The 57,671-nt window shown below is 39.4% G+C and carries 58 protein-coding genes, 2 tRNA genes and 2 rRNA genes; 3 read left to right on the plus strand and 59 right to left on the minus strand.

What is annotated here, in order from left to right; genetic code table 11:
- From AC1DUW_RS03940 to spoIIE, 17 genes are all read right to left on the minus strand, one after another.
- Positions 1–146, minus strand: a 16S ribosomal RNA gene (locus tag AC1DUW_RS03940); the annotation flags it as partial.
- A gap of 424 nt (positions 147–570) precedes the next feature.
- Positions 571–2,070, minus strand: coding sequence for a lysine--tRNA ligase (lysS, locus tag AC1DUW_RS03945; RefSeq protein WP_289710036.1), 1,500 nt, complete (start codon positions 2,068–2,070; stop codon positions 571–573).
- Between the two features lie 188 nt (positions 2,071–2,258).
- Positions 2,259–3,257 carry a tRNA dihydrouridine synthase DusB gene (gene dusB, locus AC1DUW_RS03950; RefSeq protein ID WP_053348971.1) on the minus strand — a complete coding sequence of 333 codons (999 nt, stop codon included), beginning with the start codon at positions 3,255–3,257 and terminating at the stop codon, positions 2,259–2,261.
- Between the two features lie 24 nt (positions 3,258–3,281).
- Complete coding sequence (locus tag AC1DUW_RS03955) at positions 3,282–3,494, minus strand: helix-turn-helix domain-containing protein (protein ID WP_098177753.1); 213 nt, start codon at positions 3,492–3,494, stop codon at positions 3,282–3,284.
- Positions 3,446–3,973, minus strand: coding sequence for a 2-amino-4-hydroxy-6-hydroxymethyldihydropteridine diphosphokinase (gene folK, locus AC1DUW_RS03960; RefSeq protein WP_053348973.1), 528 nt, complete (start codon positions 3,971–3,973; stop codon positions 3,446–3,448). Before folK ends, AC1DUW_RS03955 begins: the two co-directional genes overlap by 49 nt.
- Before the next feature lie 2 nt (positions 3,974–3,975).
- Positions 3,976–4,335, minus strand: a complete 360-nt coding sequence (gene folB / locus AC1DUW_RS03965; RefSeq protein ID WP_053348974.1) for a dihydroneopterin aldolase — start codon at positions 4,333–4,335, stop codon at positions 3,976–3,978.
- Positions 4,328–5,173: a dihydropteroate synthase gene (folP, locus tag AC1DUW_RS03970; RefSeq protein WP_477642029.1), complete on the minus strand. Its 846-nt coding sequence runs from the start codon at positions 5,171–5,173 to the stop codon at positions 4,328–4,330. The genes folB and folP overlap by 8 nt, the downstream gene beginning before the upstream one ends.
- A gap of 161 nt (positions 5,174–5,334) precedes the next feature.
- Positions 5,335–6,261: a cysteine synthase A gene (cysK, locus tag AC1DUW_RS03975; RefSeq protein WP_053348976.1), complete on the minus strand. Its 927-nt coding sequence runs from the start codon at positions 6,259–6,261 to the stop codon at positions 5,335–5,337.
- A gap of 129 nt (positions 6,262–6,390) precedes the next feature.
- Positions 6,391–7,287 carry a peptidyl-prolyl cis-trans isomerase gene (locus AC1DUW_RS03980; RefSeq protein WP_053348977.1) on the minus strand — a complete coding sequence of 299 codons (897 nt, stop codon included), beginning with the start codon at positions 7,285–7,287 and terminating at the stop codon, positions 6,391–6,393.
- 19 nt (positions 7,288–7,306) lie between these two features.
- Entirely contained in the window at positions 7,307–8,188 is an 882-nt protein-coding gene (gene hslO, locus AC1DUW_RS03985) for an Hsp33 family molecular chaperone HslO (protein ID WP_056525525.1), read from the minus strand.
- A 33-nt stretch (positions 8,189–8,221) separates the two neighbouring features.
- Positions 8,222–9,001: a type III pantothenate kinase gene (locus tag AC1DUW_RS03990; RefSeq protein WP_053348978.1), complete on the minus strand. Its 780-nt coding sequence runs from the start codon at positions 8,999–9,001 to the stop codon at positions 8,222–8,224.
- A 181-nt stretch (positions 9,002–9,182) separates the two neighbouring features.
- The gene (gene ftsH / locus AC1DUW_RS03995; protein ID WP_083450978.1) at positions 9,183–11,243 is read right to left on the minus strand and encodes an ATP-dependent zinc metalloprotease FtsH; all 2,061 of its coding nucleotides are present in this window, start codon (positions 11,241–11,243) and stop codon (positions 9,183–9,185) included.
- A gap of 117 nt (positions 11,244–11,360) precedes the next feature.
- A complete protein-coding gene (gene hpt, locus AC1DUW_RS04000; protein ID WP_053349019.1) occupies positions 11,361–11,900 on the minus strand; it encodes a hypoxanthine phosphoribosyltransferase in 540 nt (179 codons plus the stop codon).
- Between the two features lie 32 nt (positions 11,901–11,932).
- Positions 11,933–13,327: a tRNA lysidine(34) synthetase TilS gene (tilS, locus tag AC1DUW_RS04005; protein WP_477642030.1), complete on the minus strand. Its 1,395-nt coding sequence runs from the start codon at positions 13,325–13,327 to the stop codon at positions 11,933–11,935.
- 93 nt (positions 13,328–13,420) lie between these two features.
- Positions 13,421–14,404: a protein kinase domain-containing protein gene (locus AC1DUW_RS04010; protein ID WP_477642031.1), complete on the minus strand. Its 984-nt coding sequence runs from the start codon at positions 14,402–14,404 to the stop codon at positions 13,421–13,423.
- The gene (locus tag AC1DUW_RS04015) at positions 14,370–15,107 is read right to left on the minus strand and encodes a VWA domain-containing protein (RefSeq protein WP_053348980.1); all 738 of its coding nucleotides are present in this window, start codon (positions 15,105–15,107) and stop codon (positions 14,370–14,372) included. The genes AC1DUW_RS04010 and AC1DUW_RS04015 overlap by 35 nt, the downstream gene beginning before the upstream one ends.
- A 208-nt stretch (positions 15,108–15,315) precedes the next feature.
- Entirely contained in the window at positions 15,316–17,790 is a 2,475-nt protein-coding gene (gene spoIIE, locus AC1DUW_RS04020; RefSeq protein WP_053348981.1) for a stage II sporulation protein E, read from the minus strand.
- 327 nt (positions 17,791–18,117) lie between these two features.
- Here spoIIE and AC1DUW_RS04025 point away from each other — a divergent pair.
- Together AC1DUW_RS04025 and AC1DUW_RS04030 are read left to right on the plus strand one after the other, a co-directional pair.
- Positions 18,118–18,191, plus strand: a tRNA-Met gene (locus tag AC1DUW_RS04025).
- 18 nt (positions 18,192–18,209) lie between these two features.
- Positions 18,210–18,281: transfer RNA gene (locus tag AC1DUW_RS04030), tRNA-Glu, on the plus strand.
- A gap of 201 nt (positions 18,282–18,482) precedes the next feature.
- Here the strand turns inward: AC1DUW_RS04030 and AC1DUW_RS04035 are convergent.
- From AC1DUW_RS04035 to metG, 30 genes are all read right to left on the minus strand, one after another.
- Entirely contained in the window at positions 18,483–18,941 is a 459-nt protein-coding gene (locus tag AC1DUW_RS04035; protein ID WP_053348982.1) for a S1 domain-containing RNA-binding protein, read from the minus strand.
- A 79-nt stretch (positions 18,942–19,020) separates the two neighbouring features.
- A complete protein-coding gene (locus AC1DUW_RS04040; protein WP_477642032.1) occupies positions 19,021–19,383 on the minus strand; it encodes an FtsB family cell division protein in 363 nt (120 codons plus the stop codon).
- A gap of 37 nt (positions 19,384–19,420) precedes the next feature.
- The gene (yabQ, locus tag AC1DUW_RS04045) at positions 19,421–20,053 is read right to left on the minus strand and encodes a spore cortex biosynthesis protein YabQ (protein WP_477642033.1); all 633 of its coding nucleotides are present in this window, start codon (positions 20,051–20,053) and stop codon (positions 19,421–19,423) included.
- The gene (yabP, locus tag AC1DUW_RS04050) at positions 20,050–20,358 is read right to left on the minus strand and encodes a sporulation protein YabP (RefSeq protein ID WP_053348985.1); all 309 of its coding nucleotides are present in this window, start codon (positions 20,356–20,358) and stop codon (positions 20,050–20,052) included. The genes yabQ and yabP overlap by 4 nt, the downstream gene beginning before the upstream one ends.
- Before the next feature lie 76 nt (positions 20,359–20,434).
- The gene (locus tag AC1DUW_RS04055) at positions 20,435–20,698 is read right to left on the minus strand and encodes an RNA-binding S4 domain-containing protein (RefSeq protein ID WP_034316386.1); all 264 of its coding nucleotides are present in this window, start codon (positions 20,696–20,698) and stop codon (positions 20,435–20,437) included.
- A gap of 23 nt (positions 20,699–20,721) precedes the next feature.
- Complete coding sequence (gene yabN, locus AC1DUW_RS04060) at positions 20,722–22,194, minus strand: bifunctional methyltransferase/pyrophosphohydrolase YabN (protein WP_053348986.1); 1,473 nt, start codon at positions 22,192–22,194, stop codon at positions 20,722–20,724.
- A gap of 4 nt (positions 22,195–22,198) precedes the next feature.
- Positions 22,199–23,809, minus strand: a complete 1,611-nt coding sequence (locus tag AC1DUW_RS04065; protein WP_477642034.1) for a putative polysaccharide biosynthesis protein — start codon at positions 23,807–23,809, stop codon at positions 22,199–22,201.
- Positions 23,810–24,030: 221 nt separating this feature from the next.
- Positions 24,031–24,567: a stage V sporulation protein T gene (gene spoVT / locus AC1DUW_RS04070; RefSeq protein ID WP_053348988.1), complete on the minus strand. Its 537-nt coding sequence runs from the start codon at positions 24,565–24,567 to the stop codon at positions 24,031–24,033.
- Between the two features lie 190 nt (positions 24,568–24,757).
- The gene (gene mfd, locus AC1DUW_RS04075) at positions 24,758–28,294 is read right to left on the minus strand and encodes a transcription-repair coupling factor (protein ID WP_477642035.1); all 3,537 of its coding nucleotides are present in this window, start codon (positions 28,292–28,294) and stop codon (positions 24,758–24,760) included.
- Between the two features lie 170 nt (positions 28,295–28,464).
- Positions 28,465–28,695 (minus strand): anti-sigma-F factor Fin family protein, encoded by a 231-nt coding sequence (locus tag AC1DUW_RS04080; protein ID WP_053348990.1) that lies wholly within the window; start codon positions 28,693–28,695, stop codon positions 28,465–28,467.
- A gap of 98 nt (positions 28,696–28,793) precedes the next feature.
- Complete coding sequence (pth, locus tag AC1DUW_RS04085) at positions 28,794–29,354, minus strand: aminoacyl-tRNA hydrolase (protein WP_053348991.1); 561 nt, start codon at positions 29,352–29,354, stop codon at positions 28,794–28,796.
- A gap of 260 nt (positions 29,355–29,614) precedes the next feature.
- Positions 29,615–30,253: a 50S ribosomal protein L25/general stress protein Ctc gene (locus AC1DUW_RS04090; RefSeq protein WP_053348992.1), complete on the minus strand. Its 639-nt coding sequence runs from the start codon at positions 30,251–30,253 to the stop codon at positions 29,615–29,617.
- 201 nt (positions 30,254–30,454) lie between these two features.
- Positions 30,455–31,207: an ATP-binding cassette domain-containing protein gene (locus tag AC1DUW_RS04095; RefSeq protein WP_477642036.1), complete on the minus strand. Its 753-nt coding sequence runs from the start codon at positions 31,205–31,207 to the stop codon at positions 30,455–30,457.
- Between the two features lie 13 nt (positions 31,208–31,220).
- Complete coding sequence (ssuC, locus tag AC1DUW_RS04100; protein WP_477642037.1) at positions 31,221–31,997, minus strand: aliphatic sulfonate ABC transporter permease SsuC; 777 nt, start codon at positions 31,995–31,997, stop codon at positions 31,221–31,223.
- Entirely contained in the window at positions 31,969–33,138 is a 1,170-nt protein-coding gene (gene ssuD / locus AC1DUW_RS04105; RefSeq protein ID WP_477642038.1) for an FMNH2-dependent alkanesulfonate monooxygenase, read from the minus strand. The genes ssuC and ssuD overlap by 29 nt, the downstream gene beginning before the upstream one ends.
- Positions 33,139–33,151: 13 nt before the next feature.
- Positions 33,152–34,132: a sulfonate ABC transporter substrate-binding protein gene (locus tag AC1DUW_RS04110; protein ID WP_477642039.1), complete on the minus strand. Its 981-nt coding sequence runs from the start codon at positions 34,130–34,132 to the stop codon at positions 33,152–33,154.
- 338 nt (positions 34,133–34,470) lie between these two features.
- Positions 34,471–35,424, minus strand: a complete 954-nt coding sequence (locus tag AC1DUW_RS04115; RefSeq protein ID WP_053348997.1) for a ribose-phosphate diphosphokinase — start codon at positions 35,422–35,424, stop codon at positions 34,471–34,473.
- A 15-nt stretch (positions 35,425–35,439) separates the two neighbouring features.
- A complete protein-coding gene (gene glmU, locus AC1DUW_RS04120; protein ID WP_053348998.1) occupies positions 35,440–36,813 on the minus strand; it encodes a bifunctional UDP-N-acetylglucosamine diphosphorylase/glucosamine-1-phosphate N-acetyltransferase GlmU in 1,374 nt (457 codons plus the stop codon).
- Positions 36,814–37,499: 686 nt separating this feature from the next.
- Positions 37,500–37,796 carry a septation regulator SpoVG gene (spoVG, locus tag AC1DUW_RS04125; protein ID WP_034316332.1) on the minus strand — a complete coding sequence of 99 codons (297 nt, stop codon included), beginning with the start codon at positions 37,794–37,796 and terminating at the stop codon, positions 37,500–37,502.
- 198 nt (positions 37,797–37,994) lie between these two features.
- Positions 37,995–38,369 carry a RidA family protein gene (locus tag AC1DUW_RS04130; protein ID WP_053348999.1) on the minus strand — a complete coding sequence of 125 codons (375 nt, stop codon included), beginning with the start codon at positions 38,367–38,369 and terminating at the stop codon, positions 37,995–37,997.
- Positions 38,370–38,381: 12 nt separating this feature from the next.
- Positions 38,382–39,206: a pur operon repressor gene (gene purR / locus AC1DUW_RS04135; RefSeq protein ID WP_053349000.1), complete on the minus strand. Its 825-nt coding sequence runs from the start codon at positions 39,204–39,206 to the stop codon at positions 38,382–38,384.
- A gap of 61 nt (positions 39,207–39,267) precedes the next feature.
- Complete coding sequence (gene ispE, locus AC1DUW_RS04140) at positions 39,268–40,137, minus strand: 4-(cytidine 5'-diphospho)-2-C-methyl-D-erythritol kinase (RefSeq protein WP_053349001.1); 870 nt, start codon at positions 40,135–40,137, stop codon at positions 39,268–39,270.
- A 324-nt stretch (positions 40,138–40,461) separates the two neighbouring features.
- Entirely contained in the window at positions 40,462–40,638 is a 177-nt protein-coding gene (locus AC1DUW_RS04145) for a small, acid-soluble spore protein, alpha/beta type (RefSeq protein WP_053349002.1), read from the minus strand.
- A 151-nt stretch (positions 40,639–40,789) separates the two neighbouring features.
- Positions 40,790–41,041 carry a biofilm formation stimulator Veg gene (veg, locus tag AC1DUW_RS04150; protein ID WP_034316343.1) on the minus strand — a complete coding sequence of 84 codons (252 nt, stop codon included), beginning with the start codon at positions 41,039–41,041 and terminating at the stop codon, positions 40,790–40,792.
- Between the two features lie 312 nt (positions 41,042–41,353).
- Positions 41,354–42,232 carry a sporulation peptidase YabG gene (gene yabG, locus AC1DUW_RS04155; RefSeq protein ID WP_053349003.1) on the minus strand — a complete coding sequence of 293 codons (879 nt, stop codon included), beginning with the start codon at positions 42,230–42,232 and terminating at the stop codon, positions 41,354–41,356.
- Positions 42,233–42,442: 210 nt separating this feature from the next.
- On the minus strand, positions 42,443–43,321 hold the full coding sequence (gene rsmA / locus AC1DUW_RS04160; protein ID WP_053349004.1) for a 16S rRNA (adenine(1518)-N(6)/adenine(1519)-N(6))-dimethyltransferase RsmA: 879 nt from the start codon (positions 43,319–43,321) through the stop codon (positions 42,443–42,445).
- Positions 43,314–43,877 (minus strand): ribonuclease M5, encoded by a 564-nt coding sequence (gene rnmV / locus AC1DUW_RS04165; RefSeq protein WP_053349021.1) that lies wholly within the window; start codon positions 43,875–43,877, stop codon positions 43,314–43,316. Before rnmV ends, rsmA begins: the two co-directional genes overlap by 8 nt.
- 282 nt (positions 43,878–44,159) lie before the next feature.
- Positions 44,160–45,350 carry a G5 and 3D domain-containing protein gene (locus tag AC1DUW_RS04170; protein WP_053349005.1) on the minus strand — a complete coding sequence of 397 codons (1,191 nt, stop codon included), beginning with the start codon at positions 45,348–45,350 and terminating at the stop codon, positions 44,160–44,162.
- Positions 45,351–45,589: 239 nt separating this feature from the next.
- Positions 45,590–46,357, minus strand: a complete 768-nt coding sequence (locus AC1DUW_RS04175; protein WP_477642040.1) for a TatD family hydrolase — start codon at positions 46,355–46,357, stop codon at positions 45,590–45,592.
- A 207-nt stretch (positions 46,358–46,564) separates the two neighbouring features.
- The gene (gene metG / locus AC1DUW_RS04180; RefSeq protein WP_053349007.1) at positions 46,565–48,526 is read right to left on the minus strand and encodes a methionine--tRNA ligase; all 1,962 of its coding nucleotides are present in this window, start codon (positions 48,524–48,526) and stop codon (positions 46,565–46,567) included.
- A gap of 644 nt (positions 48,527–49,170) precedes the next feature.
- Here metG and AC1DUW_RS04185 point away from each other — a divergent pair.
- Positions 49,171–49,455, plus strand: coding sequence for an AbrB/MazE/SpoVT family DNA-binding domain-containing protein (locus AC1DUW_RS04185; protein WP_056525508.1), 285 nt, complete (start codon positions 49,171–49,173; stop codon positions 49,453–49,455).
- Between the two features lie 61 nt (positions 49,456–49,516).
- Here the strand turns inward: AC1DUW_RS04185 and rsmI are convergent, their stop codons facing one another.
- From rsmI to rrf, 12 genes are all read right to left on the minus strand, one after another.
- Positions 49,517–50,398, minus strand: a complete 882-nt coding sequence (gene rsmI / locus AC1DUW_RS04190; RefSeq protein ID WP_053349009.1) for a 16S rRNA (cytidine(1402)-2'-O)-methyltransferase — start codon at positions 50,396–50,398, stop codon at positions 49,517–49,519.
- Positions 50,399–50,401: 3 nt separating this feature from the next.
- Entirely contained in the window at positions 50,402–50,662 is a 261-nt protein-coding gene (locus AC1DUW_RS04195) for a GIY-YIG nuclease family protein (protein ID WP_053349010.1), read from the minus strand.
- Positions 50,649–51,392 (minus strand): tRNA1(Val) (adenine(37)-N6)-methyltransferase, encoded by a 744-nt coding sequence (locus AC1DUW_RS04200; protein ID WP_053349011.1) that lies wholly within the window; start codon positions 51,390–51,392, stop codon positions 50,649–50,651. The genes AC1DUW_RS04195 and AC1DUW_RS04200 overlap by 14 nt, the downstream gene beginning before the upstream one ends.
- 178 nt (positions 51,393–51,570) lie before the next feature.
- Positions 51,571–51,909 (minus strand): DNA replication initiation control protein YabA, encoded by a 339-nt coding sequence (gene yabA / locus AC1DUW_RS04205; RefSeq protein WP_207196469.1) that lies wholly within the window; start codon positions 51,907–51,909, stop codon positions 51,571–51,573.
- A gap of 50 nt (positions 51,910–51,959) precedes the next feature.
- The gene (locus AC1DUW_RS04210; protein WP_053349013.1) at positions 51,960–52,790 is read right to left on the minus strand and encodes a PSP1 domain-containing protein; all 831 of its coding nucleotides are present in this window, start codon (positions 52,788–52,790) and stop codon (positions 51,960–51,962) included.
- A 1-nt stretch (position 52,791) separates the two neighbouring features.
- A complete protein-coding gene (holB, locus tag AC1DUW_RS04215) occupies positions 52,792–53,790 on the minus strand; it encodes a DNA polymerase III subunit delta' (protein WP_053349022.1) in 999 nt (332 codons plus the stop codon).
- 14 nt (positions 53,791–53,804) lie between these two features.
- The gene (locus AC1DUW_RS04220) at positions 53,805–54,245 is read right to left on the minus strand and encodes a YaaR family protein (RefSeq protein ID WP_053349014.1); all 441 of its coding nucleotides are present in this window, start codon (positions 54,243–54,245) and stop codon (positions 53,805–53,807) included.
- 24 nt (positions 54,246–54,269) lie between these two features.
- Complete coding sequence (locus AC1DUW_RS04225) at positions 54,270–54,599, minus strand: cyclic-di-AMP receptor (protein WP_053349015.1); 330 nt, start codon at positions 54,597–54,599, stop codon at positions 54,270–54,272.
- 119 nt (positions 54,600–54,718) lie between these two features.
- Positions 54,719–55,360 (minus strand): dTMP kinase, encoded by a 642-nt coding sequence (gene tmk, locus AC1DUW_RS04230; protein ID WP_098177770.1) that lies wholly within the window; start codon positions 55,358–55,360, stop codon positions 54,719–54,721.
- A 39-nt stretch (positions 55,361–55,399) separates the two neighbouring features.
- Positions 55,400–56,854 carry an aminotransferase class I/II-fold pyridoxal phosphate-dependent enzyme gene (locus AC1DUW_RS04235; protein WP_053349017.1) on the minus strand — a complete coding sequence of 485 codons (1,455 nt, stop codon included), beginning with the start codon at positions 56,852–56,854 and terminating at the stop codon, positions 55,400–55,402.
- Between the two features lie 236 nt (positions 56,855–57,090).
- A complete protein-coding gene (locus AC1DUW_RS04240) occupies positions 57,091–57,333 on the minus strand; it encodes a sigma factor G inhibitor Gin (protein ID WP_376182452.1) in 243 nt (80 codons plus the stop codon).
- Positions 57,334–57,522: 189 nt separating this feature from the next.
- Positions 57,523–57,638: ribosomal RNA gene (rrf, locus tag AC1DUW_RS04245) — 5S ribosomal RNA — on the minus strand.
- Positions 57,639–57,671 lie beyond the last annotated feature (33 nt).

The raw sequence follows: 57,671 nt of genomic DNA on the forward strand, positions 1-57,671 counted from the left end.
TCCCAGTCTTATAGGCAGGTTGCCCACGTGTTACTCACCCGTCCGCCGCTAATCTCAGGGAGCAAGCTCCCATCGATTCGCTCGACTTGCATGTATTAGGCACGCCGCCAGCGTTCGTCCTGAGCCAGGATCAAACTCTCCGAAGAAATGTTTGACTTGCTCATTTTGCTTTTTTAATAGTGTGTGCTCACTTAAAATTTAACGTTGGCGCTTTGTTTTGTTCAGTTTTCAAAGAGCAATGTCTTTCGGAACAGCTTATTTATAATAACACATTTCATTACTTGGAGTCAACAACTTTTTAAAACTTTTTTTAAAAGTTTGTAATCCGTTTGAAACTCGTTCGTAACAACAGATATAAATATAACATCATTACGTTAACTGCGCAATACCTTTTATAAAGTTTTTTTGAGATAATATTGTTTTTCTTTCATGCCTTAGAATTCAATCAATAAATAGCTGTTAAATTATTATTAAAAAACAAAAACCGAACTGGACTGCCCGAGGACCAAGAGCTATGCTCTATGGATCCTCAGGCCCAACTCGGTTTCCTTTTTTACTCTTCATATATTATTAGCGATGTCTCATTAACGGGAATAACAGGACGTCACGGATTGAAGGTGAATTGGTTAACAGCATAACTAGTCGGTCAACACCAATTCCCAATCCACCAGTTGGTGGCATGCCGTATTCTAAGGCTTCCAAGAAATCCTCATCCATTTCATGAGCTTCATCATTACCTTGCTCACGCTCTTTTAATTGAGCTTCAAAGCGTTGACGTTGATCAATAGGATCATTAAGTTCCGTGAAAGCATTTGCATGCTCTCTACCCACAATGAATAGTTCAAAACGATCAGTAAAACGGGAATCTTCCGGATTTTTCTTAGCTAATGGAGAAATTTCTACCGGATGTCCATAAATGAACGTAGGTTGAATTAATTTGTCTTCTACCCTCTGTTCAAAGAATTCATTTACAATATGTCCAAACTCCATGGATTCCTTCACTTCAATGCCATTGTCTTTAGCAAGCTGTTGTGCCTCTTCCTTACTCATGTGAGTCCAGAAGTCTACACCTGTGTATTCTTTTACAGCGTCAACCATGTGAAGTCGTTTCCATTCTGGTTTTAATTCTATCTCATATTCCCCATATTGAATGGTTGTTGTACCCAGAACCTCTTGAGCAATATGAGCAACCAGGTTTTCTGTCAGACTCATAATATCCTTATAATCCGCATAGGCCTCATATAATTCAATTAGAGTGAATTCTGGATTATGTCTTGTAGATACACCTTCATTTCTGAATACACGGCCGATTTCATAAACTTTCTCTAACCCACCGACAATCAGGCGTTTTAGATGAAGTTCAATAGCAATCCTCAAGTTCAATGGCATATCAAGCGCATTATGATGAGTAAGGAAAGGGCGCGCAGCAGCTCCACCTGCAACAGAGTGTAATAGCGGCGTTTCCACTTCCAGATATCCATGATCGTCTAAATAACGTCTCATAGCCTGAACAATTCGACTGCGCATGATTAAGGTGTTTTTGCTTTCCTCATTTGTAATTAAATCCACATAACGTTTCCGATAACGTTCTTCGACATCCTTTAGACCATGAAATTTATCAGGTAGCGGGCGAAGCGCTTTGGCAAGGAACACAAAGTCATTAGCTTTAATAGAAAGTTCTCCAACTTTTGTTTTAAAGATAACACCAGTGATCCCTACGATATCACCAAGATCTGTTTGGTTGAATAACTTGTATGAATCTTCACCAATTTTATCTAAACGAACGTAGATTTGGATTTGACCGCTGATATCCTGAATATGAGCAAATCCTGCTTTCCCTTTCCCACGTTTAGTCATTACACGACCTGCAATCGTAACCTCGATCTCTTTTTCCTCTAGTTCTTCTTTCTCTAGTTCACCATATGCACTCACAATCTCTTGAGCGTTATGGGTACGTTCGAACCTGCTCCCAAAAGGGTCTTGTCCATTATCAATCATGGCCTGCATTTTATCGCGTCTTACCTGCAGTTGGTCATTTAATTCTTCATGACTCACGAAAATCATCTCCATCTCTATTAATAAAAAACTTATATAATTATTGAGGATTTCTTTTGCATACGTATTTATTCTTACATAAAGTAAAGGAATTCAACAGCTTTTTATCTTAAAATCTTGTTTATGTACATATAAAAACTGCCAGGATTACTGGCAGTTTTAGATAAGCGTATTATAGGAAAACAGGAAGGTAATGTCAAACATCAGACCATTTGTATATTCTGTTGCTTCGCTTCAATATCATCAACAAGTCCATAAAGAAGGCTTACAACATCTTCTCTTGTCTCACAATCATTAATGCCTTTACGAGCATTAGCATTCCCTTTAACACCCTTTAGGTACCAAGAAGCATGCTTGCGCATTTCACGGACAGCAACATTTTCATTTTTCAATGCAATTAGTCGATCCATGTGAAGAACGCAAACATCCATTTTTTCACGAACTGTAGGCTCATCCATCAGTTGTCCTGTTTCTAAATATTTAACAGTACGGTAAATCATCCAAGGATTACCTAGAGCTGCACGGCCAATCATGACTCCATCGACACCAGTCTCTTTTAACATTCTCTCCGCTTCCTGAGGTGTTTCCACATCACCGTTCCCGATAAGGGGAATATTAATGGATTTTTTCACTTCACGAATGATATCCCAGTTAGCTTTTCCTTCATACATTTGAACTCGAGTTCTACCATGGAGAGAAACTGCTTTACCACCTGCACGTTCCACAGCTTGAGCATTTTGAATAGCAAAGATATGTTCCTCGTCCCAGCCCATACGCATTTTAACAGTAACTGGCTTTTCAACAGCATCAACAACCGCTGAAACCATCTCATAAATTTTATTCGGGTCTAGTAACCATTTTGCACCAGCATCACATTTGGTGATCTTCGGAACAGGGCAACCCATATTTATATCAATGATGTCGGCATTTGTATTTTTATCTACAAACTGTGCAGCTTCTACCAATGATTTCTTTTCACCACCAAAGATTTGCAAGCTTAGCGGCTTCTCTCTTTCATCTATATAAAGCATATTCATCGTTCTTGCATTTTGAAGAACGATTCCCTTATCACTGACCATCTCCGCGCAGACTAATCCAGCACCAAATTCTTTGACCGTCAAACGGAATGCTGAGTTACATACTCCAGCCATCGGCGCAAGCACTACTGGATTCTTCATTTCAATATCGCCTATTTTTAACACGGTGTGGCCTCCTATAACATTCTTTCATTTATCCTCAGGCGGTCTAAGCTCCTCAATGGAAACACGGAGCACATCCGCCACTTCTATTAAAAACGACTCTGAAGGATTGCGGTTCCCTCTTTCGACTTCTCCTAGTAAGGAAACAGAAACGCCAATTTCTTTCGCAAACCCTTCTTGGGTAAATCCCTTTAATTTTCGAAAAGCGCGAATACGCCTTCCCCATTTTTCGCCTTCCATAATCGAACTCCTTCTTTATCCGGAATCTGTTCAAGCAGGCCGCTCAAAGGTATATACATTTGCGGAAGTTTAATATCAGGGTCCACTTCCATTAAAGGCACGAGCACAAATGCTCTTTCTTGCATCCGAGGATGTGGGACTGAAAGAATCTCTGTCTCAATATTTTCATGATTATATAACAAAATGTCAAGGTCTAAAGTACGGGGTCCCCACCTAACTTCCCTTTTTCTTCCTAATTCTTGTTCAATCTGCATACAAGTTCGCAGTAACTCCTCTGGTTTTAAATCCGTTTTCACTTTAAAAACAGCGTTTAAAAAACAATCCTGATCAGCGTATCCGACTGGGTCTGTTTCGTATAAAGACGAGCAGGCAACCAACTCGATGCGTGAGTTTTCAGCTAATAATTGGAAAGCGCTTTGGATGGTGACTAGGCGATCTCCTAGATTCGATCCAATTGAAAGGTACGAAATATTTACCACCGTCAGCGCCCTCTTACAATTTCTACAGCAACCGATTCATAGTGCCCTGCTATAGGTGGATCTGGTTTATAGACTTTCACGGTGCACTTCTCAATTGAAGAAAACTTATTAAGTAATTCTGAGGCAATCTCTTCGGCAACGGCTTCCACTAACTTAAACGGCTTCCCTTCAACAACTCCTTTACAAACTTCATATAACTCTCCATAATTTATTGAGTCCTCTAGTTCATCACTCTTCCCCGCCTTGGCTAAATCGGCCTCTACAGTCAAATCCACTTTAAACCGCTGCCCAAGCTTCGTTTCTTCCGGAAACACACCGTGATAACCATAAAACTCCATTTTATTCACAAAAATTTTATCCATTGAAATCACCTTTTCCTAAAAGAGCATCCATCATCTTAGCAGTGCGTGCCATTTCCTTAACGTCATGAACACGTACCATTTGACAGCCTTGTTGAATTCCATTACAGATTGTGGCAGCCGTACCTTCCACTCGCTCACTAGGCGGCAAATCGAGAACATGTCCAATCATGGACTTTCTTGATGTCGCAAGAAGCACAGGATAACCTAATGATACCAGCTTATCAAGATTCCTCATCATTTCCAAATTTAACTTTAAGTCTTTCGCAAACCCTATGCCGGGGTCAAGAATGATGTTTTCATCCTGAACTCCCACTTTCTTTACAATCGTGATGCTTTCAAACAAATCTTGAAGGACATCCCGGACAAAATGACGATAATCCATTTTTTCCCGGTTATGCATTAAAATAATCGGCACCTGATACTTTGCTGCAACACTTGCCATCATGGTATCGGCCTTTGCCCCCCAGATATCATTTAATATATGCGCTCCTGCTTTTACTGCTTCCTCTGCAACCCGAGACTTATATGTATCGATTGAGATTGGAACTTGAATATTACGGGAGATAGCCTCAATAATAGGGGCTACTCTCTCTATCTCTTCCTCATCCGAAATCCGCTCATAATTAGGACGGGTGGACTCTCCGCCAATGTCCAAAACATCAGCTCCGTCCTTAACCATCTGTTCAGCATGCTTCAAAGCAGCATCTACCCGATTATATTTCCCGCCATCCGAAAAGGAATCTGGCGTAACATTTAAAATCCCCATAATTAAGGTCTTCTTGCTGTAATCCAATTCAAATGAACCACATGTAATCTTTAAAGTATCAGATAATGACATCCAGCGTTCTCCTTCATCAAAAAAATCTATATATACGAGTTTACCTATTTACATAGGTAAAGTGCAAGCACCTTAGAAAATAGAAAAAATCTGTTGGTCTTTACTACAAAAAAGAAAGCAAAGCCCCTATAGGAACTTTGCTTCTCGTTTAATGGTTAATCTTACTCAAAGTTATATAACGGTGTACTTAAGTAACGTTCACCATTACTTGGTATGATAGCAAGGACCTTTTTGCCTTTTCCAAGTTTATCAGCTACTTTAATAGCCGCAGCGATGGCACCACCAGAAGAAATTCCACCAAGGATCCCTTCCTCTTTGGCTGCACGACGTGCGTAATCAAACGATTCCTCTGTATCGACTTGTATGATTTCATCGTAAAGATCAGTATTTAAAATACTTGGGATGAAGCCTGCGCCGATTCCTTGAATTTTATGTGGCCCCGGTTTCCCGCCAGATAATACAGGAGAATCTGCAGGCTCAACAGCGTAGATTTTAATGTCAGGGTATTTTTCACGCAGCACTTCTCCCGCACCTGTAATTGTTCCGCCAGTACCGATTCCTGCAATAAATGCATCCAGACCATCGTCACCAAAAGCTTCTACAATTTCAGGACCAGTAGTGTTACGGTGCACTTCAGGATTTGCTTTGTTTTCGAATTGCTGTGGAATAAAGTATCCTTTTTCTTTAGATAGCTCCGTTGCCTTAGCAATTGCGCCTTTCATTCCTTCTGGTCCAGGTGTAAGAACTAACTCTGCTCCATAAGCACGAAGCAGGTTACGACGTTCCAAGCTCATTGTTTCTGGCATAACAAGGATAGATTTATATCCTTTTGCTGCAGCTACCATTGCAAGCCCTATTCCAGTGTTTCCGCTTGTAGGTTCAATGATCGTATCACCTTGTTTAAGGTCTCCGCTTTTTTCTGCCGCTTCAATCATCGCAAGAGCGATTCGGTCTTTTACACTACTGCCCGGGTTAAAATACTCAAGTTTCAAATAAATATCTGCACTGTTTTCATTTTGAAGCTTGTTTAATTTTACAATAGGTGTTTGTCCAATTAAATCTATTACAGAATTAGCTATACGTGCCATGTTCTCCACTCCTTATCACCCAAATACCGAGTATGTTTATTGGTTTTATTAATTTAAAGTTACCAGTTTTAATAGTTCATTGTCAATGATTATCTACTATATTCTAAATTTTCTTTCGCAACTATTGACCTATTTCTGTTCTTTCAATCCATAAAACCATTCTACATCTAATTCGTCCCAAAAAATCTTTCCGGAAACCGGTGACTGAATCTGTTCAAGAGCTATTTGGCGGTGAATTTGGTCTTTAACTTCATCATACGTATATTGATTGCCCTCTATTTTTTCATGCAAATAGAGAACAGCCCACCCTTCATCTGTTTCTACAGGACCACTCCACTTATTTACCTTTAATTTCTCTGCAGCTGTAATATATTCCTTAGAAACTTGCTCGTTATCTTGCGATATATATCCCAAGTCGCCCCCTTGATTGGCGGTAAATTCATCAAGGGACTTTTCCATTGCTAAAACAGCAAACGAAACGCCTTTCTCCAACTCATTAATGATTTGATCTGCTTGCTTTTTTGTAGACGAGGTAATATGAGAAATATGATACGTAGTAGGGATTCGGTATATATCCTTATTGTTATCATAATATTTCTGCATCGCCGTTTCGGAAACCGAAACGTCCTTGGTAAGCAGCTTCTCAAGCAGGAGGCTCGATTGAATCTCCTGCCTCAATTGATCTGTACTTTTATTAAGAGTCTGACCGGCGGTTCCATACATCGTTTTCATCATTTTAAGTTCCCGATCAACCTCTTCATCCGAAGTTTTCACTTTGTATTTTTCTGCAGCTTGTTTCACTACCTCTTTATCAACCATTTCCTCAAGAACATCTTCCCCGTATCTCTTTTCGAGTTCATTAATCCATGCTTCCCGGGAAATATCTGTAGATCCAATCTTTGCAACCGTTTCTTCTCCAATAACGGATTTTGAGATGATTAATGGTTTTATGACAAAGATAACGATAGTCAATAGGTTCAACAAGGCAAGGCCGGCAATAATTGCCCGAAGCTTTTGTTTAGGCAAAACCCTTTTCCCCCGTCAATTATTTTTTGGTTTCTGCTTCTAATTCCTCAAGGTCTTCTTTCGAGAACTGGTAGGTCTCATTACAAAAATGGCATTGTGCCTCTGCATGTCCCTCTGTCTCAATAATATCCCGAATCTCATTTTGTCCAAGACTAATCAATGCATTGGCAATTCTCTCCCTTGAACATTGACAGGAGAACTCGACATCCATTTTTTCTAAGATTTTCACATTACCCTCACCTAAAATCTCCGTTAGGATTTCCTCTGGAGTCAGGCCATTTTGAATCATTTTAGAGACAGGGGTTATCGTGCTTAGTCGACTCTCGATTTTAGAAATCGTATCATCGGATGTACCAGGCATTAGTTGAATGATAAATCCACCTGCTGCAAGTATCGAATTATCCGGATTCACCAGAACCCCAACCCCCACTGAAGAAGGCACCTGTTCGGAAGTTACAAAATAATAAGTGAAGTCTTCTCCTAATTCTCCCGATACAAGCGGTACTTGTCCTGAAAAGTGATCACGTAGACCAATATCTTTCACAACGGTCAACAATCCATCAGTACCAACCGCTCTACTGACATCTAACTTTCCTTGTTTATTCAGGTCAAAGTGGGTTTGAGGATGTGTCACATATCCCCGAACTTCGCCCTTTGCGTTACTGTCGACAAGAATTGATCCAATTGGACCTCCGCCTTCGATTTTAATCGTCAGCTTTTCTTCACCTTTTAACATGCCGCCCATCATCACTCCTGCCGTCATTGCACGCCCAAGGGCTGCGGAAGCAGTAGGCCATGTATAATGGCGTCGCTGAGCTTCTCCTACGGTATCCGTTGTTGAAACAGCATATGCCCGAACCTGTCCTTCATAGCCTAACGCCTTTATTAGATAATCCTTCATTTGTTGTGCTCCTTCCATGCTGTGATTCCTTCTTTATTTCTTCACTTGCTCACGATTACGTTTATAAATCAGCTGCAATCCTTTTAAGGTCAAAAAGGGTTCAACAACGTCAATCACAGTAGACTCATTAGCAATTAAGGTCGCTAGTCCGCCAGTAGCTATTACCGTTGGCTCTAGATTACTTTGTGCTTTAATTCGATTTACGATTCCTTCTACCTGCCCGACATACCCATACAAAATGCCTGCCTGCATAGCGGATACTGTATTTTTCCCAATAATCCCATCAGGACGATTAATTTCTATTCTTGGAAGCTTGGCTGCTTTTGAATAAAGTGCTTCTGTAGAAATGTTAATACCCGGGGCAATGGCTCCACCCATGTATTGTTTATCCTCATTTATATAGCAATATGTCGTTGCCGTGCCAAAATCCACGATAATGAGAGGGCTTCCATATTCCTGAATGCCTGCAACAGCATTAACAATTCGGTCCGCTCCCACCTCACGGGGATTTTCGTATTTAATATTCAATCCAGTTTTTATTCCAGGTCCCACTATAAGCGGTTTTATACCAAAGTATTTTTTACACATGCGTTCAAGCGCAAACATAATTGGTGGTACAACTGAAGAAATGATGATGCCATCGAATTGATCAAACGAAAGACCTTCATGTTGTAGCAAAGACTTTATGACCATTCCATACTCATCTTCTGTCTTATTACGGCTCGTCTCAATTCGCCAATGATATTTTAAAATATCTTCATCGTATACGCCCAATACAGTATTCGTATTCCCAACATCCAATACAAAAATCATCGTAATCATCACTCCGGTAAATTATTCTCCCACATCATACCACACTGTTATTTCCCACGCTATTAGTCAAACTTTTCATAGGTAAAAAAATCCAACCCCATTTTTCTTATCCCCACATATTTATTTAAGGGTTAAGAAAAGGGTATTTCCGAGGCGGAAATACCCTTTTGAATTAGTCAACTTAAGACTTTTTATTGTCATCTTCGTTCGGGAAGGAAAGCGGCTGATCTTGAGGTGTTCCTTCTTTGATTGGAGGAGTATTCAATCCTTCCTCCGTTACTTCAAGGTCCTCAGGTCCTCTCTTATCCAATGGATCTAAAAGAGCTTCTTTTTCTTCCTTCTTCGTATTGATGTTCACCTTGACATTCTCATCAGTAGTTAAATTCCCATTCAGAGCGGTATAATCCCGTTCTGGCAATTTACCGTTATGGAACAAACCTTTGATTTGTTCAGCATCAAGTGTTTCTACTTCAAGCAAGGTTTTGGCAACCAAATCAAGTTTTTCACGATTTTCAGTAAGAATTTTCTTACATCTTTCGTACGCTTCTCTAATGATACGTTGAATTTCAAGATCAATTTCATATGCTATTGCATCTGAATAATTTTGATCATTATTGAAATCGCGGCCTAAGAAGACCTGACCTTGTGAATTACCGAATTGAAGAGGTCCAAGCTTACTCATACCATATTCCATAACCATGCTACGAGCTATGCCTGTTGCACGTTGGAAGTCATTATGAGCTCCGGTACTCACTTCACCGAATGTAACTTCTTCGGAAACCCGGCCACCTAAAAGACCAACAATCTTATCTTTTAGTTCAGGCTCCGTCATGAAGAAACGATCTTCTTTCGGAAGCATTACTGCATATCCACCAGCTTGACCACGAGGGACAATCGTAACTTTATGAACCACTTCGGCATCATCAAGAACCAATCCAATAATAGTATGGCCTGCTTCATGCCATGCTACAATATTCCGTTCTTTCTTAGAAATAACACGGTTTTTCTTAGCAGGTCCGGCAATAACGCGATCCGAGGCTTCATCCAAATCGGACATGTCGATCTTCTTCTTATCTTGACGGGCTGCTACAAGAGCTGCTTCATTTAGTAAGTTTTCAAGATCGGCACCAGAAAATCCTGGTGTACGCTGAGCTATTGCTTTTAAATCAACAGTCTCTGCTAAAGGCTTGTTACGTGCATGGACCTTCAGTACTTCTTCACGGCCTTTAACATCCGGGCGGCCAACCGTAATTTGACGGTCAAAACGTCCAGGGCGCAATAGTGCCGGATCTAATACATCAGCTCGGTTTGTCGCGGCGATAATAATGATACCTTCATTTCCACCGAAACCGTCCATTTCTACAAGTAATTGGTTTAGTGTTTGTTCACGTTCATCGTGTCCGCCACCAAGACCAGCGCCACGTTGACGTCCTACTGCATCAATTTCATCAATAAAGATGATACATGGTGCATTTTTCTTAGCATTTTCAAACAAATCACGAACACGTGATGCACCGACCCCTACAAACATTTCAACGAAATCAGAACCACTGATTGAGAAGAAAGGAGTACCGGCTTCACCAGCTACTGCCCGGGCAAGTAAAGTTTTACCTGTACCAGGAGGTCCCACTAAAAGTACTCCTTTTGGAATACGGGCACCGAGCTCGGCATATTTGCGAGGATCTTTTAAAAATTCAACGACCTCTACAAGTTCCTGCTTTTCTTCGTCCGCTCCAGCAACATCATTGAAGCGTACTTTTTTCTTATCATCATTATACAATTTCGCCTTACTTTTCCCGAAGTTCATGACGCGACCACCGCCGCCACCTTGAGCTTGGTTAAGTAAAAAGAAGAAGAGGATAAAAATGATTACAAATGGAATAATGGAAGTGAAAAATGTCACCCAGCCACTTGTCTTTTCTGGAGGTACAACAGTGATGATGTCTTTACCTAACTTAGTTACGGCATCATTAATTCGACTCTGCGAATATTCACTGAATGGCACGTACGTCACAAAGTATTTGTTTTCCTCATAACCTTTGAGCTTCCCTGTGATTTCAAACACACTGCTTTCGGGCTGCATCGTTAGTGATGTAACGTCCCCACTCTCCAAATGCTTATAGAATTCATCTTGGGTCATTTTCTGTGTTGGTTCATTGTTATTATTAAAGATGCTTACAATCCCAATGATGACCAAAAAGATCAGTAAATAAAATATGGTATTACGGAAGATCCGATTCATCCCTTACCTCCTCCCACGGGTAAACAAACTATAGTAAATACTATCATAAAAAATTAATGAATTACAATAATTTAACACCGCTGTTTTTATCTGGTCTTCTCTTACAAACAGGTACTATTAATTCGAGTAAATTTCAGGCTTTAATATGCCAATATACGGGAGATTACGATATTTTTCTGCAAAATCAAGACCGTATCCGACAACAAATGCGTCTGGTACGATAAATCCAAAATAGTCCGGAGTAATATCTGCTTTCCTGCCTGTTGGCTTATCTAATAAGGTAACAATTTTAATTGATTTTGCTTTTCTATAACGGAAAAGTTCAGCAAGGTAGCTCAGGGTCAAACCGCTGTCGATAATGTCTTCAATAATTAAAATATCACGGCCTTCTACTGATGTATCAAGATCTTTAATGATTTTCACTTCACCAGAAGATACAGTGGAGTTGCCGTAGCTTGAAACATCCATGAAGTCCATTTCAAGGTGTGTATCCACACGTTTTAGTAAATCTGACATAAATGGCATGGCGCCTTTTAGCACACCGATAGCCAACGGAAACTTACCTTGGTAATCAGCTTCAAGCTGTGCTCCAAGTTCCCTGATTTTTTTTTGAAGTTCTTCCTCAGTTATTAAAACTTTTTCAATGTCATTTTGCATGGTCATTGTAATTAATTGCCCCCTATGAAGAATTAAACTTTTTTATATTCTAAGTAGATTAAAGATGTTTCATCAGAAATTATATCCCGTTCAACATTCGATTTTTTCAAGCCAGGAAGCCAAATAACTGTTCCTACCTGATCGATGATAACCGGCCATACATTTCTTTCTAGCAACGGGATTTTTTCATTAATAAAAATCTCCTTCAACTTTTTACTTCCACCCAATCCCTTAACTGCCATCCGTTCGCCTTCATTCCTAGTTCGGACTGTAAGCGGAAACTGAACCGCAGATTCGGGAAGAATAAAAGAATAGTTTCCTCTAAGAACGGGAATTTCTTCTTTTATATAGTGCGCTTTAATCTTATATCCATTCGGAAGAATAGTCTCACCGGGAATTTGTAATTTAAGGGAATATTTTAGGCTTTCTTGCCGAAAAAATCTAAAGGTACAAGTTTTATATGATTTTTCCGCAATAAGGCCCTCCGGAAGATGCAATTCTGCAGATGGTTGAGGATTTAAAAACAAAGCTAAAAGTTGGTCAATATGTAATGCTGAAAGCGATGAAGGTCTCTCCAAATAAAGATAGTTTAATATTAGTTGAATCGCTCTTCTTTGTAAAGGTTTAGGCATCGCCAGAACCCTATCAATCTGAATTACTGCATAATCTTTTTCCTGTTGAGCCCAAACCTCAGGCATTTTGCTTGAGACAAGGTTCAGAAAAAACTCTTCATCTTCATAAAGTTCTTCACTAAAGCGTTGAAAATGTTCGTGAACCTTTCTATTTTCTTTCTTTAAAAACGGAAGAACTTCATGTCTAAAACGGTTTCTTACATAGTCATCTTTTTCGTTGCTCGGGTCATACCTTGGCTCAAGTTTATGAATACCCGCATATTCAATTATTTCGTCTTTGGTAAGTTCAAGAAAGGGCCTTATAAGATAACCGGTATGAAAAGGTCTCTTTAGAGGAATACCCGCTCTGGCCTTACCTGTCGCCCCTCTTGTTAAACGCATGAGCACCGTTTCAATTTGATCATCTCCATGATGCCCTAAAACAAGAGTGGAGGTTTGGTGTTTAGCCATCATTTCTTCATAGAAAGCAAAACGTAACTTTCTTGAAGTTAATTGGGAGCTTTCTCCTGTCTGTTCTATATAGGCTGGTACGTCGATCCTTCTACCTTCAAAAACGATGCCCCACTGTTCACATATTTGTTCGACATACTTATAATCTTCGTAGGATTCCTCGCCACGGAACATATGGTCAACACTCGCTACAGTTAACTCGTAATGAAAAAGAGGTTGAACTTGCTTTAGAAAATGGAGAAGAACCAATGAGTCAGGACCCCCAGAAACACCTACGAGCAACTTCGACTTTTCCTCAATTAATTCGTTTCTATAAATAGTCTTAAGAACTTTTTCCTTTAACATACAATCTTCCTTCTTTATGGACAGGTATTATTTTATACGATTCAAACATGAAATGGTTTCAAATATTCCATGTTGGTAACGTATTTAACTATATCATAACAACTGTTCATATATGTAAAGAACATAGAGTATCGATATTATGGCAACCAGCAAAAAAGTTTCAAAAAAACCTCCCCTCATTTTTTTAGAATGATTCTGAGACCTTCTTGCTTGTCTCGTTGTAGCTTGCCTTGTCGCAGCTTGACTCGAGGGCTTTTTCTTTAAATGATTTTGATTACTTAGCATAGTAACTAGGTCCTCCCGCATTTGTAATGCTGAATCATACTTCCCGAGTAGTGCTTTATCTAGCATCTTTCTATATGGGTGTAATTCCTTTTTCTGCTTAATCAAGTCGATAAGCTGCCTATACCCCTCCCCTTTCTTGTGAAAACGTGCAGGATAGGCAGAATTGATGATTATCATCGCTACCGCGAACAAATCATATTGTGGATCAGCCTTTCTTGACCCAAGTCCCCAATAACCTCTGTCGAAGAACTCGGTGAACTCTTTAACAGATCTACCAATCAAGGTTGTCCCACCTACATCTACACATCGGACTTTGTAGGCTGGAGAGGTCACTATTAAATTCTCAGGTTTTAAATCACCGAATACCCAGCCATTTGTATGCAAAGCTGACAAACTAGTTAATAACTGAAGCATTAAGACACCAATCCACGATGATCCTTTTTTTTCAATAAAACGCAAAAAATCGTGTCCATGGATATATTCCATAACATAAAAAGGTAGCTGCTTTCCTGTTTCCATAAAGTCGTCCGCTTCCAAAAAGGAAGGCCCAAGGGTAGACCCCTGGACCTTGGAAAAGGATTTTAGGATATTCATCTCTGAAATAATAGACGTCCCATTATCACTGAGCTTAAGCGCATAATGACGATTTTCACTTTCCACCAAATAGACAATCCCGTTAGCGCCACACCCCAATTCCTTGATAATTTTGTACCGGTTTTTATTCCACTTTCCAGTGATTAAGCTGCCAGGCAGGAGTTTACATTGATTCCTCAAAGTATTGTTCATCATCATGTGATAACAATCCCCTCAATGAACGTTTTTTATTAAAATAAGATAGAGCTTCACGAATTGCTGGCCCTGTTGGAGTGAGCCCACCTGTACTAAGCTTAGGGAAAGTTGCCGTCAAAGCTTCAAGGTTCGGGGTCCAATCAAGCAACTTTTCCACATCATTTCTTTTCCCAGGAAATACGAATACGGAAAATCGGCTGTCACCCATTCTTGCATTCATACTTAGGGAAAGATCTAATAAGGATTCTTTTACAGTTGGCAGCTTATGTTTCATACTCGCACTTGTATCGACAAGAATTAACACTTCAAGCTTGCTAGTTTCTCCAAGCTCATCAACCACCTCCATCACTTCTCCCCGTTTATCCGGAGGGAGATCTTCCATTGTTCTTGAATCACCTAATATTTGTTGAAGTTCACGATTAATAACTCCCTGTATGGTTTGAGTCATTGCCTTTTGGGTAACCATTTGGACGGTTTGTGACAACTGCTGTGCATAAACAATTTGGCTTACACCACCCCCGGAACCAGCAATCTTCTCAATTTCTTTAAGTCCCTTTTCATCTATCACATCATTTTCCATGACACCTATGACATTGATGGTTATGCCTTGCTCCCGTGCTAAAGCAGCCATAGCAGCCGGCTCCTCACCATGATTTGAACAGCCGTCGGTAATAAGCAAAACCTGTCTTAATGTTCCTGCTTTCATGTTTGGCTCTCCCTTCCATTCAATCTATTACCATAATTGACTAAAAGGGGATAATTTATACACCAAAAACACGCACTACCAAGTCACATTTCTTATACACTTTTGCAGGGGATCCATAGAGTTATCCAACTATTTCTTTACATAGCTGCCAACATAACACCTCGTTTGTAGAAGACCTCCTTATCTTAATTTATGGAAAGATTTCTCGTTACTGAGCCTTTTTCCGTTTTGGTGAAACAGGGATGGATGCCCATTTCGGTGTATTATGTTTAATTTTTGAGGTTACCACTGTCATATCATCATCTATGATCCCTTTTGTTCGAATGACCTCTTCTAATATTAAATCAGATATTTCCTGTGGGTCGTCTGTCTCCATTTCCTTGATTTTTCGTTTAAGCCAGAACTCGATATTTTCCACATGTGAGGGACCATCGAATACCCCATCACTCATCATTATTAAAATATCCCCTGCCTTTAGCTCCTCGGATACGACATCAACATCGAAATCCTGGATGATACCCATCGGCAGGTTACTTGATTCAATTTTAATGATTTTATCCCCCCTTTTAATGAAACTTGGTATCGAACATATTTTTAAAAACTTAGCCTTTGCATCCTGAAGATCAATCATTGCCAGATCAAGAGTTGAAAATATTTCATCGGTCGTGCGAAGGGATAATACGGAGTTTACGGATTTAATGGCTATTTTTTCTTCTATTCCCGATTGTAAAAATTTTTGTAGCAGCTTCAAAGTCTCGGTGCTTTCAAAATGGGCCCTTTCCCCATTACCCATCCCATCACTAATGGCTATTGCAAATTTGCCGCAACCAATTTCCATGGTCGTATAACTATCTCCTGAAACAAGCCCTCCCCCCTTGGCAGCATGAGCCACACCCGTTTCGACCGTGAATTTTTTTGCTGACCTAAATATCACCTCACATTGCCCGTTTGGATAAGTTGCACACTCTTCGGAATGGACAACAATCGTTTCTCCTAAAATGTCGGAAAGCATAGGTGCAATCAACTTCTCACATTCCCCTCTGCCTTGGCAGTATGGGACACTCATCTCTATATCAACACTTCCCTGTTCAAGGCTGTATATTTCCACATAACCGATATGCAGGCCAAAATCCTGAATGGCCTCCATAATGGATTCCTCGTGTAAATGATGATTCTTCCTTTCCCTTTGAATTTCTTTCGCGAAATCATCCATCACTGCAGAAACTCCACGCAGTTGGTCCGCCACTAGCTTCCTGCTTTCTTTCACCTGCCTTTTTAACTTTTGGTTTGCTTCAAAGTAAGTAAGTTCCTGAGAAATTGCCCCAATGACCTGCGGCCCACGACTACAGTATTTCCCCCATTCTTTTGAAGTTTTTTGGGGGAGCTGTCCATTATTTTCACTTAATTGAAGCATAATCTCCTGCATACCGTCATAGGTTGTATTAAAGTTTTTAGCCCAGCATTGTTCCTTTTTAAAGCAGATTTGGCACGTTTTTTCAGTTACATTACTTAAAAAATAATCGAACTCTTTCTCATCTTCCTCCAATCTTCCTCGTTCATCTATTTGGGAAAAGCTATTTGAGAGCGCCTCAAATACATGAGAGAATTGTTCCACTCTTTGGGCGGTAACGTCCCTCACTTTCCGGGCATACTGTTGCTGTTCATCCGAGTTCTCTACGGTCCCGGGTATATGCTTTGCTATTTTATTGATTATTGAAGATGGTGTTAAAATAAATAACACCACAGCTATAAGTGATTCATAGAGGGTAACCATAATATTATTAGTTCCCTCTCCGTATAGCCCTATTAGTAACGTAGCAATTAACAGGCCTGCCGCAACCCCTATCTTCCTACCCTCCTTCAACAAACCACCGAGCAGGCCTGAAAAAGCGAGAAGGCTCATTTGATAAAGGCTGGCTATACTCGCTAAGCTGAATATTAATCCGGTAACGACACCTACAGTGGAGCCTATGGCGGCCCCTCCCGCCAGCCCGAATAGGAGGACAAGGTATCGTGAAAATATATGATCGAGTGACAGGTCATATATCATCCACCCAATTGTTCCGGTCATCACCGACGCGAGTAGAATGATAATGCTGACGATCTCTTCTGTCTTTAATGATTGTGACTTTGTCCGTATTGATAGCAGCGGGATGGACTGTATGAAAATTAAGGTTAAAATCATGGCGAGCCCCGCCTCTACTCCTATCATCATCAGGTCGTACAGCTGAATCGTTCGAAACACAAGATATTGCTCGGCCAGGTTTACCAGGAAGAGTGAAGCAAAGACGTACATCGACATCGTCTTAAATTGCCCTTCTACGGCCGGCTTCTTGATTTTATGAAATAAGAGAAGCAGGAACGCCGATGTAAAGATGACTAAACTATTAGAATAGTGAACGGTGAGCCCCCCAGCGATTAAGCCAAACAGTGCGAGTGGAGCTCGGTCACGTCTCATGAGAAAAACGGCTGCGAAAAACGGAAGCCCAAATGGTGCTAACTGTGAAAGAATTAATGCTCGTCCTAATAAAAAACCGATAATGGCTAAAGAGATACCTTTCTTTATAAAGATATCATCTGTTTTCGTTTGCAGCTGTTGGATCCAATTGATGGCTCCCTCCTTTGCTTCTTTTAACTGAACATCCCCAAGAGGTTCCATCATAGGTCTTTCTACTTTTTCCATTTCAACACCCCATTCATATTAGTGATTTTTATTATATAGAGGGCTTAACCATTTTTTTGTCAGAATTTTAAAAGCGCAAATGAAAAACGTTCGACGTAATTCTCCTTGAACAATCATTTGTATACAGGTTTTTATACCTTTTTTTAAAATACAGAAACAGGCGTTCTTTTTTTTTTAAGGAAAAGCAAAGTTTTTAGGTTATTTTTGTGGAAAATAACACGAATATATCTTTAAAAAATGGAAACCGACAATCTTTCTTTTTTTTGTTGACAATCTTCCCTCACGAATGTAAGATATAACTTGTGCTTCAGTAGCACTTACCATTATGGCGGCGTAGCTCAGCTGGCTAGAGCGTACGGTTCATACCCGTGAGGTCGGGGGTTCGATCCCCTCTGCCGCTATCTTTTAATATTAATTTTGGCCCKTTGGTCAAGCGGTTAAGACACCGCCCTTTCACGGCGGTAACACGGGTTCGAATCCCGTACGGGTCATCTCATATAAAAAAAGCGCCTCAGTACACTCAATCGAGAAAGTGTACATGAGGCGCTTTTTTTTATTGGTATTGAAGGCGAATCTAATAAGAGAAACACCTTTATATATATAAAAGAAGACAAGCCAGCAAGCTTGCCTTTATCTACACTATGAATAATTTCACAGGAAAAGTTGCTAATCTATTATTTTCAGCAGCAGTTTTATCCGCGTCTTCCTCCTCGACCTCCCCGTTTTGTTTCGGTGCTACGTTTAAGGGTTGTTAAGCGGTCTTCGCTATCTTTTAAGAATTTAGCCATTTTTTGCTCAAAGTTTTCCTTGGGTTGGAAACTACTACCTTTTGAGCGGAAGTCTTTGGAACGGTTGTCATTCCCTCTTCCTTGGCGCGGACGTGGTGTGTATGCAGGTTTTTGCTCGCCTTCAGGACGGTCTATTGCTTTTTTAATGGACAAGCCAATTTTGCCATCTTTCTCTACATTGATGACTTTCACTTCAACTGTATCGCCCACTTTTAAGTGATCATTAATATCTTTAACATAGTTATCTGCTACTTCACTGATATGGACAAGACCTGTTGAACCTTGAGGGAGCTCTACAAATGCACCAAAATTAGTTATGCCTGTTACTTTACCTTGTAACTTGCTGCCTACTTCGATTGACATAAAAAAAATGTTCCTCCTTAGAAATGTTAAAAATCTCTTCACACTATATTATAACGAAAGTAAAAAAACAGTGTCAATATTAGTCACTATCTTCCTTTGTTTTTGGAAGATTAAAAATGATTTCACCATTGTCCGATAAGAAATAATCTCGTCTTGCGATTTTAGCAATATAGTCATCATCATTGAGTTTTACAATTTCTTCTTTAAGAAGGGTTTCACCTTTTTCCAATTTAGCTAACTTTACTTCTAATTTTTCTTTCTGCTGTACTTTTTCATCTAGTGCAACATTTTGCGTAATGAGGGTGGAAACAGCCAAAATCAAAAAGATAGCGGCGAAAACTGAATACAGTGTTAATCTACGCATAAGACCACGCTTCTTTTTTTCAACAGTTTGTACTTTTTTCTCTTGTAGAGCGACGTAGGGATTTTCTATTTTTGCCACTTTCCTCTTCCGAAGGCTACTCATGTTTTATCACTCCTCATTTCTTTTTAGTTCTCAATCTAATTACCATGCTAACTATAGAATTCTTTATTTTCAATAAAATCCCTTTTCCTTTATTATAAAACTTCCCGACGTTTTTTGTAACAAAAACCGGCAATAAATTCCATATCCTTGTCAGTATCCATTTTAAAGGTTTCCAGAAAACATTTAAAATAAAGAGAATTATTTTCCCTATCCATTTTAAAAGGACTAAAACAAATCTGCCCATACCTATGATGATGGAAATTGCAGTAACTATTACCCATTTTATCGGAAGAAATATCAGCATTTGAACCGATTTAGTTAAAAATCTGACCACCTTTATTACCAGTAAAATCAAAAACTCTAAAAAACGTTGATAGACTCCTTTAAAAAGTGCTTGATATGCTGAAAAACCGCATAATAAGGCCAAAAACAAATATAGGCGAAACTCTCCTTCATTCACTAAAAACAAAACATAAAAAATAAGGAGACCCTGAATAATCCAGAAAAGAAAATCATGGAGGAAGACAATCCACCTCTTCCTTACTGAACGCTTCAGAAACCGGTTATACGTATCGAGGGCAGCTCCAAAACAACTGCCCATGCCTATCATCGCAAGCAACGTATAAAATTGGATCGTTAAGGTCATTTGAACAGCTTGCCAAAGAAGCCTTTAGCTTTCTCCCCGGATTGCTCATCTAAATATACAAGGTCAAAAATCTTCCCCTTGATTGAAACAATCCCTTTATCGACGTCTAAATTCTTCATTTGCAAGTTCTGACCACGTATAGATAAGAAGCCCATTGACGTTTCAAGCAAAAATTCTTCATTATCAAAGCTTTCCACTTGTTTTACTCCGGTAATATCCAATAAACGGCGGCCTTTCATCGTTACATCATGCTCTTGGATTGTTCCCTTTGTGTAACCAGCATTCGGATCAATATATTGGCTCATTTTTTCATCCCTCACAGTACCACTGATTTTGTACAAGTGTATGTCCGTAAGAGGGAAATTAGAACAAAGCCTGTCCTTACTCCTCTGCTAGCTTTTCTTCTTTTACGATTGTATACATATCGGCAGCAGCTTCTTTTTTCGTTGTTTCTTGAATTTTGTCAACGCGTACCGTGACTAGCTTTTGACCAAAACGTACGGTTAATTCATCACCATCTTTTACATTCGAGCTTGCTTTAGCCTGTTGGCCGTTAATTGTAATTCTCCCTTTATCCGCTACTTCTTTAGCAAGAGTGCGGCGCTTAATCAACCTTGATACTTTTAAGAATTTATCTAATCTCATCGACATACAATTCTCTCCTTTAATTAAAGTCCTTTAGCTTTTGCCTCATCCCAATATGAATCCAGTTCTTCTAATGTATAATCAGAAAACTTCTTGTCTTCCCTTTGAATACGCTCTTCGATATATGTAAAACGCTGGTGAAACTTCTGGTTTGCTTTATAGACAGCTTCTTCTGCTTGTATGTCATAATAGCGCGAAATGTTGACAATCGCAAAAAAGAGGTCTCCCAATTCGGATTTGATCCGGTTGATATCCGGATTCGGATTCAGTATCTCATCTTCAAGTTCCTGCACTTCTTCTTTAACCTTTTTCCACGCTTCGGAAACCTCATCCCAGTCAAATCCGACCTTCGCAGCCCTTTTTTGATACTCCTCAGCACGAAGTAAGTTTGGCAGCGATTTTTCTATACCATCTAGAATGGATTGTGGAACACTTTTCTCGCTTCCTTTTTCTTCTTCCTTGATTTTCTGCCAGTTCACTAAAACATCTTCTTCACCGGTCACTTCTATATCTCCGAACACATGAGGGTGGCGTCGAACCATTTTTGCTGTAATTCCTTCGATCACATCATCTATTGTGAACATGCCCTCATCCTCTCCGATTTGCGCATGAAGCATCACTTGAAGGAGTACGTCCCCTAGTTCACCAATCATGCCCTCATCGTCCTCGGCATCAATGGAATCAATAAGTTCGTATGCCTCTTCTATTAGATATTTCTTCAAGCTTTGATGAGTTTGTTTCTTATCCCAAGGACATCCGTCAGGTCCCCTCAGTTCCGCGATAATCTGTCGCAACTTAGAAAATTCACGATACTGTAATGCATCTTCTTTAACGGGTGGCACATAGACACTCGTTAAGTTACTTAACTCCATTTGGCGGTCCAGTTCATAAAGTGCACATTTTGTTACTTTTTCCTGGCTACTGCCTGCCGCTGTAACGATATATACCTCGTAGTCATCTGGAAGCTTTTCCATCAAAGTCAACTTCACATTGGACGCACTGAACGCGTCATACACCTGCCCGATTATCATATGCTGTCTAATATGCAGGTCATCTGGTGAAAGAGCAGTTCCATCTAGAAGCTGAAATCCTTCAATTGGGTCAATTTGAACGGCCTGAAATAACGGGTCAAGAAAACTTTGTCCTCCCTCTAGCTTAATAGCAATGCCTCTAGCTGGACCTTTCTCTAGCAAGAGTTGGACTGTTTTTTCTGCAACCATTGGATGCCCTGGAACCGCGTACAGAACAGAACGATTTACAGCTTCTTGTAATAATGCTTCTGAAATTTCTTCGTATACCTCTTCAAATTGATCGTGTTTTTCATATACCTTGTCAAAAGCAGTGAACTTAATTCCTTCAATTGTTAAATCTCGGATCACCGGATGATCTATCGTCCGGACGAAGCATTCTTTTGTCTTTGTTAATTTTTTATAAATCCCAAATGGAAGCTGGTCTAAATCGCCTGCCCCGAGTCCTATTATAGTAATCTCATTCATGATTTCATTTACTCCTATTCGTTATGATAAATCGTTTAAACTTTGACCCTACAGGTATAAAGGAAAGTTCTTCCTGACTAAATAAACCTGCCCGAATGACTGCCATAACAAAAACAACTGCACCAATTCCCACACCAATCAATGCCTGAATTGTAGCTAACAGTCGGCTTTCATCTGGCAACACCACTTGAAATACGGTGTTGAATAGCAGAACTGATGTGCCCATGTAGACCGTACTCTTTAAAATTATATACAGCTGCTTCTTTTCAATTAAAGGTTTTTTTATATGTACTTTCAATACTATATAAAACAATACAGTCATGATTATAAAGGCAAGTACTGTTGCTGAGGCTGCCCCTGCAATTTTATAACGGGGCACAAGAACAAGGTTCAACGCCCATTTGCTGCATACCCCTACAATCGTAATGATCACCGGGGCAATCGAATACCCTAAACTTTGAATAACTGCCGCTTTCGCCATAATGAGCGATGTAAATAATATCGATAAGGAGAAAATTGCTAAAGTAATTGTCCCCTTATCGTCAGTAAACAGCATATAATTGACCGGTTTCATTGTTACTACCAACCCGATAGCTGCCGCCATTCCGATAGTCGCACTTACACGCAGTGCTAATTTTATCTTATTAAGTAATTCCTGTTTATTTCTCCTCTGAACGAATCCAGCAATAACTGGTACAAGTGCCAAAGCAAAAGAGTTCGCCACGACTGTCCCTAGCTGAAGTAAGGGCTGTCCACGGTCATAAACCCCTTTCCATTCTTTTGCTTCTATTTCTCCCATCCCCGTTTCCCTTAAAAGAGAATACAGGTGCAGTGAATCAACGAACTGAAACAAGATTAGAATAAGGCCCGTGATGCAAAAAGCCAAACCTTGAAAGATCAAAGCTTTGGAAATCCTGATGAAAATTGCCGGTTTGATTTTCATTTGGGAAAAAAGCTTCCGTTCTTCTCTTAAGAAAACGAAAACAAAAAGCAGTACCAGTCCTGTTATGCCACCCGTAATCGAACCAAAGACTGCTCCCTTACCGACATCATAATCAGAGTAATCCCAATACACCAATAGAGTAGACAACACCAGTATTGTTAAAACCCGGATACATTGTTCAGCGACCTGCGAACTTGCTGTAGGGATCATGTCGTTTATTCCTTGGAAGTAGCCCCTTAAAACAGAAGAAAACGGCATTAATAAATAGGAAAAAGCAATGATTTTCAGCAGACCTGATAGTTGAGGATCTTTCATCATCCCGGCAATCCATTCTGCCCCTAGGAACAGTGCAATAAACATCATAATCCCTATCGAACATAAGACGACAAACGAGGTCAATAAAATATCTTTAACCGCAAAACTATTTTTAGAAGACTCCCGTTCTGCAATTAGTTTAGATATGACAACCGGGAAGCCTAGTGTAGAGAGCGTTAAAGCAACCCCATAAAACGGATATACCTGCTGATAGATATAAAACCCGATATCCCCAGCTATGTTTTGATAAGGAATGCGATAGGCCGCACTCAAAATCTTTACGATAATCGCGGCTGCACTTAGGATTAACGCACCCCTGAAAAGTTCTTTTGAAGTTTTGTAAGGCTTTGCAGCCATTTTTTTTCCCCTTTTCACTCATATGTGGTAGTAATTATAGCATAATTGAGTGGTTGTTTTTCATAGGTTAACCATACTGTTAATGATTTTCCAATTTCCACAAAGAGGCTTGAACCTCCCTGCTTTAAATGTTCCTCTATATTTTTTGTCTTTATTAAAAGACAAAAAGGACAGCGATTGCTGCCCTTTTTACATCCAAAAATATAATGGCATGTCCTAACCTATTGTTCCATTTGTCTAGCTAGGAAACTTGCTGCTGTTTCAACCGATTTCTGTTCCACTTCACCTAATGTTCCTTCTTTAGAGAAAATCAAGACGGCACCAATCGGGTCACCACTCGCAATGATTGGAGCTGCTGTATATGATTGAATCTCTTCATCATTCGAATCCACGAAGGAAATCTGTCCATTTGGAGATTCCAGTACGGGATTTCTTTCTTCCATAATTTTTTCTACTAGTTCACTAACACTTTTATTTAAGTATTCTTTTTTAGATCCACCTGCCACTGCAATGTAAGTATCCCGGTCACAGATCATAACTGGGTTTCCAAGGCTATCATAAAGTGCTTCTGCATATTCTCTTGCAAAATCGCCTAATTCACTAATAGGAGAGTATTTCTTTAAGATGACTTCTCCATCTCTGTCCACAAAAATCTCTAATGGATCACCTTCACGAATGCGGAGAGTCCTTCGAATTTCTTTCGGGATGACAACTCTTCCTAAATCATCAATTCGGCGAACGATACCAGTTGCTTTCATCTAATGTTGCCTCACTTTCCTCTAATTGATTTGATAAATCCTCTTTTCGTAGCAAAATCAACACCAGCTATTGTACTTAGTATTTTTCTAATGGTAAGTTCTATGCACTTTGAAAAAATTTTTCTTTTTGATACACTTTTTTACCAAAACATCTTAAAAACAGACAACTTCAAAAAGACAATCATTTTCTTTAATTTTTTGTTGCTTGAATTTCTTTTTTTACATGTTGTAAGCCTTTAGCCATCTCAAAAAGGATGTCTAACCACTTGCTTTGTTCTACACCTTTAATGTGTAAGACAAGCTTCATTCGATTGCCATCCATACCAAAGCCAACCATACGGCCGTACTTTGATCCTAGCTCAAATACCTTTTGTCCATCTACGCCGCTACTTACTTTTTCCCTGAGAAGAATGCTGATTTCCTGCTTCAATTGCTTAATGCTTTCAATTCCAGCTTTTTCAGCATACACCTTCATTTCAGCAATTAGAAATAAATAGGCGACTTCATCAGGGTATTCACCGAACCGATCGAGCATTTCATCTTGTAATTCTTCCACTTCTTCTAGAGAAGTAATGCCTCTGAATCTTTTATACATTTCGATTTTCTGATGTCCATCCGCTATATAGGCATCAGGGATATACGCATCTACTTCAACGTCAATTTCAAGTGAGGACTTTTCTTCAACTGGTTGATCATTACGTTTCGCCTCTACAGCTTCTTTCAGCATTTGAGAGTACAAATCAAAACCGACTGAATCGATGAAGCCATGTTGTTGAGCTCCTAGTATATTCCCAGCTCCCCTGATGGATAAATCACGCATCGCAATTTTGAACCCTGATCCCAATTCTGTAAATTCCTTAATGGATTGGAGACGTTTTTCTGCTACTTCCGTCAAAACTTTATCTTTTCTGTAAGTAAAGAATGCATATGCTACCCGATTGGATCGCCCCACACGACCACGCAGTTGATAAAGCTGGGAAAGTCCCATTCTATCTGCTTCATTCACAATAAGCGTATTGACATTTGGGATATCCACACCGGTCTCTATAATGGTTGTACTTACTAAAACATCGTATTCGCCTTCTAAAAATCCAAACATAACAGCTTCTAGTTCCTGCTCAGACATTTGCCCATGTGCATATGTGACGCGGGCATCTGGCACCAACATAGAAATTTCTTCTGCTTTTCTTGCTATATCTTCTACCCGATTATAAAGAAAATAAACCTGACCATCCCTTGCCAATTCTCGCTCAATCGCTTCTGTTACCAGCGAGCCATTATACTCCATTACATACGTTTGGATTGGGAAACGGTTCTCTGGAGGTGTTTCGATGACAGACAAATCCCGCACGCCAAGCATAGACATATGGAGAGTCCTTGGAATTGGCGTCGCTGTCAAAGTCAATACATCGACATTGGTTTTTAAGCGTTTGATTTTTTCCTTATGCGTTACGCCAAACCGCTGTTCTTCATCAATAATAAGCAAACCTAAGTCTCGATACACAATATCTTTGGATAAAATTCTGTGCGTACCCACAACGATATCCACCGTTCCAGCTTTTAATCCCTTTATCGTTTCCGTTTGCTGCTTTTTCGTCCGAAAACGACTCATAAGCCCAATCGAAATGGGATAGTCCTGAAAACGCTCTCTCAATGTTTCAAAATGCTGTTGGGCAAGAATAGTGGTTGGAACGAGAAAAGCAACCTGCTTGCCATCCATAATAGCTTTAAAAGCAGCGCGAATAGCTACCTCTGTCTTCCCATAACCGACATCACCACATAATAAACGATCCATTGGCCTTTCACGTTCCATATCTTTTTTAATCTCTACAATAGAACGCAGTTGATCTTCTGTTTCGTTATAAGCGAATGATGTTTCAAATTCCCTCTGCATATCCCCATCAGGTGAAAAGGCATAACCCTTTGCCGCTTCCCTTTCTGCATACAGCTTGATTAAATCATCCGCAATATTCTCAACAGATGATTGAACCTTGCTTTTAACACGTTTCCATTCCGTCCCGCCTAATTTGTAAAGCTTCGGCTCCTTGCCTTCGGAACCGACATATTTTTGGACAAGATCAATTTGGTCAACTGGTACATACAGCTTGTCATCCGCCTGATACCGGATATGTAGATAATCCTTATGAACTCCATTGATGGTTAGCGTTTCAATCCCCAAATATTTCCCGATACCATGGTTAACATGAACGACATGGTCACCGATTTTCAGTTCGGAATAACTCTTTATTCGTTCCGCATTCGATAGTTTCTGCCTGCGAATTGATTTTTTAGATTTCTTATTAAATAATTCCGTTTCCGTAATAATACTAAATTTTTGCATAGGTAATTCAAAGCCACTGTTAAGGCTGCCGCGTAAAATCTGTACTTTCCCCGGAAGAATACTGTTCGCATCAAAAAGCTCTGCTGCTTCAATATCATAATCCGCTAAAATCGAATGCAGCTTTTTCACCCGTTCATCATCCTGGCCTAGTATAACGACTGTATACTTTCCTTTTTTCCAACGTTCCAGTTCAGTTTTAAACACGTTCATCTGCCCGTGGAAATTTTGCATCTGTTTACTGGCAAAATTCAGGATATTCTGAGGATTTGTATGCGGTACATGCCGTAAAAATAATGAAAGATACACAAACGGCCTGTTTGATTTCATAATTAATTCATGCATGGGATGAGCCAATTTAATATCATGGATAATCTGCCCCTGACTTAAAAGGTCGGTATACCATCCTGCCTCTTCCTTTTCCAAAGAATCATTGATTTCCTGGATTCTACTGATTTCATCTAAGAAAACTAAGCCATTTACAGGTAAATAGTCTATTAAACTAGCGGGTTTCTCATAAGCTAAACTTAAGTATTTAAAGATTTGGTCGGGCTTATTCCCCATTTTCAGCTGTTCAAGTTCAGAGCTGATCGTTTGAACCAATTGTTCCTTTGTTTTTTCATCTTTAAGCTTTTTCAAACTTTTACTTAATCCGCTTTCGAGTTTCGATATAATTCTTTCAATGTGACTTTCTTCTAGCAAGGCCTCACTAACCGGACCGATTGTCACTTTTTGGAGCTTCTCAATTGATCGCTGATCTTCCGTAGAAAAGGTTCTAATGGAATCTATTTCCGTATCAAATAACTCAATTCGCATTGGATTAGGTTCCGTAATCGGATATATATCGATGATACCGCCCCGAATGCTGAATTCTCCTGGAGAGGCAACCATTTCCGCCCGGTTATAGCCCATTGCAATAAATTTATTAAGCGTTGGGTCAAGTTCAATTTCTTCCCCTAGTTTAAAAGTAAGCTGATGCCTCTTCCAAATATCCTTTGGAGGAAGCACACGGCGAACCCCAGGAATAGGCGCAATGACAATCCCTTTCTTGCCCTCCGTCCAAAAATTCAATGCCTCTACACGTTGGGCTCTTAATTCAGGACTGGCCACACTCAAATCAGCAGCAATTAACTCATTGGCGGGATAAATATATAGTTCATCCTCTGGGATAAAACTGGATAAATCCTCATGGAATTTTTGTGCTTGTAATAAATTATGGGTTACTAATAAAATCGGCCTGTTCGTCTTTTCATATACGGCCGCCAGCAGAAGTGATCTCGAAGAACCTGTTAGACCAGATACTATTTGTTCCTTAAGTCCCTCATCAATGCCGGCTATTAACGAATGAACATCATCTTGTTTGGAGAATAAGTTTTGCAATCCATTCACAATCTGTCCCTCCTCTCTTAACGTGCGAAAACTGTTTCAAGTCCTTGTATTTTTAACCTGGCATATTCAGCCAAGGTCTCTCTTTATTAACTGGCTCATTCTCTATCTTCATATCTTTAAAACAAAACAAACGGAAAAATGCTTTGGATTTTGTCCAAAGCCCTCTCCCGCTAATGAATAATATAATCGCTTTCATATAATTCAGGGTTTCTTTGCAGCGATTCATGACAATCTTCACATATCGCCCTCACATGCATATCTCCCTCAGAATCATAAACGATCATCTCTTGACGCTCTTCATCAGTAAGTTTATTAAAACCTAACTGCTCCGTACTCAGTGCGTGTGCCTCGATAGAACCCAGCTTAGTTCCACAATGTCGGCAACGATAATGGAGAGCCATTTGGTAACCCCCTATTTTGTAATAGTGTTAGTATGTACAAAAGTAAGGGGGATTTATTCAGCGAAAGATTTTATTCTTTACTTATATCTACTCTTAGCTTATTGGTTATATTCGTTCATGACCTGTATAAATGGTTTTTCCAACCATGCTTCACAAGAAGCGGCGCTTTTTTCAATCGTAGCCCCGACATGATTCCATTCTTCTTGGGAGAAACGCCCCAATACATAGTCAGGTACCGGAACATGGCCGATCGGGCGACCGATACCTATTCTAATTCGGTTAAAATCTTGTGTACCCAAATGAGAAATTGTAGATTTTATTCCATTATGACCGCCTGCACTTCCTTTTTGACGAAGACGGATTCTTCCTGGCGGTAAATCGAGGTCATCATATATAATAACCACATCCGCTATTTCCACCTTAAAGAAATGCATAACAGCCGAAATCGATTCACCTGATAAATTCATGTAGGTTAGCGGCTTAAGTAATAAAATCTTTTCTCCCCGTACCATTCCTACACCATAGATTCCCTTATGCTTGGCTTGGTCGAGTGAGATCGACCACTTTTTAGATAACTCATCTATTACTTCAAAACCGACGTTATGCCGTGTTTTTTCATATTGTTTACCTGGGTTCCCTAACCCTACAATAATTTTCATGATTCACACTCCGTCATTACCGATATTTAGGGAGTTACGTGTGGACGAAAATTCTAAGATCAGAATGACCTTAGAAAAATAGTACCTCAATTTCAAGCTTACCTGCAAGCGACCGGAGAACTAATTAGAAATAAACTCTATTTAAAGAAATCAATCCCTAATAGTTACCAGATGTAAATGGACGCATCCAGAAGTAGAAAAGACGTAACTCATTAAGAGCTACGCCTATTATACCATGACTTACTTGTTTAATCCCGGCATCATGACTCTGGTGAAGCCTTAGTCTCCCTGCCTTCTTCATTTAGAGGAATACCGCCATCTTGCTGTTCACCTGTACTAATTTCCTCTTCCTGACGAGGCGCCAATACGGAGGCAACGACTTCTTCACCATCGTTGTTAATTGTAACTTGCTGATTTGTTTGAATGTCAGATATGTAGATTGTATCGCCGACCTGAAGCTCAGTAACATCAACATTAATGGATTCAGGAATATCATTAGGCTTAGCCGTAACCGTTACTTCATGAAGAGACTGCTGTAGAACACCACCGTCTTTCACCCCTTTACAGACACCGGTAAGGTTGATGCGTACTTGTGCCTGTAATTGAGCAGACATATCTACAATTAAAAAGTCAGCATGATAAATGAAATTCTTTATCGGATCCTTTTGATAATCAGAGAGCATAACTTTAAATTCAGTTCCATTCAAGTCAAGAGAAATAATACCATTTCGTCCTATTTCTTTCATTGTTTTTTGAAGTTCAATATTATTGACTGAGATGGCCGTATTGCCGTTTTGATTACCATATACAATAGCCGGGATTTCTCCGCTTTCTCTCAAGTTCCTTAAATTAGAGTGTTTTAAATCCGTACGTTCTTTTGCAGCTAATAAATTACTCATACATCCTCCGCCTTCCTAAAATATTAATTACAGGTTCACTATAATTAACAGTTCCCTAAATAGCGGTGTATTAAACATGAAAGGAATGACAGAAAGCTCTAATATGAACTTAAACGTATGATAAACAAAGAAAAGTATCGAATGGAATTCTTTTTTCCTCACTCCTTTCAGTATTTATCACAGGTTTTTCAATTACAGACTTTATGCATGAATCGCCTTTTTTTCTACCTGATCCTCAACTTGCATGACTCTATTAAGAATTTGGCCAGCCAAGGATGAGTAAAGAATATTGTCCTTTTTCCGTGGCCTCGGTAGATTAATTTCCTTATTCATAACCACTTTGCCTTCTTCAATTAATATGACCCGGTCAGCCAGCGTAACCGCTTCTTCCACATCATGTGTAACGAGTAAGGCAGTAAAGTCTCTTTTTCTCCATAATTCTTCAATTAACCTTTGCATCTCGATTCTTGTCAAAGTGTCCAGCGCCCCTAATGGTTCATCCAAAAGAAGAATGTCAGGTTCGTTCACCAATGCCCTAGCTAAGGCAACCCTTTGCCTCTGCCCTCCCGATAGAACCGATGGCCATTCATATGCTCGGTCTGCCAGCCCCACCTGCTCTAGTAGCTCCATAGCTTTTGGCTTCCAATCCCCTTTTAAACCAACACCAACATTTTTGAGAATTTTTTTCCAAGGGAAAAGCCTCCCATCCTGAAACATCGTGCGGGATGATCGATTCAGTCCGTTTAATAATTCGCCATCCACCAGTACCTTCCCGTCCGTTGGTTCATCCAGGCCTGCCGMAAGACGTAGTAAGGTACTTTTCCCGCATCCACTCTTGCCGACAATAGCTACGAATTCCCCTTTTTTAAAAGTAAGGTCTATTCCCTTTAAAACTTCAAATCCTCCAAAATCCTTCCTAATATTCTGCAGCTCCAATGAACTTCCACTTTTCATATAAAAGGCCTCCTCATTGGTATGATGGATGCCATTTCAAGCATCTTTTTTCTATTACCTTGGCAAAAACATCTGATATTTTCCCTAATAGAGCATATAAGAGAATACTGAGTACAACGATATCCATTCTCATGAATTCCCTGGCATTCATAGCCATATACCCAATTCCAGAATTGGCGGATATCGTTTCCGCGACTATTAATGTGACCCACATAATTCCAAGCGAAAAGCGGATGCCCACTAAAATGGATGGAAAAGCTGCAGGGAGAATCACGTTCCAGAATAAAGAAAAACCACTTAACCCATAAACCTTCGCCGCTTCAATTAAACCTTTATCGACCGACTTCACACCATGAAACGTATTTAAATAGATCGGGAATAGAACTCCTAATGCAACTAGGAATATTTTTGCTTCTTCCTCAATACCAAACCAAAGAATTACGAGCGGAATCAAGGCTAAATGTGGGATGTTTCGCAACATCTGAAGCGAAGTATCGAATAATGTTTCTGCAATGGATGAAAGCCCATTTAACATACCAAGTACAAAACCAATAATCCCACCAATCAAAAAGCCAATAAAGGCACGCTGGGCACTGATGCCGATATAGCCTATAAGTTCTCCTGTTTTCAATAAAGCAATGCCTGCTTTAAGTACTTCAGTCGGGGCAGGCAATATCCGATCCGACAGAATGCCCCACAATGACAGCAACTGCCAAGCTACCAGTAGAAAAACAGGTACAAGCCACGTTATGAAAGGGAACTTATTGAACTTGTTTAACTTTTTCTTCATGTTTATTTTCACTTCCTTTTGTAGGGTAGTGGTTGTTGGCTAATATTTCTCCAAATGGACTCGTAGCTTTTGACACGGGACCTTGCAGCTGTTCAACAGGGAGTATAGGGAATAGCAGTTCCGCCACTCGGTATGCTTCTTCTAAATGAGGATAGCCAGATAAAACAAAGGATTCTACCCCAATTTCCTCATACTCTTTCATTCGTGCAGCAACGTTCTCTGCGCTTCCGACTAATGCTGTACCGGCGCCACCACGCACAAGACCTACACCTGCCCATAGGTTAGGGCTGATTTCAAGGGAATCCCTACTGCCGTTATGAAGTTGGGACATTCTCTTCTGACCAACTGAATCAAACCGTTCGAAAATATTTTGTGAATTTTCAATCATTTCATCATCTACATATTTAATGAGTTCATCTGCTGCCTGCCAAGCCTCTTCTTCTGTTTCCCTTACAATGACATGCATACGGATACCAAATCGAACTTCGCGGCCGTACTCTGCTGCCTTTTTACGAACTTTTTCAATTTTTTCAGCCACTTGTGCTGGTGGTTCACCCCAAGTTAAATACACATCAATATGCTTTCCTGAAATATCAATGGCCGGGTCAGATGAACCTCCAAAGTATAGTGGAGGGTAAGGTTTTTGTACCGGAGGCAACAGAATATTCCCACCTTCAACCTTCAAGTGCTCCCCTTCAAAATCTACCTGCTCTCCAGACATTTCCGCTCTCCAAATATCCAAAAATTCATCTGTTAACCTATAACGATCCGTATGGTTCAGAAATACACCATCACCAGCCAATTCGACAGGATCTCCTCCAGTTACTACATTGATTAGAAGGCGACCACCCGACAACCGGTCAAAGGAAGCAGCCATCCGGGCTGCCAAAGTCGGTGACATTAAACCTGGACGAATGGCTACTAAAAATTTCATTCTTTCCGTTGCAGATATTAATGAAGATCCCACTACCCAGGCATCTTCACAAGACCGTCCAGTTGGAAGTAATGCTCCCTCAAACCCAAGATGGTCAACTGCCTGAGCAATTTGCTTCAAGTAAGGAAGTGTAATAGGTCTCCCACCCTTAGTTGACCCTAAATAACGACTTTCTCCATGTGACGGAATAAACCAAAATACTTTCATTTTTATTTCCCCCTTAATTTTTTTTAACATCTATTGATGCATCGAAAACATTTACTTCGGTTGGAATTAATTTAAGATTGTAAAATGTATCAGCAATTTTTTGTTGGTCGTTCAGAGCCGTTTTTGAAATTTCCTCAAGTCCATATTCTTTTCTTTTTAATGTTTTATCTAATGCCTCAACACTCATCCCAATCTCTGGAGCTAAGAACTCTGCAACATCCTTTGGGTTTTCTTCAATCCACTTATCTACTTTTTTCAATTCCTCTTTAATAATCTTCAAGACTTCTTTATTCTCTGCGAATGTATTAGTTGCCAAAAAGAATTCGCGATTCGCCACTAATCCTTCTCCATCCTGAATCGTTTTTGTTTCAAGTTCTAGTTCCGCTGCAGATAAAAACGGGTCCCATATTACCCAAGCATCAATCTGATTTCCTTCAAAAGCAGCTCTCGCATCAGCCGGTGGTAAGTAGACGGGCTGAATATCGTCAAGAGTAAGATCCGCCTTCTCTAATGCTTTAACTAATAAATAATGAACATTGGACCCTTTATTCAAGCCTACTTTCTTGCCTTTTAAATCTTCCACTCTCTTTATAGGCGAATCCTTTTGCACGACTATGGCTTCTCCTGAGGGGTTTGCTGGCTGATTAGCCACATAGACAAGTGGGGCCTTAGCAGCCTGCGCAAATATCGGTGGTGCCTCTCCTGTGTGCCCAAAATCAAGGCTTCCAACATTCAAAGCCTCAAGTAGCTGAGGCCCAGCAGGAAATTCAGTCCACTTAACGGTATAACCCACTTCTTTTAAACGTGTTTCCAGCTCTCCTTTTGATTTTAAAATATTTAATGTCCCGAATTTTTGATAGCCGATTCTGATAGTCTTATCACTTACTTTTGCGTCAGCACTCTTTGTACTGCTTTTTTCCTGCCCACATGCTCCTAATACCAGCATAATGATGCTAAGAATACTCAGTATCCACACATTGCGTTTTTTTTCCATACTCTACACCCCTCATTAAACTGATTTGTATAAAATAAAAAGCTCCTTTTCTTCACCAAAAGTACAATAGGTCAAAAAGATGCCTAATGTGAGATGGTAAGTGAAAAGGAGCCTTCGGTAGCCCGATCGGCCATTTAATTTGTGAGCTTTTTTCTTACTCAGAACCAGAAAGAGAGTTTTTTCTTTAGATTCATAAAATGAAAATTGATTATGTATACATATTAATATCAGTATTCGCACCTGTCAACTAAGAATTAATTTATTTTCGGAATAATTCAAATATTTTATATAAAAAAACATGGTGGAAACTAGGCCCACCATGTTTTCTTTATTTTTTATCAATCAAATAATGTGCTAACAGATTGTTCTTCATGAACACGAATAATTGCTTCCGCAATCAAAGGAGCTACAGAAAGCCCAACAATTTTATCGATTTTCTTGTCTTCAGATAGAACAATCGAATTTGTTACGACCAGTTCCTTGATAGTTGAATTTTGAATCCGTTCGATAGCAGGGCCCGATAGGACTGGGTGTGTACAACAAGCATAGACTGCTTTCGCACCATTCTCTACAAGTGCATTAGCTGCAAGTGTAATAGTACCTGCTGTATCGATGATGTCATCAATCAGGATTGCCGTTTTTCCTTCAATATTACCGATGATGTTCATGACTTCAGCCACATTCGGTCTTGGACGACGCTTATCGATAATAGCAATCGGTGCTTTTAAGCGATCTGCCATTTTACGGGCACGCGTTACTCCACCGTGATCCGGAGAAACGATGACAATGTCACTTAGATCTTTTTCTTTGAAGAAATCAGCTAAAATTGGAACTGCAACAAGGTGATCAATTAGAATATCAAAGAAACCTTGGATTTGTGGCGCGTGTAGATCCAATGTGATGACACGATGGGCACCAGCTGTTTCTAAAAGATTCGCTACAAGTTTAGCTGTAATTGGTTCACGAGCACGTGCTTTACGGTCTTGTCGAGCATAACCGTAATAAGGCATTACTATATTGATTGTTTTAGCTGAAGCACGTTTTAGAGCATCGATCATAATTAAAAGTTCCATTAAATTTTCATTGACTGGTTGGCTTGTTGATTGGATTACGTAAACGTCACAACCACGAATACTTTCTTCAATATTAATCTGAACTTCACCGTCACTGAAACTTGTTACGCTACATTTTCCAAGTTCAACACCGATTGCAGCAGCAATTTCTTGAGCTAAATCAAAGTTTGAATTTAAAGAGAATACTTTTAAATTAGGATCTAAATACTGATTTGACATGATGACCTCCGTGGGTTAATTATTAAATTTTAACTTTTTCACATAATCTTCTTTGTTTACTTGACGAGCACGAGCAACAGATAAAGCTTCCTGCGGTACATCTTGAGTGATGGTTGACCCGGCAGCTACATATGCCCCTTTTCCTATCGTTACAGGTGCAACAAGATTAGAATTACAGCCTATAAAAACATCGTCTTCAATCTTCGTCAAATGTTTATTTGTACCGTCATAATTCACGGTAATAGATCCGCAGCCAATATTAACATTCTCTCCAACCTCTGCATCTCCAATATAACTCAAATGAGAGGCTTTGCTTCCTTTACCAAAAACGGTTTTTTTAATTTCGACAAAATTACCGATTTTAACAGAATCCTGAATATCGGATTGAGGTCGAACATGTGCAAAAGGACCGATTTTAACTGAACTTCCAATACTGCTTTCGTGTACAACCGATTGGTGAATTTCAGTTCCATCACCAATTTCACAATCACTGATCTCCGAATTAGGACCAATCAGGCAATCCTGCCCGATAATACTTTTCCCTTTAATCAATGACCCAGGATAAATAACCGTATCCTGCCCAATTTTCACATCAGCTTCAATAAACGTTGTAAGTGGATCGATAATCGTTACACCATTTCTCATATGTGATTCATTGATACGACTCCGTAGAGTTTGCTCAGCCTGCGATAAAGCCACTCGGTCGTTTACACCCAATGTCTCATCAAAATCACTTGATTGAAAGGCTGTCACCGATTCGCCTTCTTCTTTTAAAATTTCAATAACATCCGGCAAATAATATTCACCTTGGACATTATCATTTGAAACTTTTTTCAGCGCGCTAAATAATGCCTGGTTATCGAAACAATATGTACCGGTATTTATTTCCTTAACATATCTTTCTTCATCTGAGGCATCCTTATGCTCGACGATTTTTTCAACCAGGCCGTTCTCACTGCGAAGAACTCTTCCATAGCCATCCGGATTATCCGCATATGCTGTCAGAATCGTTGCTTTCGCCTTACTTTGCTCATGCAATGTTATAAGCGCTTCCATCGTCTCTGCTTTGATTAACGGTGTATCTCCGCAAATAACAAGGGTAATTCCGCTCTTATCGGATAAAACGTCTCCCGCTTGCATTACAGCATGTGCCGTGCCTAATTGCTGCTCTTGTAATGCATACTTGCAAGAATCACCAAGCTGTTCTTGAACTTTTTCAGCTCCATGACCGATAACTGTTACAATATCTTCTATCTGAAGTTGATTGACTTGATCGATAACATGTTGTACCATTGGTTTTCCGCAAACAGGGTGTAAAACCTTGTAAAGCTTAGATTTCATCCTAGTGCCTTGCCCAGCGGCCAAAATTATTGCATAGCGATTACTCATAACAGGCCTCCATTTTCACCTTTTTATCCACTAAAAATATTATCTCAAATAGTGATTCATTTCAAGGTAACAATTAAAAGTACATATTATTGTCAACAGCTAATTCAAGAAAAAGTTCAATTTTCTACCTACTCGTGAGCTTTATTTTTGATGTTTTAGTATTTATTAAATCCTTTAAATATTAATTATTTGCCTACAAAAATGAGATTTTTTCATTATCCCCTTAATGGCTAGAAGTACACAAATGATATCTTCTCACCCTTTTTGATCCGTTCCACTCCTTATGTTAAAGCATTGCTACAATTGCATTTTGCCCTATGTAAACATCATTTAGAAGCACAACCACTGTTGTAAACTTCCATTCCGAATCCGAGTTACCTAGTCATTTCACATTCAGACTTTCACAGGTTACGTTAACATTTTCACAAAATAGTTAACATGCCTTTTAACTAAAAATAATAAAAAATTAGTGTGTCCAAAAATGTTTAAAAAATAAAAAGAGAGGGTATTTGATTTTTTGAAGATATTAACATAAAAAATATAAAATAAGACAATATTGGAACAAAAAGCAATTAAAGTTGCTAAGACAAAAAATATTCTGTTTTGAAACAATAAAAAAGAGCACTACTTATGAAGTAGGCTCTAGATGCACGAATTTTAAATTTAAAGTTCAAAATTAAGAGTGATTAAGAAGCTCCAGCTCCCGCTTCCTCTAATTCAGTTTCAAGTTCTCCTAATCGATGATATTCTGTCAAGACAGCTTCTTGAATTTTCCCGCGTGTAGAGGAATTGATTGGATGTGCGATATCTCGGAATTCTCCATCTGGAGTTCGTTTACTTGGCATTGCTACAAATAAACCATTGTTTCCGTCGATTACACGAATATCATGAACCACAAATTCATTATCCAGTGTAATTGATGCGATAGCTCTCATACGACCATCCGTATTCACACGGCGTAATCTTACGTCAGTTACTTCCATTTAAGCTCACCATCCCTTTTTGTTGTTGTTAAAACTTAAAGTACATATTCAACAAAAAAACGTGAACTCCTTCTATTATCTGTAAGTTTTTTAGAAAATTCAGCCTAGTTTTCAAAAAAAATAAAAATCCCCCTTAAATTCCAGGGAAAATGCCCATGACGAATTCCCCCTAAAAAAGACAAAATAAAAAACGCCCGTTTATTTAACGAGCGCAACCACTTCTATTTCCACTAGTGCATCTTTAGGAAGACGTGCAACCTCTACACAAGAGCGTGCAGGCTTATGACTTGAAAAATATTCCCCGTATACTTCATTAATTGAACTAAAATCGTTCATACTTTTAATAAATACTGTAGCTTTAATGACTGTTTCTAAAGAGGCGCCTGCTTCTTTCAATACAGCCTGAAGATTTTTAAACACTTGATGTGTTTGTTCTTTAACATCTCCTGTTACCATTTCACCAGAAGCAGTAAGAGGAATTTGACCTGAACTGAAAAATAACTTATCTACGATCACGCCTTGTGAATATGGACCAATTGCAGCTGGTGCTTCATTCGTATGTATCGTTTTCATGAAAAATTCCCCCTAATTCTTTTTCGTAAGATAATTGCCACGACTGACATTTATTTTCTTATCTCTTTCAACTACCTGCGTCAATTTAATTAATGAAACATAGTCCTCTACGAGACATTCTTCTGTATGTTCGGATTCCACTAGCACGGCAATTCCGGCAACGGTAGCCTTAAATTCATCCAGCAAGCTGACCATACCATTAATCGTACCTCCAGCTTTCATGAAATCATCAACAATCAATACATTCGAACCCTCTACCAGACTTCTTTTTGAGAGCACCATTGTCTGAATTCTCTTTGATGAGCCAGAAACATAATTAATACTCACTGTAGAACCTTCTGTTACTTTATTATTTCTTCTTACTATGACAACAGGAACATTCAAATAATTTGCCACTGCGTATGCTAATGATATCCCTTTGGTTGCCATTGTCATGATGACTGAGACATTTTTTTTAGCATACATGGAAGCGATTATTCTGCCAACCTTATTCACCGTTTGCGGATGTCCTAATATGTCGGTCATATACAGATAGCCGCCCGGAAGTAGCCTTTCAGGACTAGCGATTGTATCGCATAGTTCATCTATAAAGGCATTGGCTTCATCTTCTTTGATGGAAACAATATATTTCACCCCACCCGCGGCACCTGGCACGGTCGTTAAAGACCCTATACCGCGTTGTTCAAAGGTATCTTTAATGATTGTTAAATCCTCACTTATCGAAGATTTGGCAGAACTATACCTTTCAGCAAAGTAGGTCAGCGAAACAAGTTCCCCTGGATGTTCTAATAAATAATTTGTCATATCGACTAGCCTCTCGCTGCGACGAAATTTCATTGAAACACCCCCTTTGTAAATTCCGAATATTATATTGCAACTATACCATTAATGTACGTATCTATTCAAGGTCGTTTCGATCACCTAACAAGCGCACTGCATAGACTTGATCACAAAATCCGCGAAGACCATTATAAATTCTTTGCATGCGGGAATCATGTTCCACCAAACCAAAAACGGTCGGACCGCTTCCGCTCATTAAGACAGAATCTGCTCCAAATGTCTTCATTTGATCTTTAATATTCGCAACCTCGGGATATAACTGCAACGTCACTTGCTCAAGTACATTCCCCAAACCTTGGCAAACATCTTGATAGCTGCTTTCCTTAATGGCTGAAATCATACTAGGGACATCAGGATGCTCCATTTTTGCAATTTGCAGCCTTTTGTATATATCAGCAGTCGATACACCGATTGTTGGTTTAGCTAAAATAACCCAGCATTTTGGCGGTGCAGGAAGATGCGTGATTTTTTCCCCACGGCCTCTAGCCAACGCCGTACCCCCATACACACAAAATGACACATCAGAGCCAATCTCAGCTCCAATTTCCGCAAGCTCATCCATAGAAAGACCAAGCTTCCACAGTCTATTCAAACCTCTTAATGTAGCAGCGGCGTCACTGCTTCCACCTGCAAGTCCTGCTGCTACAGGTATATTTTTCTCTATAGTAATAGAAACACCTTTATTAATTCCAAAACGTTCCTTTAGGATAAATGCAGCTTGATAAGCTAAATTCCGATGATCATCCGGAACAAATCGATTATGGGATAGAATCTGAATGTGATTTCCTTTTATTTCTTTTAGTTCAATTCTATCGGCAAGGTCGACTGTCGTCATGATCATTTCTACCTCATGATACCCATCAGGCCGTTTGAAAAGCACATCCAAAGCCAAATTAATCTTAGCCGGGGCTTTTTCCATAAGCTTCAATATGTCCACCTACTTTAACGTTCTTAAAAGTTCTTGTCCTATTTTATCATATTTGTTTATATTCTAAAGGTTTTTTCATCGTAATTTCAATGTATTGAAGTGGAGATTGAACTATAGAGGGGAATAGTCACCTATAGACACTTGAAAGAAGGGATCGCCCCTACTCCCCAAAAAGTGTGAATATGCAGCCGATTTGTATTAATCCATGAATAAAAAAAACCAGACTCCATATCTACAATGTAAGCATAAATGAATATGGCTATACATTGTAGAAAGAGTCTGGCCTTGTTTAAAAGGACAGCATGATTCCATTTAGTGTTTGTCTTACTCTTTATCCACCAATTGACGTTGTGCTTTTTCGACAGCTAGTTTTACCATGTTTCCTGCGTCCCGAGCTCGAATTCCTCCCCAGCCCTCTTTCTGGACAACATCGTAAAATCCAAGTTCTTTTGCCAATTCCTCTTTAAAACCTTCTGACATAATCCCTTTTTTTCTACTCAAGCGAAACAACCCCTTTCACATGCTGTCACATGCCTAGTGTTTGCATCATACGCTATTTCATAACAACCTTTTTCATCCTAAACTAGTTAGTATTAGATATTTAACACAAAACAAAAAGCAGCAAACATAATTGTTCGCTGCCTCCTCTAAGTTACATCTCTTGTTGTTTGTTTAAAAATGTTAGTTCCACGGTTTCCGTTAAAACATCCGCATAGCTGTAAGATACTCTTTCAAACGCATTTTCATCTTGGTCGAGCTCAATTACAAAAACAGCCGGATAAGTTTCCGCCAAAGTTCCAAAACGTTCTACAGTCTTTCTTCTTCCACCGTTTGCTTTTAAAAGCAATCTTTTACCTAGGTTTGAATCAAGTGCAGTTTTAATATCAGCTAGAGTTTTTGGCATTTTCGGTCCACCTCACTAAGTTTAGTATATCACAAATTGTAAATATACGCAAACAAAATAATAAATTATATCAGCACTTAAAAATGTAGTCAATATATTTTTACCTGAAATTCGGCAAAATCGCGAACATTTTTATTATATCCTGGTAAATGAGAAAATATGTAAACGAACTATTCATTATAAAATATGCCGAATTTTCGTAAATAAATCCACTTCTAGGCTCTTTTCATCTAGAAAAAGCAGACTATTTGTTATGATATCCGAATTCTAACATGATAAAAGCGAGCTGCATTCTTTCAAAATGCAGCTCTTTTATTCTTCCTGAAATGGCTTAAAGGGAAGCCCTGTCCGCAGCACCCCTTTTGTTTCAACTCCACCTAAACCTTTCTCTCCCGTTAACGTATTCCGAAGAACATCCCATACATGGATATGTTCTATAAAAGGCGTAAAGCTTACCTTCCCGACAATATATACTGGATCAAGAGCATGTATATTAACACGTGAAGGTGAGCTTGCGAAATTGGCCCCAGCTTGGATAAGGGATTCAAAATGGGATTGACAAGCTCCTGCAAATATAATCAATTGATCCAAATGAGATACCTTCTTCCTCGCCTCTCGTACGGTCTGTACAAAGTCCCTTGAGTGACGATAGGCATTGATATCGCTCATTGGTCCTTTTGATTTAGAATAGGCATCATGACCAGTGACAACAAGGATATCCGGCCTGTAATGGTCCAATAACCCCCCTATTCGCTGGGGCATTTCCTTTTCGTTGCAATAGACACCGTTAACTGGAATACCGAATTTCTGATATAAATCCAGGCATTTCCTAAGGTAGGAAGCGTCACCGTCCACATGAAGCACCCTGCCTGGTATCTGAAAATATTCGCCACTATAGCGGTAGCCATTACTGGATAGATAGCCGCTTTTTTGTTGCTGCAGCTCTAAATCCTGTGTTAATAAGCGGTCAGATTGTTCCTGAAGTACCTCATTGGACCTTTGTCGGACATTTCTCTCATTATCATTTATTTTCATTAAGTCTTGAAAAGGTGCATCTGCAATCAATCGGATATCTTCCCCATAAAGAATCGCTTCACGTCTTCCATCAATATCACGGATATCGATTACACGAAACAACACGTCGCATTTATAAGAAACCCGACCAACAATATCGTTTATTTGAATATTCATGGCCTCACCCCATGAGAAGACTTATTTTCAGMCCGCCCTAGATTATTTTCATTCTTAAGTTATGCGAACCATTCTTGAAAGGTGAAAGTAAAGGAGACTACATATATCTATAGGAAGAAGAAATCTATTCTCCTAAGGCTATGCTTAGATAAAAAAAAGCCGGAAGCTGGGAATAGACCCGTTCCGACTAAAACTTTTTTAACATGTACCTTATTTGAAATTCGGCAATAACGCATCACTCAAGCGGCCAAATTCCTTAATGCTTAGTGTTTCACCACGTCTTGTTGGATCCACGTCTGAGGCTTCGAGAGCGGCAAGGATAAGTTCTTTTTTCGATTTCCCATCTGGCAGTTGACTTGTTAAGTTATTTAAAATCGTTTTCCGACGTTGCGCGAAGCTAGCCCGGGTAACAATAAATAAGAAATCCTCATCTTGTACTTCAACAATCGGCTTAACCCGTTTAGTCAGACGTATTACCGCTGAATCGACATTAGGTTGCGGCATGAAAACCGTTTTCGGCACAATCATCACTGTTTCTGCTTCGGTATAATATTGGATGGCGATGGATAAAGAACCATATTCCTTTGTCCCAGGTTTAGCAGCAATTCGATCAGCCACTTCTTTTTGCAACATACACACAATGCCTCTTATGGGAAGGTTCTCAGACAAAAGCTTTAAAATAATAGGCGTTGTGACATAGTAAGGTAGATTTGCAACAACCATCAAGTCTGAGATATCAGCGAATTCCTCTTCAATGACCTTTTTTACATCCGCTTTTAGAATATCCTCATGAATGATGTTCACATTGTTATAAGGTGACAGTGTATCCGATAAAATCGGCAGCAAACGCTGATCAATCTCAAAGGCCGTGACTTTTTTGCTACTTTTCGCTAGTTGTTCCGTCAAGGCGCCTATTCCCGGCCCAATTTCAATGGCGCCGCTTTCCTCGGTCAACTCAGCATGGTCGACAATGCGTTTCAAAATATTCGTATCAATTAAGAAGTTTTGACCTAAGCTCTTTTTAAAAGAGAATCCGTGCTTCTTTAGTATTTCTTTCGTTCTGACAGGGGTTGCAATATCCTTATTCATGTTTTTCCTCCTGATTTATCTGTACAATTGCTTCATAAAAAGCCTCAGTTGATATTTGGAACATTTTTAATCTCTTATATAACTGTTTCCCATTTGTAAAACCAATCTTCAAGATAGAGCCAAGTCTTTCCCTTCGCTCTTTGGCACCTGATCCCCCGATTAAACCTGCATCTATTAAATCCTGCTGTGAAATTTCTTCTGAAGCCTCTTCATCCATTAATTGAGCGTCTTTCAAGGCATTACGAATCGCTTCAGGGGAAGCGTGCTCCACACCTATCCCTCTCCCAGACTTAGGAAGTGCTTCTTTTTTCGTTAAAAAGGCGTGTTTACAGCCTTTTACTTGTTCTGAAATTATATTCCTGATTTTTTGTCCAGGAAAGTCCGGATCTGTAAAAATGATAACTCCTCGTGTCTCTTGTGCAAGCCTTACCTGCTCAATGCAGGATTCATTCACCGCAGAACCATTCGTTTCTATTGTATCAGCATTAACAGCCCTTTTTATCGCTACCGTATCATCTTTACCTTCTACAACAATTATTTCTTTGATTTTTTTCATGTTTTCCTCCATACAGAAAAGCGCAAGCACTTTGATTAGCTCTTTAAAACGGACTTTACTCAGATAGACAATTACCTTTTGAGTCATCGTTTTTCCCATGAGTTAGAATCTAGAACTAGACACAATTGCTAAATAAAAATAATTTTACCGCTTATTGTGAAAACCCTATGACTTATTGAATCGTCTATCTTATTAAAACAGTTTTACACTGGGGTTTTCAACAAATGGAAAATAAAACGTCAAAAAACAGGAGACAATTTATCTCCTGCGAGAGAAACCTTATTAGTTCAATACGCGAATCTTTACTTTCTTTACACCCCAGCGATATGCATCATTTTTTGAGGAAAAGAAGACATCTATCCTATTTCCCTTTATCGCTCCGCCTTTGTCAGCAGCTACTGCATAACCATAACCTTCTACATATACTTTCGAACCCATTGGAATTACACTTGGATCGACCGCAATAATTTTGGCATCAGGATTACTCTTAAGATCCACACCCGTTGAAGTAACACCTGAACAGCCCTTACAACTTGCTGTATAAGCCGTTGATGAAACATAAATCTCTTTTCCACTTGTAGAATTAACGTTACTCGCTCCGCGTGATGCCTGAGCAACCGTCGTTTTTGTTCCGACCGTTATAACCTTATCCTGCTTTTTATTTACGACTTTTTCTGAAAGTAATTTTCTTTTGACCTCTTTGCCATTTTCCTTAATAACTTCATATTTCTTAGAAATGAGTCCGTCTTTTCCTTCTTTGACGATATTCTCTTTCCCTTTCGATAAGGAGTCATCTTTTTTAGTTATGACGGCAAAGTCCACTGGTTCTTCCACTACATCGGTGACTTTTTCAATTCGAATAACGTTTACCGTATTCTTAGCTTCAACTTTTTCGACTAATCCCGGCTCAACTCGATCCAAATCATTGAGCTTTACACCTTGTTGCTTTAAAAAGTCAGCGACAGTAGTCGAAGTTGACCATACCTGCTTTTCGTTTCCACCTACCACTAATTTTAGTGAAAAAGCCTTATCGATGGCAACTTCCATATTCGCTTCCATCTTCGTGTTTTTTGAAGGTGTAATTTTATCCTTCTCATTCACTTCAAGGTCTTGTTCCTTTAAAAATTCTTCCACCGTATCGGCTGTTGACCAAACCTCCTCAGTCTCTTCATCTTGTACCAAGGTAATTTTTTGAGCAGGCTTCCAGACAACTTCTAGATTATCCTCTACCTTACTGTCTCCTGAAGGGTGGACATAGTCCGCAGCTTGTACGGTAATCTCTAAATCTTTTAACATATCATTTACAGTAGCTGCGTGTGTCCGCACTACCTCTTTTTTTCCGTCCAGCATTATTGTAACAGTATGTTTTGTTCCTTGATGGATTAGTATTCCCAGTGCCGTAGAAACAAGAATCGCACTGCATATTGCAATTACCATTCTCTTCTTCCCTAGCTTGGGAATAAGGTTTTTCATAGTTTTTAATAGAATGAAAAACTCCTCCTTCCTCCCGGTGATTATATAGACATAGTTATCCAGCTGTCAACCCATTCACTTCTCATTCAGGAAATTACTACCTATTATGCATATTCTCTATTGAAAAGGAAAGGGCGAATTCTCGACATAATATGCCTATGTTAGGAGTGAGATTTGTAGAAACCTTAAAAAATGCGTTTTTAGTTAGCGGACCCCGGGAGATAGTGTCAAAAATGCTGTCAGTTAATGCCGAATAATTTCTTAGCATTGTCCGTCGTCGCTTGAGAAACTTCCTCTACTGAAAGTTGTTTAATTTCAGCGATTTGTTCAGCGACAAGCTTCACATAGGACGGTTCATTACGCTTTCCTCTATAAGGGTGTGGTGCTAAATAGGGGCAGTCTGTTTCGATTAGTAGACGATCTAAAGGTACTGCAGCTGCCACCTCTTTTGGCTTTTTCGCATTTTTAAAGGTTACAGGACCTCCCAATGAAATATAGAAGTTCATATCAATACATTCCATTGCCGTTTCAGCACTACCACTAAAGCAATGCATGATGCCTCCTACTTCTGATGCCTCTTCTTCCTTCAATATGTTCACGATATCCGCGGTCGCTTCTCGGTTATGGATGATAATGGGTAGACCTACCTTTTTAGCCAATCGGATTTGCTTCCTGAACACCTCCATTTGGATAGCTTTCGGTGATTTATCCCAAKGATAGTCGAGTCCCATCTCTCCTATAGCCACAACCTTAGGATGAGAGGATAGTTCCTCAATCCATTTTAAGTCTTCTTCTGTCATATCTATCGCATCTACAGGATGCCAACCGACTGCTGCATACATAAAATCATAAGTTTCTATTAATTCCATCGCTCTAGTTATAGTTGGTCGGTCAAACCCGACGACAACCATATTATTCACTCCTGCTTCCTGTGCTCTTTCGATGACGTCTTCGAGGTCCTCGTTGAATTGCTCCGCATTTACATGCACATGTGTATCAAATAACATACTTTTCTTCCTTTCTAGCACTATTTTATAGAAAAATGAGAGTTTTATGTTTCACATTTAGGTAACAAAAAGATTACAAATATTCCCTTTATGTATCAACACCAAATGTATGACTAAAAACATAGACCCTATAATAAGTTATGTTTTCCAAAAGTATAAAGAAAAAACATAAAAGTGTTTCATATGAAACACTTTTATGTTTTGAGTTTATTTTACCTTCGAACCATTTGGAATGGAGGCATCTATTGTAGCAACAGAGAGAACTCCATCCTGGCTACCTGCCAAAATCATCCCCTGAGAAAGCTCGCCACGAAGCTTCACAGGTTTCAAATTCGTTACACAAATCACTTTTTTCCCTACTAAATCTTCAGGCTTATAGTGTTGGGCAATACCTGAGACAACCTGCCGCTTTTCATATCCTAAATCAAGCTGCAGTTTAAGAAGCTTATCTGTTTTCTTTACTGACTCTACTTCTATGACCTGAGCTACACGAAGCTCTACTTTTGTAAAGTCATCAATAGTAATTTCATCAACCTCTGGAATAGTCTCTTCTACTTTTTCTGCAACCTTAGGTGTTCCACCCTGCATTTGTTCTTTAATATATAAAACTTCCTCTTCCATGTCTAAACGAGGGAAGATTGGATCTCCCTTTAGCACTTTTGTTTCAGAAGGAATCTGACCGAAGTCCGCTAAGCTATCCCACGACTTTAAAATTTCATCCTGGATGTTAAGCTGAGCAAAGATTTTTTCCGGTGTTTGTGTCAAAAATGGTTTCAGAAGGATAGCCGTCCTGCGTAAAGATTCTGCCAAATGCACCATAACACTCGCAAGCTCTTCTTTTGTTGCTTCATCTTTTGCAAGCATCCATGGCTGAGTTTCATCGATGAACTTATTTGTTCTGCTGACAAGCTGCCAAATAGATGTTAAAGCAACTGAAAATTCCATGTTCTCCATGGCTTCCTCATACTTGCCCACAGTATCTTGATTCATTTCTAACAGTGCCTTTTCAAACTCATTATTCGAACCTTTGTAACTTGGAATTACACCGTCAAAATACTTATTGACCATTGCTACTGTTCGATTTAATAAGTTTCCTAAATCATTCGCCAGATCAAAATTGATTCTTTCTACAAATCCTTCCGGCGTAAATACTCCATCTGAACCAAATGGAACTTCGCGTAGAAGGTAATAGCGTAATGAATCCAAGCCATATCGATCAATTAATGTAACAGGGTTGACTACATTTCCCTTTGATTTCGACATCTTACCGTCTTTCATGAGCAGCCATCCGTGGGCAAAAACTTTCTTAGGAAGCGGTATGTCCAGAGCCATTAACATAATAGGCCAGTAAATCGTATGGAAACGAACAATTTCCTTTCCGACTAGATGCACATCCGCAGGCCAATAATTCAGGTATTTAGAATCATTATCCGTTCCATACCCTAAAGCTGTAATATAATTAGTCAACGCATCAATCCAGACATAAATAACATGCTTTGGATTTCCTGGTACTTTGATACCCCAATCGAACGTTGTACGGGAAACAGCCAAATCTTCCAATCCTGGTTTAATGAAGTTATTAATCATTTCATTTTTACGGGATTCTGGTTGTATGAACTCTGGGTTTTCCTCATAAAACTTTAGCAACCGATCTGCATACTTACTCATCTTGAAGAAATAAGACTCTTCTTTTACCTTTTCAACAGGTCTTCCGCAATCTGGACAGTTTCCATTGCTTTCTTCAACCTGACGTTCCGTGAAGAAAGATTCGCAAGGTGTACAGTATAATCCTTCATATTCGTCCAAGTAAATATCGCCCTGATCAAGTAACTTCTTGAAGATTTTGGCTACCACATCTTTATGACGATCTTCGGTTGTCCTAATGAAATCATCATAAGAGATATCAAGCTTTTGCCAAAGCTCTTTAATTCCTGATACGATATTATCTACATATTGCTGCGGAGTAATTCCCTCTTCCGCCGCTTTACGCTGGATTTTTTGACCGTGTTCATCTGTTCCTGTTAAGTACATCACATCAAAGCCACGCATCCTTTTATAACGAGCCATAGCATCCCCTGCCACTGTCGTATACGCATGCCCTATATGTAAATTACCACTAGGATAATATATGGGTGTTGTAATATAAAATGTTTTTAATTTATCCTGCACTTTATTCCCTCCTCAACTTTTAAAAAACTGGCTTTAGGACTTGGCCAAGCCAATGAGACTACTTTAAAACTATTATCTCTATTTTAACTCTATATACTATTCTACGCGACAAGAATCATTAATCAAATTATCTTGATAATAGAATAAAAAATATTATAAGTAGATACCCCAGTTAAACCTTCGATATCAGGACACACGCCCCCATATTATGTAAGCATTACCTCTTACCTCAACAAAATATACCTAATATTTATTTTTTGTGCAACAAATCACATAATTTAAAGTCTTTTCCAAGAAAATTATCCTTAATTCAGAACTTATACTTTGAAACTAAATTGGATTTAATCATATAATAGAAAAGCGTGTTCTTCATGCGTAGTTTGTCGAATCATGCTGAAGTAAGTAGTTCCTTGTTACTGATTTAATCTTCGCATAAAACGAAATTGCTGGATTTTTCTCTTTCCCAGCCTTTTTGCTTCCTTGGGAAGAAAAGCTATACTCTCTTCTTACAAAAAAATGAAAATAAATCATTGACGAATTTGGGAATGGCTGGTATTATAAATTTATAAAAAAATTTGTCGAATATTGGCGAATAAAATAGAAAATGGGTACTAGATTGTAAACTGAGAGGAGAATTTTCAAAAATGAAATCTACAGGAATCGTTCGTAAAGTTGATGAGTTAGGCCGGGTGGTTATTCCAATCGAGCTTCGCCGTACATTGGGAATCGCTGAGAAAGACGCTCTTGAAATCTATGTTGACGACGAGCGCATCATCTTGAAAAAATACAAACCAAACATGACTTGCCAAGTTACTGGTGAAGTTTCTGATAATAATCTTACACTTGCAAACGGTAAATTAATTCTTAGTCGTGAAGGCGCTGAATTACTTATCCAAGAAATTCAACAAAACTTTTCAACTTCTAAATAAATGATATAAATAAAAAAACTTCCGATCTTCGGAAGTTTTTTTTATTGCTTACTTAAACATATTATTGTTCATCAATGTGGTACGCCTGGTATACGTCGCGTTTTTGTATATTACGGTCTTTTGCGACCTGCTTGATAGCATCCTTGGAGGTAACCTGTTTGGTTTCTATATAATAATTGACATGACCAACAATGTCAAAGGCCATCCACCATGCTTCTTCAGGCTCTTCCTCCAACCATTGCGCCCCTTCTATTATCAAACAGAACTCACCGCGTATCTCGGATTCCACTGCCCACGCCAATGCCTCACTTACCGTCCCACGAATAAACTCTTCAAACTTCTTCGTTAATTCACGGCATAATACAATACGGCGGTCTCCTAGAATTTCATGCATATGTTTTAATGTTTCTTTTAAACGATGTGGCGATTCATAGACAATCCATGTCGCTTCCATTTTTTTTAACTTTTCTAGCTCTTGCTTTTTTTCTTTTGCTCCCCGCTGTAAAAAGCCATAAAAGTAAAAAGGCTGTGGCGCAAGACCCGAAGCAATCAACGCAGTTAATGCAGCATTAGCACCCGGCAATGGGATGACCTTAAACTGCTCAGCAATTGCATCTTTAACCAGTTCATATCCAGGGTCAGAAATTGTCGGCAGACCAGCATCACTGACTAAGGCTATTACTTCTCCTGAACGAAGCCTCTCAAGCATCTGCTTCCCGCTATATTCCTTATTATGTTCATGGTAACTAACGATAGGGGTCGAAATTTCAAAGTAATTACATAGTTTCTTCGTGTTTCGCGTGTCCTCAGCAGCAATAACATCCGCTTCCTTTAAAATTCTCAAAGCCCGGAAGCTCATATCCTCAAGATTTCCGATCGGTGTAGGGACTAGATATAGGGCCGGCTCCAATCCTTCTTTTTCAAAACTCTTTTGCTGCCACATAGGTTACTTATCCTCCTTTTCCATCCACTTTTGTTTTTGTTTTCTTGTTAATTGCTTAAACTGGTATTCTGCCTGCATGGCCAATGTCTGAGATTCAAACGTTTCATGATAAATCAGTTCAACCGGGGTACGTCCCCGTGTATACTTCGCCCCCTTGCCTTGATTATGCGTGTAGACCCTACGATCTAAGTTATTTGTATACCCTGCATAATAGCTACCATCCTTGCATTTCAACACATAAAAATAATGCCTATTCTTCTCCATATAAAATCCTTCTGATTTCCGGATTATATTCATTTTGTTCATTATACACAACAAGAGGTGGGAGAATCTTCAAATCAGGGCTTCCGTCCTTTATCCCTTCAATAAGAATCGTATTTGCTTCTTTTGTGCTTTTTGGATAAACAAATTGTAGTCGCTTTGGTTCAATCCTGTACACTCTCATTAAATGTAAAATATCCATTAAACGGCCAGGCCTATGAACGAATGCTGCTTTGCCACCCTGACGCAATAACTGACTTGAGACACGCATTACGTCCTCAAGGTTACACATAATTTCATGCCGAGCAATTGCAAAATGCTCATTTTTATTTATTTCCTCGATTGATGGAGTAGGAAAATAGGGTGGATTACATGTTACCACGTCATATTTACTATACCCTATCTGTTTTGGAATCTCTTTTATATCTCCATGAATCATCTCAATCTGGGAGGATACGTCATTATAATCTACGCTTCTCTGAGCCATGTCATATAACCGCTCTTGAATCTCGATACCTTTAATTGTTCCTTTCGTTCTTGTGCTCAACAGCAATGGTATAACCCCATTTCCTGAGCAAAGATCGACGAGTTTTCCTTTTTGAATCGGCACGTTTACGAACCTTGATAATAAAACGGCATCTAATGAAAAAGAAAACACCGATGGGCTTTGGATGATTCTTAAATTCTCAGCCAATAGATAATCGAGGCGTTCATCTCCTTTAAGTTCTACCAATGCTGTTACCCTCCTATATATGTATAGAAAAAGCATGTTTAGGACCCATGCTTTAACATATCTATCGTACAAAAAGGGTCTGACTCATAGTAAGCGTCAGACCCCGAATCACTATATATTGTAAACGGTCTATCTATCACGTAAAAGAGATGGAACATTCTTTTATATTATTCCATTTTCACTTCTTGTTTAAAAAAGATAAACAGAACAGGCAATCTCCTTCTTTTCGTAAACTCCCAAAATGCAGATTACAAATATGGAAGCCTTCTTGATAGATACGGGCTAGATTGTCATAGCCTTCCCCGATATCCATAACCTTTTCCGCACTCGCAGTACGATTTTTTACTTTTTGTTTAACCTTTACAGATGCAGGTGCACTCTCGACTTCCACAAGGCCTAATCGATGACGTAAGTGCTCGTTTTCCAACTTGAGCGACTGATTTTCCTCGAGAATTTCCGCTAGATTCTGCTTCAATTCACCAAGCTGTTTATATAATTGGCCTATCTGCGTTTCCATATTGGTCACCGACTCAAAAATATCTTTCTTATCCACGCTCTCCCACCACCTTAATAATCTGTGGCTTGAATAGAAACGGCTCCCTCTTTTAGAATCTCATCTAAAGTATACTCTAATACTCTTTCCTGCTCGATTAGTTCAATCTGAAGTACGCGTTCTAGAATATTAAGCCCCACTACCTTGCCTTTGCCACCAGGCGTATTAATCATTTCACCTAAATCAGGAAGCATTTCCTTCGCACTTTCATACTCATCATTTTCATATTTCAGACAGCACATCAATCGACCGCATAATCCTGAGATTTTTGTAGGGTTCAATGATAAATTTTGATCCTTCGCCATTTTGATTGAAACAGGTTCAAAATCACCAAGAAACGTTGAGCAACATAGCATTCTGCCACATGGCCCGATTCCTCCAAGCATTTTTGCCTCATCCCTGACCCCAATTTGGCGCAGTTCAATCCGTGTTCTGAATATGGCAGCTAAATCTTTGACTAAATCTCGGAAATCCACGCGACCATCCGCTGTAAAATAAAACACAACTTTATTTCTGTCGAACGTATATGACACATCTACAAGCTTCATATCCAGCTTATGCTCATCGACCTTTTGACAACATATAGAATAAGCCTCTTCTGCAGCTGCCTTGTTTTCGTCAACAATTAACTTATCTTTTGCATCAGCAACCCGAAGTACCTTTTTCAATGGCAGGACAACATCATTTTCATCTACTTGTTTACGGGCTGTAACAACTTTACCGAATTCAACACCGCGGACAGTCTCCACTATTACAAAATCGTCCTTAGGAATAGCGAATTCACCCGGATCAAAGTAGTATATTTTGCCCGCTTTTTTAAAACGGACACCTACAACATCATACAAATCATGATCCCTCCTGCAAATTCAGCACAAGCTGTTCCATTAACAGCTGTGGATTTGTGTTGGACATCAGCTTCCTTTTTGCTTCCAAAATATACCCCATATGTTCAGCGAGGCGTCTCGGAGAAAGATGAAGAGCGTGAGTTTCAAATTCCTTCAGTTTACTTTGAAATACAACAAGGTCCTTCTTGTCCAACTGAATGTATAATAAATCCTTATATATAAGAAGTAACAAATCAAGACCTCTATCAACCTGTTCTCTTTCTTTAAAGTGTGAAAACCAATCCGTCTGAAGGTATAACAAAGCCTTCAAGGAATTCTGTTTTAACACTTCATATAATTTTACCACTATTTTTTGAGCTTGTACAAACCATTCATCATGGCTAAGTTCGATTCCAGCTTCCACATTCTGTGTTAAATGTGAGATAACCGAGGCAAGCTGCGGATCTAAATCCTGTTCTATCAGCTTCCGCTTTACATTTTCCGGGGATAACGGCTTAAACGAAATCACTTGGCATCTTGATAATATAGTCGGAAGAATTCTCTGAAGCTGTTCGGTCATCAGAATGGCCACAGTATCAGCTGAAGGCTCTTCTAGAAATTTCAATAGGCTGTTTGCTGCCCCGACTGACATTTTATCCGCATCGGCAATCATATAAACTTTCCGATCTGCCTCTACACTTTTCTTCGAGAATTCTTCTTGAAGACTCTTAATTTGTTCTTTTTTGATCGACAGCCCATCCCGCTCAATCAAATGAACATCAGGGTGATTCCCACTTGAAATTCGTTTGCAATTCCGACATTGCTCGCATGGCTTGTAACCTGCTGTCAGGGCCTCACAAAGTAAGCTTTTAGCGAAGGTTTTACTTATATCTTGCTTACCTGACCCTTTTTCCCCTTCAAATATATACGCATGAGCCACTCTGTTTTTCGTTATGCTGTTTTGTAGCATCGTCATAACCTGTGGCTGAATTTGACTCATGTCTTGCCATGTTTTATCCAACACTATCAACTCACTTAAGTATATAAATTAATCAGAAGTCCTTTAATTTCACCAATCATTTCTACTATTTCGAGCGAGCTCTTCTCTTTATTCAGAATTTCCTCGCTTAATTCAACTAATCTCGCATCGATCGTTTCCACGGTTTTCAATGGTTGGCTTTGACCGTATTGGTTCCAGGTCGTAGATTGCTTCAATTCTAGACCATATTCAACAGCTTCTCGGACAAACCGCTTCACTAACGCTTTATATTTCGCCAATTCTCTAAAGGTACGTGACCGAACCAATCGCTGGCCCGCCCCTTCAATATCACCTATTAAACGGTTTAATGTTTGGATTTGCATCTTTTGATCCTGTGTTTGGACCATTTGTTGAAACCTTCCATTGCCTGTTTGAGCATGTTTGGTATCCTGCCGCGCTTTATCCAACTTAATTGGGATATCATGGTTGATTTTCATAATGAACCTCCATACAACTAACCGTTAAAATTGTAAAAAGTTTTCAACTGGCAGAACAAATATGGTTGCACCGCCTACTTGAATTTCCACTGGATAAGGTACATAGGATTCGGCATTTCCACCCATCGGTGAAACCGGTGACACTAACTGGGATCGTGATTGACAATTCTGTTTGATAATCTGAATGGCTTGGTCAACACGTGCATCCTCTGTTCCAATCATAAAGGTTGTATTTCCTGATTTTAAAAACCCGCCCGTACTGGCAAGCTTGGTTGTCCCGAAATTATTTTCTACTAATTCATTCAGCAGCCGATGACTATCCTTGTCTTGAACGACAGCAATGATCATTTTCATTCTCATCATCCTCCGGTTACTCTGAATTTTCCTAACTCTATTAACTCTATTAACTCTATTATAGCAATTAGTCTTTGCTTGGAATAGTGTTCGGTTGAATAATATGGAAATTCAAGTAGTTACTGTTCTGTTTTTTCCAAAAACGTCAGTAAGCGGGCTTTCGTTTCCTCAAAAACATCCTCAATTGTCCGGCCCGCATCCACGATAATGAACCGATCTTTCCATCTATTTATTATTAACTGATACCCCTCACATACTTTTTTATGAAAATCTATGGCTTCCAGGTCTAGTCGGTTCACTTCCCGGTCCCCATTGGACTGAATACGTCTCAACCCTTCTTCTGGATCGATATCAAAAAAGAACGTAGCATCCGGCATCATATCTCCAATTGCGAATTTATTGATATTGTATACTTCTTCTATATCTAAGCCTCTTGCATACCCTTGATAGGCCAGAGAACTATCTATAAAACGGTCACACAGAACGATACCTCCTCGCTCTAGCTCCGGAATAACTATCTCAACTAAATGCTGACGCCTTGCAGCTGCATATAATAAAGCCTCTGTTCTTGGGTCCATAGCTGTATTGGCTTTATTCAGGATAACCTCCCTAATTTGCTCGGAAATGGGAACGCCTCCTGGTTCTCGTGTTAATAGGACTTGGTAACCTTCTTCTTGAAGAGCCTTACCGAGCATTTGGATAATTGTTGTTTTCCCAGCTCCCTCAGGTCCTTCCATTGTTATAAAAATACCACGGTTCATCGGTGTACCTCCAAGGTTCTTTGTTTGTAGTATATCATTTTAACCAACCTGCCCGCTTTCATAAACGATTAGCTCTCCGTTTGAAAGGGAGGAACCGCCATGAAATCTTGATCCCAGGTCAAGCAGTCTTTTTAAGTTGAATATATGCTTCGAGGTAATCATTTCCCCGGACATAATTAAAGGGATCCCCGGCGGATAAGGGATGACCATCTCAGCAGATACCTCTCCAACAGCTTGACTTAATACTACGTGTCTCGATTTCCTTTGACCCATTACAGAATATGGCAGCGCAAGGCTTGTCATTGAATTCTCAGCTTGCCAGCTCACTGCTTGATTGCCCTCCCGTCTTCCAGTTTTTTCTTCAGTTACATTTTTTATTTTTTGAACAATTTCATGAAAAGGAAAATAGTCATTTTTCTTTAATAATGGCAAAATCATTAACAAATTAAAGGGATCAGCTAATTCTGAATAAATACCTTCTGCTTCACACAACTGCTGTAACTCAAACCCACTTAAACCCTTTGTTGATTGAATGACTACTTTTAAAGGGTCTGCTGACGTTCCCGGTGGTGCTTCTAACACCCGTACCGATTGGAGACTAGCTAATTCCCTTCTGAAATCCGATATCCTTTTAATAAGGCAGTTTTGATCTTCTAATGTAAATGAGGCTAAATAAGACCTGGCTAAGTCTAGAGATCCCATAATCGGATAAGATGGACTGCTTGATTGGAGCATTTGCAAATAGAATGACACCTGATCTATATCTAATAAGGTTGTATTAATATGGAGATAGGAACCCATCGTCATTGCTGGCAGTGTTTTATGAGCCGAGTGAACAACGGCGTCCGCCCCAGCTAAAATTGCTGTCCTAGGAAAGGGACCTCCTAACTGAAAGTGAGCACCATGTGCCTCGTCTACCAGCACTGGAATTCCTCTTTGGTGTGCCAGCTTCACCATTTCAGAAAGATCTTCACCAAGACCATAATAATTTGGATACGTTACAATGATAGCTTTTACATCTGAATGAACTTCCAGGGCTTCTTCAAGTAGTTCCATTCTGACACCACCTGCAACCCCCCATTCCTCATAAAAAATCGGTTGTAAAAAAATCGGTTGTACATTCGCTAACATCAGTCCATGTAAAATTGATTTATGACAGTTCCTTTGGACAAGCACCTTATCTCCTTCCCGGCAGGTGGCAAGGATCATCGCAAGGTTCCCAACAGTTGAACCATTGACTAGAAAATAACTCTTCTGAACACCATATAAATCAGCGAGTAATTCCTCAGATCTCAAAATAGCACCTTCAGGGGCATGTAAGTCATCTAAACCGCTTAGTTCCGTAGCATCTATTCCCAGTAAGGAGTTATATACTGCTTGGCCTTTATTACTAAACACCCGTCCATTTTTATGCCCTGGGACATGCAGAGATATCGGATTCTTTTTATTAAATGCACTCATTGCATCGAACAATGGCGTCTGTAATTGATTCATTTCTCTCTTCCCTCAAATCATAGTATTTTTTCATTTTATCAAAAAAGTTCGATTTAATCTCTTATTGAGACGAGCGGGATTGCAATTATGTAGGACTACGCTGCTTATATTTGTAATTCTGAAACAAGCACCTGCTGTCTGCAACTATTCTTCTAAAGCAAAAAAAGAGTTAGAGAATAAGAAACATTCCATTTCTTTATTCTCTAACTCTTCAACTTTCTATAAACTACTATTGCTTAAGAACAAATTTCAGGATTGGTGATTTTTCTTAATTGTTTCAAGTAATATTTATACCTAGGATCGTTTGTATCCGTCCCAATCATATCCCTTTCGCATTCCTCACAAATAAAAGTCGTATATAAGTGTATCCCCATACCTTTTATCTGTTCACAAACCACGCACGATTCCCCTGCCGTTGTTTTGGTTGTTGTTGTCCCCAACATCTCCACCTCCATACCTGCATTCTCCCCAAAAACCATTGTTCGCATACATAACTTTAGATAGTTTAAGAGAACCGGGGCTGCTTTTAACAATGTATGATGAAGGTTTTCAATACGTGTATGTCTCTATAAAAGTTTCCATAATTGATAAACACTTTATTATTATTGACTTGTTTTTCATTAAACAAAAAAAAAAGATCAGCCAGGATGGCTGATCTTTTTAAAATGGCTTGGCGGCGTCCTACTCTCACAGGGGGAAACCCCCAACTACCATCGGCGCTGAAGAGCTTAACTGCCGTGTTCGGAATGGGAACGGGTGTGACCTCTTCGCTATCGCCACCAAACAATAAAGGAACGTTGTTCCTTCAAAACTAGAT

Source organism: Peribacillus sp. P4_C12 (assembly GCF_056402095.1).

Coding starts and splice junctions, on each gene's coding strand:
- AC1DUW_RS04065 (WP_477642034.1), bottom strand. CDS start 23,809: ATGGCTGCAAAGCCTTACAAAACTTCAAAAGAACTTTTCAGGGGTGCG.
- rsmI (WP_053349009.1), bottom strand. CDS start 50,398: ATGTGGCAGCAAAAGAGTTTTGAAAAAGAAGGATTGGAGCCGGCCCTA.
- AC1DUW_RS04035 (WP_053348982.1), bottom strand. CDS start 18,941: ATGTCAATCGAAGTAGGCAGCAAGTTACAAGGTAAAGTAACAGGCATA.
- AC1DUW_RS04090 (WP_053348992.1), bottom strand. CDS start 30,253: ATGAGTAATTTATTAGCTGCAAAAGAACGTACGGATTTAAAACACTCT.
- tmk (WP_098177770.1), bottom strand. CDS start 55,360: ATGAACCGTGGTATTTTTATAACAATGGAAGGACCTGAGGGAGCTGGG.
- folB (WP_053348974.1), bottom strand. CDS start 4,335: ATGGATAAAATTTTTGTGAATAAAATGGAGTTTTATGGTTATCACGGT.
- AC1DUW_RS04015 (WP_053348980.1), bottom strand. CDS start 15,107: ATGAAAGCAGGAACATTAAGACAGGTTTTGCTTATTACCGACGGCTGT.
- glmU (WP_053348998.1), bottom strand. CDS start 36,813: ATGAGTAATCGCTATGCAATAATTTTGGCCGCTGGGCAAGGCACTAGG.
- AC1DUW_RS04185 (WP_056525508.1), top strand. CDS start 49,171: ATGAAATCTACAGGAATCGTTCGTAAAGTTGATGAGTTAGGCCGGGTG.
- yabG (WP_053349003.1), bottom strand. CDS start 42,232: ATGAATATTCAAATAAACGATATTGTTGGTCGGGTTTCTTATAAATGC.
- AC1DUW_RS04240 (WP_376182452.1), bottom strand. CDS start 57,333: ATGGTTTTTGGGGAGAATGCAGGTATGGAGGTGGAGATGTTGGGGACA.
- ssuC (WP_477642037.1), bottom strand. CDS start 31,997: ATGAAGAAAAAGTTAAACAAGTTCAATAAGTTCCCTTTCATAACGTGG.
- cysK (WP_053348976.1), bottom strand. CDS start 6,261: ATGGCACGTATAGCTAATTCTGTAATAGATTTAATTGGACAAACACCT.
- AC1DUW_RS04010 (WP_477642031.1), bottom strand. CDS start 14,404: ATGATGATGAACAATACTTTGAGGAATCAATGTAAACTCCTGCCTGGC.
- AC1DUW_RS04220 (WP_053349014.1), bottom strand. CDS start 54,245: ATGAAAATCAACCATGATATCCCAATTAAGTTGGATAAAGCGCGGCAG.
- rsmA (WP_053349004.1), bottom strand. CDS start 43,321: ATGAATAAGGATATTGCAACCCCTGTCAGAACGAAAGAAATACTAAAG.
- spoVT (WP_053348988.1), bottom strand. CDS start 24,567: ATGAAAGCAACTGGTATCGTTCGCCGAATTGATGATTTAGGAAGAGTT.
- purR (WP_053349000.1), bottom strand. CDS start 39,206: ATGAAATTTCGTCGCAGCGAGAGGCTAGTCGATATGACAAATTATTTA.
- AC1DUW_RS04080 (WP_053348990.1), bottom strand. CDS start 28,695: ATGGCTCTCCATTATCGTTGCCGACATTGTGGAACTAAGCTGGGTTCT.
- yabN (WP_053348986.1), bottom strand. CDS start 22,194: ATGAATGAGATTACTATAATAGGACTCGGGGCAGGCGATTTAGACCAG.
- ssuD (WP_477642038.1), bottom strand. CDS start 33,138: ATGAAAGTATTTTGGTTTATTCCGTCACATGGAGAAAGTCGTTATTTA.
- AC1DUW_RS04235 (WP_053349017.1), bottom strand. CDS start 56,854: ATGAATCAATTACAGACGCCATTGTTCGATGCAATGAGTGCATTTAAT.
- AC1DUW_RS04130 (WP_053348999.1), bottom strand. CDS start 38,369: ATGAAAACGATACATACGAATGAAGCACCAGCTGCAATTGGTCCATAT.
- spoIIE (WP_053348981.1), bottom strand. CDS start 17,790: ATGGAAAAAGTAGAAAGACCTATGATGGAACCTCTTGGGGATGTTCAG.
- AC1DUW_RS03990 (WP_053348978.1), bottom strand. CDS start 9,001: ATGATTTTTGTATTGGATGTTGGGAATACGAATACTGTATTGGGCGTA.
- AC1DUW_RS04225 (WP_053349015.1), bottom strand. CDS start 54,599: ATGAAAATGATCATTGCTGTCGTTCAAGACAAGGATAGTCATCGGCTG.
- folP (WP_477642029.1), bottom strand. CDS start 5,173: ATGTCATTATCTGATACTTTAAAGATTACATGTGGTTCATTTGAATTG.
- ftsH (WP_083450978.1), bottom strand. CDS start 11,243: ATGAATCGGATCTTCCGTAATACCATATTTTATTTACTGATCTTTTTG.
- AC1DUW_RS04170 (WP_053349005.1), bottom strand. CDS start 45,350: ATGAAAAACCTTATTCCCAAGCTAGGGAAGAAGAGAATGGTAATTGCA.
- veg (WP_034316343.1), bottom strand. CDS start 41,041: ATGCCAAAAACTCTAGCTGATATTAAAACTGCACTTGATTCAAACCTA.
- rnmV (WP_053349021.1), bottom strand. CDS start 43,877: ATGAAAAAAATCAAAGAAATAATTGTTGTAGAAGGTAAAGATGATACG.
- AC1DUW_RS04055 (WP_034316386.1), bottom strand. CDS start 20,698: ATGAGATTAGATAAATTCTTAAAAGTATCAAGGTTGATTAAGCGCCGC.
- hpt (WP_053349019.1), bottom strand. CDS start 11,900: ATGCAAAATGACATTGAAAAAGTTTTAATAACTGAGGAAGAACTTCAA.
- pth (WP_053348991.1), bottom strand. CDS start 29,354: ATGAAAATTATTGTAGGGTTAGGGAACCCAGGTAAACAATATGAAAAA.
- tilS (WP_477642030.1), bottom strand. CDS start 13,327: ATGTTAAAGGAAAAAGTTCTTAAGACTATTTATAGAAACGAATTAATT.
- lysS (WP_289710036.1), bottom strand. CDS start 2,070: ATGGAGATGATTTTCGTGAGTCATGAAGAATTAAATGACCAACTGCAG.
- yabQ (WP_477642033.1), bottom strand. CDS start 20,053: ATGACCTTAACGATCCAATTTTATACGTTGCTTGCGATGATAGGCATG.
- spoVG (WP_034316332.1), bottom strand. CDS start 37,796: ATGGAAGTAACTGACGTAAGATTACGCCGTGTGAATACGGATGGTCGT.
- AC1DUW_RS04115 (WP_053348997.1), bottom strand. CDS start 35,424: ATGTCAAATCAGTATTTAGATCCTAATTTAAAAGTATTCTCTTTAAAT.
- AC1DUW_RS03955 (WP_098177753.1), bottom strand. CDS start 3,494: ATGGAAGGCGAAAAATGGGGAAGGCGTATTCGCGCTTTTCGAAAATTA.
- AC1DUW_RS04110 (WP_477642039.1), bottom strand. CDS start 34,132: ATGGAAAAAAAACGCAATGTGTGGATACTGAGTATTCTTAGCATCATT.
- yabA (WP_207196469.1), bottom strand. CDS start 51,909: ATGGAAACGCAGATAGGCCAATTATATAAACAGCTTGGTGAATTGAAG.
- AC1DUW_RS04195 (WP_053349010.1), bottom strand. CDS start 50,662: ATGGAGAAGAATAGGCATTATTTTTATGTGTTGAAATGCAAGGATGGT.
- yabP (WP_053348985.1), bottom strand. CDS start 20,358: ATGAGCCAATATATTGATCCGAATGCTGGTTACACAAAGGGAACAATC.
- hslO (WP_056525525.1), bottom strand. CDS start 8,188: ATGAAGGATTATCTAATAAAGGCGTTAGGCTATGAAGGACAGGTTCGG.